Origin of the sequence: Serratia nevei (genome assembly GCF_037948395.1) — a bacterium.
GTDB classification, from domain to species: domain Bacteria; phylum Pseudomonadota; class Gammaproteobacteria; order Enterobacterales; family Enterobacteriaceae; genus Serratia; species Serratia nevei.
Genome location: NZ_CP149940.1, coordinates 5,283,564 through 5,340,908, shown reverse-complemented (window position 1 = coordinate 5,340,908; position 57,345 = coordinate 5,283,564). Strand labels below are relative to the sequence as shown.

Genomic DNA, 57,345 nt, shown 5'->3' with positions numbered 1-57,345 from the left:
CAAAGCCGACATCACCGGTGAAACGCTGGGTCTGACAGAAGTGAACAACCACTCACTTATTCGCCTGTCGGCGCGCACCGGCGAAGGCGTCGATGTGCTGCGCGATCATCTGAAACAGAGCATGGGCTTCACCAGCAACATGGAAGGCGGCTTCCTGGCGCGCCGTCGCCACCTGCAGGCGCTGGAGCTGGCGGCACAGCACCTGGTACAAGGCAAAGAACAGTTAGTGAGCGCTTACGCGGGCGAGCTGTTGGCCGAGGAGCTGCGCCAGGCGCAGCTGGCCTTGAGTGAAATCACCGGCGAATTCACCTCCGACGACCTGCTGGGCCGCATCTTCTCCAGCTTCTGTATCGGTAAATAACGCCGCCAGACGCCTTCACGGCCGGGACAAACCCTTGTTCCGGCCGTTTTTCTTTCCCGCGCTCGCTCTGCGCGCCGGCTCACAGAGCCGCTACCGCCCTCCACGCTATACTGAAAAGTCAGGAATCTCTCTCAGGAACGAGTCAACATGGCATTGACCCTCAAGGTACTGCTGGAAAACCGCCGCGCCGCCGGCGCCGACCCATTATTGCAGGCCAAGGCCGGGCTAAGCCTGCTGATTGAGGATGAGACGACGTCCATACTGTTCGATACCGGCCCCGACGACAGCTTTCTGCGCAATGCGGCGCTGATGGGCGTCGATCTCTCCCGTATTACCGCAACAGTGCTCTCCCACGGCCACTATGACCACTGCGGCGGCGTCGCCTGGCTGCCGGACAACAGCCGCATCATCTGCCACCCGCAGATCGGGGATGAACGCTATGCGGCGCTGAAGGTGCTGGGCCACACCCGCAAAATCAAAAAGCTCTCCTTGGATATCGACTACTCGCGCCACCGCATGCACTACAGCCGCGAACCGCTGGCGATCGGCGATCGCTTTATGTGGTCAGGCGAAATCGCGGTACCCGCCCCGCGCGCCTACGGGGTGATCGCCGGGGAAAACGCGGCGGTAGATTACGTGATCGACGAAGGGGTGCTGATTTACAAATCGGATCGAGGTCTGGTGATCGTGACCGGCTGCGGGCACCGCGGGATCGTCAATATCGTGCGCCATTGCCAGAAAATCACCGGGATCGATCGGATCCACGCCCTGATCGGCGGTTTTCATCTACGCTGCGCTTCCCCGCGCACGCTCTGGCGCGTCCGCCGTTTTTTACGGCAGTATCCGCCGGAAAAGATCATGGGCTGCCACTGTACCGGCGCCTGGGGCCAGCTATGGCTGCCGGCAGGGATCTCGCCAGCCACCGGCGATACGCTGATCCTGGATTAGACGTACCGCCTTACACAAATAGCGTCGCTATCACCGCGATGCCGCAGCACAGCACCGCTATTCCCACCATCTTTTGCCGGCCGTCGCCCCGCTGTAAAAAATACAGTGATGGGATGAAAAAGACGGTCATCACGATAACGGGTATCGACCAGCTCGAGATGATCTTGATAATACTCGGATTAATCGTGCCGATAAGCGTACAGACAATAATGTTCCCCGCGATAATTCCCTTTTTTCCCGCCATGCCGAAGGACGTAATACCGTCGATTACACCAGTCAACGTGCCCATATAAGCACCACCGGTGAGCAAACACAGCAATAGGGCTGCGCCTAACCATGCCATCGAGTTGCCGGTCAAGCCGGCGGTATAAAACAGCGCATCCACATTACGGCCGTTAATGATCGAGATATCATCCAACGTCAGCAAGCGGCTGATAGCGATAACGATCATGGCGATAAACGCCAAGATCAGTATCTTGCCGAACAGAATACTGCGCGCCTGCGGCCGCACTGCGCTTTTCGCAAACCGCTGGATGCACGGGGTAAAGTTAAACGTAAAAAGAAAAATCGGCAGCAGCATCAACGTCTGCAATGAAATGCTCGTCGGCGCAGGCGCCAGCTGAGCCCCAGCAGGTTGTAACAGGAAAAACACCGTCAGGATCGCCACCATCACGATAGAAACCAGTGCCATTCTGGAGATCAGGTGCTCAATTCGCTGGCTAAACGCCAACCATGCAGCCGACAGCATCGCACTCAACAACAGCGAAATACCGCCCCGAATCCAGAATCCATCGTGGAGAAAAGACACGACAACGTTAACCAGAGTAATGAAATTTATCAGCACGATAATGATCATCGACAGAATAAACAGCACACAGACAATTGCCGCCGCCCGCTCGCCGATAAACGTCGATGATGCCGCCAGGAAATCTTTCTCCGGGTGCGAAGTGATGAATTTGAAAAAAAGATAGTGCGCCATCATCGATACCGACATGGCGATAACGATAAACAGCGCGAACACTTTCATTCCCAGCACGCCCGGCCCAACAGCCTGCGGCAAAAAGAAAATCCCGGCGCCAAATGCCGTGGAGAAAAAGGTAACTGGCCAATACAGGTGTGAAATTTTCATGATGATGCTCGACCATCATGGCTATGCGGCAACGCATAGCCAACTGGCACAAAAAATGTCATTCGAAACAGGATCTGCCGAAGAAGACCAGTAAGGAAGGCAAGGAGAAGTTATCGTAAAAAGTCGCGGCTGCACGATAGCCGTTAAGCACGTTAACGCGCGAACACAGCGGAAAAACGCCAATATGCGACGTGTAATTATCGAAGACTTTATTGGAGGAAATGCGATACCGAATGGCCCTGAACGTCGCGGCATTTCCCGCCGCGCAGGTCGGTTTATTTTCCTTGATGATATCGAACCTGTGCTCTCCCACCGTCATCTTCACATTGCCGTCTTGGCGCTGAAAATACGCCTCTTTATCCATACGGTTCTTAATATGGCGTTTAAAGCGATCCGCCATGTTTTTTTCACTGACATAAAATGTATTTATATCAATACCATGTCTTTGATTCGACGCCAGAATGTAGTCATTTATTTTTTCCGGAATAATATACGGCGATGTCGCTATCTTCCTGAATTCGTTAGCGCCGTCTATCTCGCTGCCATCGCTTTTTTCCATATAGAAATCATTTATTTCCATCAAGAAGTCAGGCTGAACATTGAGTTGTCGAATGGATTCGGCTATGTAGTCAATGCAGAATTGCGCTGATTTTTCCACTTCACTGCTGACAGAAAAACGATCGTCCAAATTAACCACGGTATGCCCACCGGAAATCAGCACCTTATCCGTCAAAAAAGACGATGCCAGCGCGATGAGCTCTTCGACGTTGTTATTTGAAACCTCATTATTGACCACCTCAATGATTCCATTCTGATCGGCTTTGTAGACGATAAAACGATCTTCGCCCTTCCAACCTTTTTTGCAGTTGCATTTATATTCTTTAAAAACAACACGTTCAGCTGTCTTATAAAATTCGGCGCTTTGCAGCGGCATTAACTCGAGATCTGGCATGCCCTTCTTCCCTATTCGTAGCCAATGACGCCAATTTTGTATAACAATAGCTAATGTAAATTTAGTGATCTGACTCTGATAATTAACAATCACCCACATAAATCATGGTTTTTTTGGCCTTGATCACATTTCCAAGTTCAGGTTATTTTAACCATTTTTATTTTGTGGTTTTATGTATCCAACAAAAGAATGCGGAGAGGTGGGCGAGTGGTTTAAGCCAGATTTAAGAAACTAACCGTTTCTTAAATCCACACGAGTCATCGTGTCGTAGGTTCGAATCCTGCTCTCTCCGCCAACTTTTTCTTATCTGATAGTTATTTTTATAGATTCATTAGACGCCGTCGATTCGAACGTGGTTGGTTTCGGTACTGATTAATTTTATGCGCTTATTCAGATCCGCACGCTCTTCTCCCTCCCCCGCCTATATAGCGCAAAAGCCAACAAATCGGATAAAACGCATAGTGTTTTTTGATGATAAATCCTCAACTTAGTCTTAATCTAACACCCCTGCGTTCTTAGCGACCCTCTGTCATGGAGTGAACAATGGCGTGTCATTTTGCCCGCTGGACCCCGGCCTCCGCTGTCCTGGATACCCAAAGACTCTCCGACGAAGTGATAGCCGCCACCCGCACCTTTTCCGTTAAACGCCGCACGCGCTACCTGCAAGGGCGCATTCTGCTCGCCGAAATGATGTTCTATCTGTACGGCCTGCCGACGCTGCCCCCCATCGCCACCACGCCGACCGGCCGCCCCTGTTTCGCCGATCATCAGTTGCCCGATTTCAGCCTCGCTTACGCCAGCAACACCGTGGGCGTGCTGCTCAGCGACGAGGGCAAAGTCGGACTGGATATCGAAGTGATGCGCGCGCGCGGCACCCGGCAAAGCGCGCTGCAACACGCGCATCAGACGCCGGCAGAAAGTGCCTGGATCGGCGCGCAGGACGATCGGCTGGAGGCAGAGACTCAGCTGTGGAGCATCCGGCAAAGCGTGCTGAAAATTTCCGGCCTCGGCAACAGCGGCCAGGCTACGCTGCGTCTGCATCCCTTCTCCGGCCACCTGCGCTCCAGCGCCACGCCGGACGTTCAGGTGATGAGCGACGCCGACGAATACCTGAGCTGGGCCTGCGCCGGCAGCCCCGGCCTGGACCGCCTGCTGTGCTGGCGCTACGAAGAGCGCCGCGGCCTGCACAAAGACGGGGAAATCTCGCCGCGCAGCCCGGCGGTATCCTCGCGCTTCGTTAAACTGACGGGCCTGAAGACGCCCGGTTAACGCAGCGCAAAGCGGATAACGCTGTCTTTACCGCACAAGTTGCTGGATTAAATTGTAAAGACAGCTAAATGTTGAGCAATCGCCTATTCTCGACCCGCGCTTTAGCCTACTATTCGCCCATGTTGTACGCTGAATCTGCTCATTCGAAAGGGAGAATCACCATGTCAGACCAAGCCTTGAAAATCGTCACTCTGCTCGGCAGCCTGCGCAAAGGCTCCTACAACGCCATGGTGGCCCGTGCCCTGCCTGGGCTGGCCCCACAAGGCGTCACCATTGAAGCGCTGCCTTCCATCCGCGATATCCCGCTGTACGACGCCGACATGCAACAGGGTGAAGGCTTCCCTGCCGCTGTCGAGGCGATCGCCGAACAGATCCGCCAGGCCGACGGCGTGATCATCGTCACCCCTGAATATAACTATTCCGTGCCCGGCGGGTTGAAGAACGCCATCGACTGGCTGTCTCGCTTGCCGAATCAGCCGCTGGCCGGCAAGCCGGTCGCCATTCAAACCAGCTCGATGGGGCCGATCGGCGGCGCGCGCTGCCAATACCACCTGCGCCAGATCCTGGTGTTCCTCGATGCGATGGTAATGAACAAGCCTGAGTTCATGGGCGGCGTGATCCAGAGCAAGGTCGATGAACAGGCCGGTGAACTGAGCGATCAGGGAACGCTGGATTTCCTGACCGGCCAGCTGTCCGCGTTCAGCGATTTTATTCGCCGCGTGGAGTGACCGTCTCGCGGTGCCCGCGGGGCGCCGCAACAGGACATGAAGTCCGTCAATTCATTGAAAATTAAAGCCATAGCATCATGTATTTTTTCATTTTAGCGTTATTTTTTGTTTCCATCACCAGTCCCGCTTTCGCCGCAGACATGCGTTATCCCGCTGGTGAAGAGCCGCTGGAGCTGCCGGCACACAGCGCGCTCAACGCCCAGCTGTCGCGATCCGCGCAAAACCAGGAAGACAAAAAGCTGGGCGCCATGTCGCTGTACCTGACGCTGATGCGCGAAGACGGCCGCAACGTCTGGGCGCCCTACCAGCTGGCGGTATCGTCGGCGGAGAAAGGCCAAACCGAGCTGGCGGAGCGCTACCTGCAGCTGAGCGCCGACCGCGGCCTGTGGTACTACTACAACCTGCTGGAGGACGACGCCTTCAACAGCATCCAGCACTCCGCCACCTACCAATCGATCTTGGCCGCCACCAAAGCGCGCTATCTGCAGCACGCCCGTCACTATGAAGGCAAGGCCAGCTACGCGATGCCGGACGGCGAAGCGCCGCCCGAAGGCTGGCCAACGGTGATCTTCCTGCATACCTACGGCAAAGCCGCCGCCATCAGCCCCGAAGAACGGCTGCTGTTCGGCGAAATGGGCGTGGCGTACATCGAGATCAACGGCACGCAGATGCTGTCGGAAAACAGCTTCCGCTGGTCGAATTACAGCGACGAGAGCACCCACACCGCCATTCAGCGTACGCTGCAACAGCTGGCTCCCCAGCTAAAGCTGAATACCCAACGGATTTACCTCAGCGCCCGCGGCCAGGGCGCACTGCACGCCGCCAACCTGATCGCGAAGTACCCGCAGTTTTACGCCGGTGCACTCCTGATCGCCCCCAACGGGGAGATCAAGCCGGCCCAGCAGTCGCTGGCGGCGCAAAAGAAAATCGTGATGGCGTATTACGATCGGCAGAACTTCAGCGAGCAGGCGCTGGCATTGCACTTCGCCAATCTGTTCGGGGAGGATAATCAGGTGCAGACGCTGCACTTCGCCCAAGGAGAGGATGCCGCCGGCAGTTGGCAGGCGCGCTTCAGGCGGCCGTTGCAGTGGGTGTTGGATCGGGCGCCGGATGCGACGCCGGGCGTCTAGGGGTTCAGGGCCGGCAGGCGCCGGCCCTTTGGCGGTCAATGGCCGTCGACGAAGACGATCTTCAGCACGAACAGCAGCGCCACCACCACCACACACGGGCTGATTTCACGCCAGCGGCCGGTGCCGAGCTTCATCACGCAGTAGGAGATAAAGCCGAGCGCGATACCTTCGGTGATCGAGAAGCTGAACGGCATCATCACCGCGGTAACAAACGCCGGTACCGCTTCGGTCAGATCGTCCCACTTCACCCGCGCCAGGCTGGAGGTCATCAGCACGCCGACGTAGATCAGCGCGCCGGCGGCGGCGTAAGCCGGCACCATGCCCGCCAGCGGCGACAGGAAGATCACCAGCAGGAACAGCAGGCCGGTGACCACCGCCGTCAAACCGGTGCGGCCGCCGACGGCGACGCCGGAAGAGCTTTCGATGTAAGCGGTCACGGAAGAGGTGCCCGCCAGCGAACCGGCCACCGAGCTGATGCTGTCGACGTACAGCGCCTGCTTCATGCGCGGGAACTTGCCCTGGCTGTCGGTCAGGCCGGCTTTATCGGTAACGCCGATCAGGGTGCCCGAAGAGTCGAACAGGTTCACCAGCATAAACGAGAAAATAACCCCGGCCAGCCCGATGTTCAGCGCGCCGGCCACGTCGACCTGGCCCACCACCGAGGTGATGCTCGGCGGCAGGGAGAACAGGCCGCCGTATTTCACGTCGCCCAGCATCCAGCCGATAAGGGTGGTGACCACGATCGACACCAGCACCGCCGCGTGGAAGTTACGCGAAGAGAGCACGGCGATGATGAAGAAGCCGAGCGCGCCCAGCAGCACGTTGTGCGAGGTCAGGCTGCCGATGGTCACCAGCGTGTCCGGGTTGGCCACTACGATGCCGGCGTTTTTCAGCCCCATCATGCCGATGAACAGACCGATGCCGCTGGTGATGCCGACCCGCAGGCTGACCGGAATGTTGGCGATCATCCAGTAGCGGATGCGGAAAATGGTCAGCAGCAGCAGGCCGACCGCTCCCCAGAAGATGGCGCCCATGCCCACCTGCCAGGAGATGCCCATCGCCCCGACCACCACGAAGGCGAAGAAGGCGTTCAGGCCCATCGCCGGCGCCAGCGCCACCGGCAGGTTCGCCAGCAGGCCCATAAAGATGCTGCCGAAGGCGGCGATCAAACAGGTAGTGACAAATACCGCCTGGGTATCCATGCCCGCCGCGCCCAAAATTTGAGGGTTAACGAACACGATATACACCATGGTGAGGAAGGTGGTGATACCGGCAATCGTTTCCGTACGCGCCGTCGTGCCATGTTGCTTGAGTTTAAACACGCGCCCAAGCAAGCCTTGCTCAGCGTCAAGGCCAGATACTGGTTTGGTCATTATCAGAATTCCGAAAATGGGAATGGACAGTCGCCGGCTATCCTATAACAAAAAGTGGGGCTTTTGACGCCGGTCACAGGTTTTTTTCGCCGTCTTTACGGCTAAACGCGTCAACGGCTTGTATTTACAGGCTTTCATTCCCCGTTCCCGCCCGCTGCGTTGCCGTTTGCCGGCACGGCCGATAAAATGGCCTATCGCATCTCTTACCCTACCCGCTAAAAAAACAGGAATCCGCATGTCTTCGACCTTTATCGATAAGCTCGCGTTAATTACGCTAAAAGATGACAAAGTGGCGCTGGTGCGTTCACACAATAAGACGCTGTTTTATGTCCCGGGCGGAAAACGCGAAGCGGGTGAAACCGACGAACAGGCGCTGTGCCGCGAAATCGACGAAGAGCTGACCGTGGCGCTGCTGCCGAGCTCCATCGCGTTTTACGGCGAGTTCACCGGCCCGGCGGACGGCAAGCAGGACGGCACCCAGGTGCGCATTCGCTGCTATCAGGCCGACTTTACCGGGCAGCTGCAGCCGGCCGCCGAAATCGCCGAACTCAGGTGGTGCGACAGCCGCGATTTGCCGCACTGCTCACACGTCGCCGCGCTGATTTTGCACGATCTTAAGGCGCGTAACCTGATCAAGTGATCGCTGAGCGGCCTCAGCGGCGTTAACCCGAAGGAACCTGTCCCGCATGAATCAGATTGACTGCATTTTGTTCGACTGCGACGGCACGCTGGTGGACAGCGAAGTGCTGTGCAGCAAAGCCTATGTGCACATGTTCGCCCGATACGGCATTCACCTGTCGCTGGAAGAGGTGTTCAAGAAATACAAAGGGGTGAAGCTGTACGAGATCATCGATCGGGTCAACGCCGAGCAGGGCACTAACCTGGCAAAAAAGGCGCTGGAACCGCTGTATCGGCAGGAGGTGGCGCGGCTGTTCGACAGCGAATTACAGCAGATTGCCGGCGCCCGCGAGCTGCTGGCGCAGGTGACGGTGCCTGTCTGCACTGTCTCCAACGGGCCGGTCAGCAAGATGCAGCACTCGCTCGGCCTGACCGGCATGCTGCCTTATTTTGATGACCGGTTGTTCAGCGGCTATGACATTCAGCGCTGGAAGCCGGATCCGGCGATCGTGTTTCACGCCGCCGAACGGATGCAGGTGCCGGTGGCGCGCTGCATCCTGGTGGACGATTCGCCCGCCGGCGCCCAGGCCGGCATCAACGCCGGCATTCCGGTCTTTTACTTCTGCGCCGATCCGCATAACCCGCCGATCGACCACCCGCTGGTGACGACGTTCGACGACCTGGCCCAGCTGCCCGCGCTGTGGCGCGAACGCGGCTGGCGGCTCACGGCCGATTAACTGGCCGGCAACGGCGGCTTGTTGCGCCACCAGCGCCAGGACCGTTTCAGCGCGCGGGTTTGCGCGCCGAAGCGGCGGTTAATCGCGTTGGCCAGCAGATCGAGCGCCAGGCAGAACACGAAATAGACCAGCGCCACGAACAGGAACACTTCCATCGGGTAGACCATGCTGCGGTTGTTGACCTGGGTCGCCAGAAAGGTCAGTTCGCCAACGCCGACGATATAAGCCAGCGAGGTGTCTTTGATCAGGGAGATCCACTGGTTAATGAACGACGGCACCATCATGCGCAGCGCCTGCGGCAGCACGATCATGCGCAGCGTCTGCCAACGGGTCAGCCCCAGAGAAAGCCCGGCCTGCCACTGGCCGGGGCCGATCGCGGCGATGCCGGCCTTCACCGCATGGGCCAAATAGGCCGAAGCGATCAGCGCCAGCGCGCACACCACGGTAGTGATTTCCGGGATCTCGACGCCAAACACCATCGGCAGCAGGAAATAGGTCCAGAAGATCAGCATGATGACCGGAATGGCGCGGAAAAAGCCCAGCACCGCCGCCAGCAATCCGGCAGCGACGCCGCGCGACATCGCCAGCGCCACGCCGAGTAAGGTACCAAGCACCGCCGAAGCCACGCCGGCCATCAGGCTGATCGCCAACGTCAGCGCCGCGCCGCCCAGCGGTCCGTCCGGCCAGGTGCCCCACAGCAGGTAGCCCAGGTTATCGTGAATTACGCTGAAATCCATCTCAATGCCCTCCCAGCGGTTTACGCTGTTGGCGCCACATGCCCCAGCCTTCCAGCAGCGCGATGATGGCGATATACAGCACCGTCGCCACGCCGAACGCCTGGAAGGTGCGCAACGTTTCGGTTTCGACCTGACGCGAGGCGTAAGAGAGTTCGGCAACGCCGATAGCCATGGTCAGCGACGAGTTCTTGATCACGTTCATGTATTGCCCGAGCAGCGGCGGCAGCGCGATTTTCAGCGCCTGCGGCAGCACCACGTAGCGCATCGCCTGCCAGCCGGTCAGCCCCAGCGCCTGGGCGGCATATTTCTGCCCGCCGGCGACGCCGCGAATACCGGAACGGATCTCTTCGGCGATAAAGGCGGTAGAGTAGAGCGTCAGGCCGAAGAAACCGGCGAGAAACTCGAACGACGGCCACTCAAGCGGGCCGACCTGATGCGAGCTGTTCAGCCACTGCATGGCGGCGGACGGCAGGATCTGCCCGGCGGCGAAATACCAGAAGAACAGCTGCACCAGCAGCGGCGTATTGCGAAACAGCGAGCTGTACCCCATCGCCAGCCAGCGCAACGGCCGCAGGCTGCTGTCGCGCATCGCCGCCAGCACAAAGCCCAGCAGCGTGGCCGCCAGGCCCGCGCAGGCGGAAAGCCACAGCGTCAGCAGAAAGCCGTGCCACAGCCAGCTCAGGTATTGCGGCGCCAGCAGCCAGTCCAGGTTCATGTTCAATCCTTGTCTTGCAGAATGCATCAGGGGCGCAGCAAGCTGCGCCCCTCCGTGCCGATCTCACCGCGAGCGGTTAAATCAGGCTTTCGGTTGCTGATCCAAAGGCGCGATTTTGAAATCACCGCGCGGTTGGGCGGATTGGGTTTCCGGCCCGAACCAGCGATCGTAAATCTTAACCGCTTCGCCGTCTTTTTCCAGCTTGATCAACGTCTCGTTCACCGCGGCGGTCAGGCGATCTTCGCCCTTGGGAATGCCGACGCCCTGGTACTCTTTGGTCAGGCTGAACGGCGAAATTTCAAACTCCGCCTTCTGCGCCGCCGGCAGGTTGCCAAGCAGGCCGACCAGCTTGGCGTCGTCCTGAGTGATCGCCTGCACGTTGCCGTTACGCAGCGCCACGAACGCCAGCGGAGTGTCATCGTAAGAGATCACTTTCGCCGTCGGGAAACGCTCGCGCAGGGTGATTTCCTGCACCGTGCCCTTATCCGCGCCGATGCGCAGCTTCTTGATGTCTTCCGGGGTTTTCAGCACGCCTTTGCGGGCGATGAATTTCTGGCCGGTGGCGAAGTACGGCACGCTGAAGTTCACTTCCTTGGCGCGCTCGTCGGTAATGGTGAAGTTGGCGGCGATCAGGTCAACCTTCTTCGACACCAGCAGCGGAATGCGGTTGGCCGGGTTGGTGGCGCGCAGTTCCACTTTTACCCCCAGCGCTTTGCCGATCGCATCGGCGACGTCCACATCGTAGCCCACCAGCTTCTTGCTCTGCGGGTCGATGTAGCCGAACGGCGGGTTGCTGTCGAACACCGCGATACGCACCACGCCGGCTTGCTTGATATCGTCAAGTTTGTCCGCGTGCGCGGCGCCGGCGGCGAGGCCGGTCAGACTGGCTAACAACGTTAAGGCCAAAGCGCGATGTTTCATAGAAAGCTCCTAAGTGGTTGATGTCCTGCTGGCGGATAAGCTAGCAAGCGCCACATAGGTCAGGAAATAATATAAAAAGCTATGTTTATAACCTTTTTATCTTTACGCGCTTAAGATGGAATAAAGGCGCGGGAAACCGCGCCTTTGAAGGATATTACCCGGAAAGGGTTAGTCGGCTTTTTCGTCTTTACCGTCCGGAGAGAGCAGCTTTTCCAGGGCGTCGCCGCCCAAATGACGGAAGTCCTGCCCTTTGACGAAATAGAAGATAAATTCGCAGATGTTCTGGCAGCGGTCGCCGATGCGCTCGATAGAACGGGCGCAGAACAGCGCGGTCAGCACGCTGGGAATGGTGCGTGAGTCTTCCATCATGTAGGTCATCAGCTGACGCACGATGCCTTCATACTCCTGGTCGACCTTTTTATCTTCGCGGTAAATACGGATCGCCTCGTCCAGATCCATGCGCGCGAAGGCATCCAACACGTCGTGCAGCATCTGCACGGTGTGGCGCCCCAGCGATTCCAGGCTGACCAACAGCGGCTGGTGCTGGTGCGAGAACTTTTCCAGCGCGGTGCGGCAAATTTTGTCCGCCACGTCGCCGATGCGCTCCAGCTCGGAAATGGTTTTGATGATCGCCATCACCAGGCGCAGATCGCTGGCGGTTGGCTGGCGCTTGGCGATGATGCGCACGCAGGCTTCGTCGATCGCCACTTCCATCATGTTGACCTTGGCGTCGCCTTCGATCACGCGCTTGGCCAGCTCGCCATCCTGATTGTGCATCGCGGTGATGGCGTCGGTCAGCTGCTGCTCCACCAGCCCGCCCATGGTCAGCACCTGGGTGCGGATATGCTCAAGCTCTGCGTTGAACTGGCCGGAAATGTGTTTATTTAAATTCAGGTTATCCATGATGCTTCCTATCAACCATAACGGCCAGTGATGTAGTCTTCAGTCTGCTTTTTCTGCGGCGCAGTGAACAGGTTATCAGTATCACTGAACTCGATCAGCTCGCCCAGATACATAAATGCGGTAGAGTCGGAGCAGCGCGCCGCCTGCTGCATGTTGTGCGTCACGATCACCACGGTGTAGTCGGCCTTCAGCTCGCTGATCAGCTCTTCAATCTTGCCGGTGGAGATCGGATCCAGCGCCGAGCAAGGCTCATCCAGCAACAGCACTTCCGGACGAATGGCGATGCCGCGGGCGATGCACAGACGCTGCTGCTGGCCGCCGGAGAGGCTGTAGCCGCTCTGGTGCAGCTTGTCCTTGGTTTCGTTCCACAGCGCCGCCTTGGTCAGCGCCCACTGCACGCGCTCGTCCATATCGGCGCGCGACAGCTTTTCAAACAGGCGAACGCCGAAGGCGATGTTGTCGTAAATCGACATCGGGAACGGCGTCGGCTTCTGGAACACCATGCCGACCTTGGCGCGCAGCAGCGCGATATCCGAGTTGTCGGTCAGGATGTTCTGGCCGTCCAGCAGGATGCCGCCTTCCGCGCGCTGTTCCGGGTACAGCTGATACATCTTGTTGAAGGTGCGCAGCAGGGTGGATTTGCCGCAGCCGGATGGGCCGATAAACGCGGTGACCTTGTTCTTGGCGATATCCAGCGTGATGTTCTTCAGCGCATGGAATTTGCCGTAGTAGAAGTTCAGATCGCGTACCTGAATTTTGCTGCTGGAAGCGTCAGTAACCATACTCATCAAGACTTCTCTCTTTTCATCAGCGCCGCCAAAGCGGCGCTCAAAATTTTATGAATGCTTTTTCTTGGCGAAAATCACGCGCGCCAGGATATTCAGTAACAGTACGCACAGGGTGATCAACAGCACCCCGGCCCAGGCCAGCTGTTGCCATTCGGCGAACGGGCTCATGGCGAATTTGAAGATGGTCACCGGCAGGTTGGCGATCGGCTGCATCAGGTCAGTGCTCCAGAACTGGTTCGACAGCGAGGTGAACAGCAGCGGTGCGGTTTCCCCCGCGATGCGCGCAATCGCCAGCAGCACGCCGGTGATGATGCCGGACACCGACGCCTTCAGCGTGATGGCAGAAATCATACGCCATTTCGGCGTACCCAGGGCGTACGCGGCCTCGCGCAGCGTATCCGGTACCAGCTTCAGCATGTTTTCGGTGGTGCGAATGACGATCGGCACCTGCAGCAGCGCCAGCGCCACGATGCCGGCCCAGCCGGAGAAGTGTTCCATCTTCGCCACCACGATGGTGTAAACGAACAGGCCCACCACGATCGACGGTGCGGACAGCAGGATATCGTTGATAAAGCGGATCACTTCCGCCAGCCAGGATTTACGGCCGTATTCCGCCAGGTAGATGCCGGCCATGATGCCCAGCGGCGTACCGAAGATGGTCGCCCACAGGATCAACAGGCCGCTGCCGGCGATGGCGTTGGCCAAGCCGCCGCCCGCGGTATTCGGCGGCGGGGTCATTTCGGTGAACAGCGCCAGCGACATACCGTCGAAGCCTTTGGTGACGGTGGCGATCAGGATCCAGATCAACCAGAACAGCCCGAACGCCATGGTCGCCATCGACAGGAACAGCGCGAGGCGGTTTTTCTGCCGGCGCCAGGCCTGCATTTTGCGGCGGCTTTCCGCCAGAACGACTGCGTTTTGCATATCCATCGTCGCCATGTTAACGCCCCTCATTCTTGGCCAGACGCATGATCATCAGTTTCGACAGCGCCAGCACGATAAAGGTGATAACAAACAGAATCAGGCCCAGCTCCATCAACGCGGCGGTGTGCACGCCGGACTCGGCTTCGGCGAATTCGTTGGCCAGCGCCGAGGTGATACTGTTGCCCGGCATGTACAGCGAAGCGCTGTCGAGCTGGTAGGTGTTACCGATGATAAAGGTCACCGCCATGGTTTCCCCCAGCGCGCGGCCCAGGCCCAACATCACGCCGCCGATGACGCCGTTTTTGGTGAACGGCAGCACGATGCGCCAGATGACTTCCCAGGTGGTGCAACCGATGCCGTAGGCCGACTCTTTCATCATCACCGGCGTCTGTTCGAACACGTCGCGCATGACCGCGGCGATGTAAGGAATGATCATGATCGCCAGGATCACCCCGGCGGCCAGAATGCCGATGCCGAAGGCCGGGCCGGAGAACAGCTCGCCGACGATCGGAATGCCCGACAGCACTTCGCCCACCGGCGTCTGGAAGTATTCGGCGAACAGCGGGGCGAACACGAACAGGCCCCACATGCCGTAGACGATGCTCGGGATGGCCGCCAGCAGCTCAATGGCGATGCCCAGCGGCCGCTTCAACCAGTTCGGCGCCAGTTCGGTCAGGAACAACGCGATGCCGAAGCTCACCGGCACGGCGATGATCAGCGCGATAAGCGAGGTGACCACGGTACCGTAGATCGGCACCAGCGCGCCGAACTGCTCCGCCGGCGCGTCCCACTCTTTGGTCCACAGGAAAGCGAAGCCGAATTTCTGCATGCTTGGCCAGGAGGCGAAGATCAGCGAAACGATAATGCCGCCCAGCAACAATAGGGTAATCAGCGCAGCCAGTCTCACCAGCGCGCTGAAAATGATGTCACCGTTTTTGCCCGGTGCTTTGATGGTCGGCTTGTACTCAGCCATAGATTACTCTCTGTTTGAACCCTGGCAGCCCCAACCGGGATCGGAGCCTGAAGAACTGTGTGGGGCGCGGCGAGCCCGCGCCCCTGCGTTGTTAGTACAGCGCTTTACCTGAACTGTCTTTTACGTTGGTTTTCCAGGCCGCGCGCACCTGCTCAACCACTTCTTTCGGCAGGGTGGCGTAATCCAGCTCGTTAGCCTGTTTGCCGCCGGTTTTGTAAGCCCAGTCGAAGAACTTCAGCACTTCGGCGCCCTGAGCAGGGTTTTTCTGCTCTTTGTGCACCAGGATGAAGGTGGTGGAGGTGATTGGCCACACGTTGTCGCCTTTCTGGTCAGTCAGATCCTGAGCGAAGGTCTTGCTCCAATCCACGCCTTTGGCCGCGTTGCTGAAGCTCTCTTCAGTCGGGCTGACCGGTTTGCCGTCGGCGGAAACCAGCTTGGTGTAAGCCAGGTTGTTCTGCTTGGCGTAAGCGTATTCTACGTAGCCGATAGAGCCTGGCAGACGCTGAACGAAGGCGGCGATGCCGTCGTTGCCTTTGCCGCCCAGACCGGTCGGCCAGTTAACGGTAGAACCGGCGCCAATCTTTTCTTTCCACTGCGCGTTGGCCTTGGACAGGTAGCTGGTGAACACGAACGAGGTGCCGGAACCATCGGCGCGGCGCACCACGGCGATGTTCTGGTCAGGCAGTTTCACGCCTGGGTTCAGCTTGGTGATAGCCGGGTCGTTCCATTTTTTGACGTTGCCCAGGTAGATATCGCCCAGGGTTTTACCGTCCAGAGTCAGTTCGCCGGATTTAATGCCCGGGATATTCACGGCCAGCACCACGCCGCCAATCACGGTCGGGAACTGGAACAGGCCGTCGGCCGCCAGCTTGTCGTCAGACAGCGGGGCGTCGGAGGCGCCAAAGTCAACGGTGTTGGCCACGATTTGCTTCACGCCGCCAGAGGAGCCGATGCCCTGATAGTTAACTTTGTTGCCGGTTTCTTTCTGATAAGAATCTGCCCACTTGGCGTAAACCGGAGCGGGGAATGTCGCACCTGCACCGGTCAGGCTGGCAGCAGCGAACGCGGACACGGCGGTCAGGGAGAAGGTCGCTGCCACAATACTGGCGACGGTGGTACGCATCAGTTTCATAATCCCTCCTAATGGGATATTTAAAATCGACTTCGAGTCGTTTTAATCAGAGTAAGTATTGCTGCAGGAGGGAAAATAGGACAGTTTGGTGACAGAAAAATGTACGCAATATGACAGTTATATTACAGTGCATTTGAGGGGTGGTGATTTATATAAAAATCAACTTGTTAAATCAAAAACAGCGCAATTGCCAAGCAATAAAAAAACCGTTTGGCCACGTCCTATCCGCTTGAATATGACAACGTTTATCCCTGAATCGGCGCCGCTGTCATCTTTCGCGTTACTCATGAAAAAAGCCGGCGCTAAGGCCGGCTTTTGCAGTTTACCTGCGGCAGATTACTCTACGGTGACAGACTTCGCCAGATTGCGCGGCTGGTCAACGTCGGTGCCTTTGATCAGCGCCACGTGGTAAGACAGCAGCTGCAACGGCACGGTGTAGAAGATCGGCGCCACGATTTCCTCGACGTGCGGCAGAGGAATGATGGTCATGCCTTCGCTGCTGACGAAGCCGGCGTCCTGATCGGCGAACACGTACAGCTGGCCGCCGCGCGCGCGCACTTCTTCAATGTTGGACTTCAGCTTTTCCAGCAGTTCGTTGTTCGGCGCCACCACAATCACCGGCATATCGGCGTCGATCAGCGCCAGCGGGCCGTGTTTCAGCTCGCCCGCCGCATAAGCTTCGGCATGAATATAGGAGATCTCTTTCAGCTTCAGCGCCCCTTCCATGGCGATCGGATACTGATCGCCGCGGCCGAGGAACAACGCATGGTGCTTGTCGGAGAAGCCTTCCGCCAGCGCTTCGATCTCTTTATCCATCGACAGCATCTGCTCGATGCGCGCCGGCAGCGCCTGCAGGCCGTGCACGATCTCCTGCTCCACGCTTTCCGCCATGCCTTTCAAGCGGCCCAGGCGCGCCACCAGCATCAACAGCACGGTGAGCTGCGTGGTGAAGGCCTTGGTCGAGGCTACGCCGATTTCCGTGCCGGCCTTGGTCATCAATGCCAGATCGGATTCGCGCACCAGCGAAGAGCCCGCAACGTTACAAACGGCCAGCGAACCGAGATAACCCAGCTCTTTGGACAGGCGCAGCGCCGCCAGGGTGTCGGCGGTTTCGCCGGACTGCGACAGGGTGATGATCAGGCTGCCCGGGCGCACCGCCGATTTGCGGTAACGGAACTCGGAGGCGATCTCGACGTCGCACGGCACGCCGGCCAGCGCTTCGAACCAGTAACGCGCCACCATCCCGGAGTGGTAAGAAGTGCCACAGGCGATGATCTGCACGTGCTGCACCTTGGCCAACAGCTCATCGGCGCGCGGGCCCAGCTCGCTCAGGTTGATTTGGCCATGGCTGAAACGCCCTTCCAGGGTGTTTTTCAGCGCCAGCGGCTGTTCGTAGATCTCTTTTTGCATGTAGTGACGGTAAGCGCCCTTGTCGCCGGCGTCATACTGCACCTGGGATTCGATCTCAGGGCGCTCAATGGCGTTGCCCTGCTTGTCGAAGATGTTGACGGTGCGGCGAGTCACTTCCACCACGTCGCCTTCTTCCAGGAAGATGAAGCGGCGGGTGACCGGCAGCAGCGCCAGCTGATCGGAAGCAATGAAGTTTTCCCCGACGCCGCGGCCGATAACCAGCGGGCTGCCGGAGCGCGCCGCGACCAATACGCTCGGATCGCGGCTGTCCATCACCACGGTGCCGTAGGCGCCGCGCAGCTGTGGGATCACGCGCTGAACCACTTCCAGCAGCGTACCGCCCTGCAGTTGTTCCCAGTGCACCAGGTGCGCAATCACTTCGGTGTCGGTTTCGGAGCTGAAGCGATAACCGCGTTCGATCAGCAGTTCGCGCAGCGGTTCGTGGTTTTCGATGATGCCGTTATGCACCACGGTAATGTAGTCGGAAACATGCGGGTGCGCGTTCGCCTCGGTCGGTTCACCGTGCGTTGCCCAACGGGTGTGAGCGATGCCGGTACCGCCGTGCAGATCGGTCTGCTCCGCCGCTTCGGCCAGTTTTTGCACCTTGCCTACGCGGCGCAGGCGGCTGACGTTGCCTTTTTCGTCGACCACTGCCAGACCGGCGGAGTCATAACCGCGGTACTCAAGACGACGTAAACCTTCCAACAGGATTTCTGCGATATCACGTTGCGCTACTGCGCCTACAATTCCACACATCAGTTATATTCCTAATGAACGCCCTTCATGGGCGCTTTCGATGCCTTGACCTGATTTTTGCCGGTTTTTACCGTGCGCCCCCCGAGCCTGTAGATGGTGGGGGTTATTATGTTTTGTATTGGGCTCGTGAACGGAGCCCAACGCAAAACACACTATGACTTCTTCTTCACCGGACGTTGCCAGCCCTGAATGTGCACCTGCTTGACGCGGCTCAGCACCAGTTCGTTCTCGGCTATATCGCGCGTCACCGTGGTGCCGGCGGCGATGGTGGAGCCTTTGCCGACCGACACCGGCGCCACCAGCTGTGTATCGGAACCGACGAATACGCCGTCGCCGATCACCGTCTTGTGCTTGTTGGCGCCATCGTAGTTGCAGGTGATGGTGCCGGCGCCGATATTCACGTCATCGCCGATTTCGGCATCGCCCAGATAGCTGAGGTGGCCGGCCTTGGAGCCTTTACCCAGACGCGCCTTTTTCATTTCCACGAAGTTGCCGACGTGAGCCCCTGCCGCCAGCTCCGCGCCTGGGCGCAGGCGGGCGAACGGCCCCACGGTGCAGTCGGCTTCCAGCACGCTGTCCTCCAGCACGCTGTAAGGGCTGATCTCGCAGTCATCACCGATTACGCAGTTTTTCAGCACGCAGCCGGCGCCGATTTTCACCCGGTCGCCCAGCTTGACGTGACCTTCAATAATCACATTTGCATCAATAGTGATGTCGCGGCCGTGAACAAGTTCCCCGCGCAGATCGAAACGCGCCGGATCCAGCAACATCACGCCAGCTAACAGCAGCTTTTCAGACTGTTCCGACTGGAAGACGCGCTCCAGGGTCGCCAGCTGCAGGCGGTTGTTCACGCCTTCCACTTCACTCAGGCGCAACGGGTGCACGGTTTCGATTTTCTTGCCGTCGGCATGGGCCAACGCAATGATATCGGTGATGTAGAACTCACCCTGTGCGTTGTCGTTATTCAACATCCCCAGCCAGCGCTTCAGATCGCGCCCGTTCGCCACCAGGATGCCGGTATTGATCTCGTTAATCTGGCGCTGCGCCTCGCTGGCATCCTTGTGTTCGACGATGCCCACCACGTTGCCCTGCTCGCGCACGATGCGGCCGTAACCGCTCGGATCGTCCAGCTTGACCGTCAGCAGCCCGATACCGCCCTGCGGCTTGGCCGCCAGCAGGCGTTGCAGCGTATCTACGGAGATCAACGGCACGTCACCGTACAGCATCAGCACGTCTTCATCGTCGGCAAAGTGCGGCGCGGCCTGCTGCATCGCATGGCCGGTACCCAGTTGCTCGGCCTGCAGCACCCAGTTCAGCGCGCCGTCAGTCAACGTACTCTTCAACAGATCGCCGCCGTGGCCGTATACCAGGTGGACATGTTGCGCGCCCAGTTTCATCGCGGCATCAATGACGTGTTGCACCATCGGCTTGCCGGCCAACGGATGTAAGACCTTGGGAAGATCGGAATACATGCGTGTTCCCTTGCCCGCGGCGAGGATGACCACGCTCATTGCGCTGTTCGACATAAGCAACCTGATAACTCCATTTTGATAGACGAAAGTAAAACCGTTTAGCGACGATATTACTACATATTTCTCTGCACGAACCCGGTGCAGACCGCGTGGGCCTTGGCCTGCCGCTATCGCGGCCAATTCGGCGTCGGGACGAAAAAACTGTCGGCGATCGGCGACGTTTATTTCCCGATATCAGGGGTTATACACCACACTGTCCGCCGGGCTGCAATGCTTATTTTAAAGTAAAAAAAAAGCGACCCTATAGGCCGCTTTCTTAAAGTTGGGTGCCAGGCACCCAAACATTACATCGCTTTTCTGGTGAGCTCGATAACGCGCAGTTTTGCGATCGCTTTCGCCAGTTCAGCGGATGCCTGAGCATAGTCGACATCGCCATGAGAGCTGCGAATGTGTTCTTCAGCTTTACGCTTAGCTTCCAACGCTCTCGCTTCGTCGAGGTCAGTACCACGGATAGCAGTGTCCGCCAGCACGGTAACCACGCTCGGCTGCACCTCGAGGATGCCGCCGGACAGGTAGATGAACTCTTCTTCACCGTGCTGCTTAACAATACGCACCATGCCAGGCTTGATGGCAGTCAGCAGCGGCGCATGGCCAGGGAAGATCCCCAGTTCACCTTCGCTGCCTGTCACCTGGATCTTCTGCACCAGGCCGGAAAACATCTGTTTTTCCGCGCTGACTACATCCAGATGGTAAGTCATAGCCATATCACCCTCCTCTCAAGGCGTTACAGTTTCTTGGCTTTTTCCACTGCTTCTTCAATGGTGCCAACCATGTAGAACGCCTGCTCCGGCAGGTGGTCATAGTCGCCGTCCATAATGCCTTTGAAACCACGGATGGTGTCTTTCAGCGATACGAACTTGCCCGGAGAACCGGTGAAGACTTCTGCCACGAAGAACGGCTGAGACAGGAAGCGTTGGATCTTACGCGCACGGGATACGACCAGTTTGTCTTCTTCAGACAGCTCGTCCATACCCAGGATCGCGATGATATCTTTCAGTTCCTGGTAGCGTTGCAGAATGGACTGCACGCCACGCGCTACGTCGTAGTGCTCCTGGCCAACAACCAGCGGATCCAGCTGACGGCTGGTGGAATCCAGCGGGTCAACGGCCGGGTAGATACCCAGAGAAGCGATGTTACGGCTCAGTACCACGGTTGCGTCCAAGTGCGCAAAGGTGGTGGCTGGTGACGGGTCAGTCAAGTCATCCGCAGGAACGTAAACGGCCTGTACGGAAGTGATGGAACCGGTCTTGGTCGAGGTGATACGTTCTTGCAGAACGCCCATCTCTTCCGCCAGCGTTGGCTGATAACCTACCGCAGATGGCATACGGCCCAGAAGTGCGGACACTTCGGTACCGGCCAGGGTGTAACGGTAGATGTTGTCAACGAACAGCAGAACGTCACGGCCTTCGTCACGGAATTTCTCCGCCATGGTCAGACCGGTCAGCGCAACGCGCAGACGGTTACCTGGTGGCTCGTTCATCTGGCCGTAAACCAGGGATACTTTGTCCAGAACGTTGGAGTCGGTCATTTCGTGGTAGAAGTCGTTACCCTCACGAGTACGCTCGCCCACGCCCGCAAACACGGAATAACCGGAGTGCTCGATCGCGATGTTACGGATCAGCTCCATCATGTTTACGGTTTTACCCACGCCCGCACCGCCGAACAGACCGACTTTACCGCCCTTGGCGAATGGACAAATCAGGTCCATTACCTTGATACCGGTTTCCAGCAGTTCCTGGGAGCTGGACAGCTCTTCGTAGCTTGGCGCCGCGCGGTGAATCGCCCAACGCTCTTCTTCGCCGATGTCGCCTTTCATGTCGATCGGTTGACCCAATACGTTCATGATACGGCCCAGGGTAGCTTTACCCACCGGCACTTCAATCGGGTGGTCCAGGTTGTTCACTTTCAGACCGCGACGCAGACCGTCGGAGGTCCCCATTGCGATACAGCGAACCACACCACCGCCCAGCTGTTGCTGAACTTCCAACACCAGTTTTTCGGTGCCGTTTTCTACCTCAAGGGCATCGTACACTTTTGGTACGGCATCCTGAGGGAACTCGACGTCCACCACGGCGCCGATTACCTGGATAATCTTTCCAGTAGCCATCTTGAATCCTCTACGTAATTCGTAAACCTAGCTTAAACCGCGGAGGCTCCCGAAACGATCTCGGTGAGTTCCTGAGTGATGCTGGCCTGACGCGCCTTGTTGTATACCAACTGCAGCTCTTTGATCAGGCTACCGCCGTTATCGGTTGCGGCTTTCATCGCGACCATTCGTGCGGCCTGCTCGCTGGCCAGGTTTTCCACGACGCCCTGATAAACCTGCGACTCCACATATCGGCGCAGCAAGGTATCAAGCAGCACTTTTGGATCGGGTTCATACAGGTAATCCCAAGGCGTTTTCTTCAGCTCTTCGTCATCGGCTGGCGGTAACGGCAGCAGCTGAAGCACCTGTGGCTCTTGGGACATCGTATTAACAAATTTGTTGCTGACAATGTACAGCTTGTCCAAACGACCTTCGTCGTAGGCCTGCAGCATCACTTTCACCGGCCCGATCAGATCCGACAGGGAAGGTTTGTCCCCCATGCCGGTCACCTGGGCAACCACGTTGCCGCCCACGGAACCAAAGAAAGAGGCCGCTTTAGAGCCAATCAGCGCCAAATCGGTTTCGACGCCTTTTTCGGACCAGGCTTTCATCTCCGCCAGCAGCTTTTTGAACAGGTTGATGTTCAAGCCGCCGCAGAGACCACGGTCAGTAGACACCACCAGATACCCGACGCGCTTAACGTCACGCTCATCCAGGTACGGGTGCTTGTACTCCAGATTCCCTAACGCAAGGTGACCAATCACTTTGCGCATGGTCTCTGCATAAGGACGGCTGGCCGCCATGCGATCCTGCGATTTACGCATTTTGGAGGCGGCGACCATTTCCATCGCTTTAGTGATCTTTTGCGTGTTTTGCACGCTAGCGATCTTACTACGTATCTCTTTTGCGCCGGCCATCTCTGCTTCTCCTCAGTGCCAGACGGCCTGCTGTCTTTCAACAGCAGGACCGTTCGGCGTTACCAGGACTGGGTTTTCTTGAAGGTCTCGAGGATGTCTTTCAACTTGCCCTCGATCTCATCATTGAAGTTGCCAGTTTGGTTGATGTGGTTCAGCAGTTCGGCGTGCTCGCGGTCCGCATAGGCGACCAGCGCGGCTTCGAAGCTCACCACTTTGGCGACTTCGACGTCGTTCAGGTAACCGCGTTCTGCGGCAAACAGCACCAGAGACTGTTGTGCAACCGACATCGGCGCATACTGTTTCTGTTTCAGCAGCTCGGTCACTTTCTGACCGTGGCTCAGCTGTTTGCGGGTCGCGTCGTCCAGATCGGAGGCGAACTGGGAGAACGCAGCCAATTCACGATACTGCGCCAGCGCGGTACGGATACCACCGGACAGTTTCTTCATGATCTTGGTCTGCGCGGCGCCACCAACACGGGATACGGAGATACCCGGGTTAACTGCCGGACGAATACCGGAGTTGAACAGGTTGGATTCCAGGAAGATCTGACCATCGGTAATCGAGATTACGTTGGTCGGAACGAACGCGGAAACGTCACCCGCCTGGGTTTCAATGATCGGCAGAGCGGTCAGTGAACCGGTTTGGCCTTTAACTTCACCTTTGGTGAAGGCTTCAACGTATTCGGCGTTAACGCGCGCTGCACGCTCCAGCAAGCGGGAGTGCAGGTAGAATACGTCGCCTGGGTAAGCTTCACGACCTGGCGGACGACGAAGCAGCAGGGAAATCTGGCGGTAAGCAACGGCCTGTTTGGACAGGTCATCGTACACGATCAGCGCATCTTCACCGCGGTCACGGAAATATTCGCCCATTGCGCAACCGGCGTATGGCGCCAGGTATTGCAGTGCAGCGGATTCGGAAGCGGTCGCCACCACCACGATGGTGTTGGCCAGTGCGCCGTGTTCTTCCAGTTTGCGCACCACGTTAGCGATGGTGGACGCTTTCTGGCCGATAGCCACGTAAACGCATTTGATGCCGGAGTCGCGTTGGTTGATGATCGCATCGATCGCCAGCGCGGTTTTACCGGTCTGACGGTCACCGATCACCAGCTCACGCTGGCCACGGCCGATTGGAATCATGGCGTCAACGGATTTGTAGCCAGTCTGAACCGGCTGATCAACGGACTGACGCTCGATAACGCCTGGCGCGATAGCTTCTACCGGAGAGAAGCCGTCGTTCTCAATCGGGCCTTTGCCGTCGATTGGTGCGCCCAGGGTGTTAACTACGCGGCCCAGCAGACCACGACCGACTGGAACTTCCAGGATACGGCCGGTGCATTTAACCTTCATGCCTTCGGCCAGATCCGCGTACGGACCCATAACCACGGCACCTACGGAGTCGCGCTCCAGGTTCAATGCGATTGCGTAACGGTTGCCAGGCAGCGCGATCATTTCGCCCTGCATAACTTCGGCCAGGCCGTGTACGCGGATGATCCCGTCGCTGACGGAAACGATAGTACCTTCATTGTGAGCTTCGCTCACTACATTGAACTGAGCAATGCGCTGCTTGATCAGTTCGCTGATTTCGGTGGAATTCAGTTGCATGCTCCAGTCCCCTTAAGACTGCAAGACGTCTGTCAGGCGTTCAAGACGACCGCGAACGCTGCCATCAATCACCATATCGCCGGCGCGAACAACGATGCCGGCCAGTACAGACTTGTCAATTTTGCAATTCAGCTTAACTTTGCGTGACAGACGTTTTTCCATCGCAGCGGCGATTTTCGCCTGCTGTTCGTCGCTCAGCGCGCTCGCAGAGAGCACTTCGACTTCGACGGTGGATTCCAGCGAGGCGCGCAGTTCGATGAACTGCTGCAGCACGGCAGGAAGAACCAGTAAACGTCCATTTTCGGCCATTACACGGATAAAGTTCTGGCCATGTTCGTCGAGCCGATCGCCACAAACCGCGATGAACGTCTTGGACAGCGTTTCTGGCGCGACCGCGCCAGACAGCAGTTCAGAAATCTGTTCATTGCGAGTGACTTCAGCCGCAAACGCCAGCATTTCCTGCCAGCGCTCTACGCTTTGGTGCTCAACGGCAAAGTCAAAAGCTGCTTTGGCGTAGGGGCGAGCTACAGTTACAAATTCAGACATCAGCCCCTCCCTCCTTACAGTTCAGCGACCAGTTTATCAACGATGTCGCTGTTAGCAGCTTCATCCACGGAACGTTCGATGATCTTCTCGGCGCCGGCAATTGCCAGCATCGCGACTTGCTTACGCAACTCTTCACGAGCGCGCTTACGTTCGGCTTCGATCTCAGCCTGAGCCTGCGCCACGATTTTGTTACGTTCCTGCTCGGCTTCGGCTTTCGCTTCATCCATGATCTGAGCTTTGCGTTTGTTCGCTTGCTCGATGATCACCTGAGCTTCTGCTTTAGCAGTTTTCAGCTGGTCGGTCGCATTGGCTTGCGCTAAGTCCAGATCTTTTTTGGCACGCTCTGCAGAAGCGAGGCCGTCAGCAATTTCTTTCTGACGTTTCTCGATGGCAGCCATGATCGGCGGCCATACGTACTTCATGCAGAACCAGACAAACAGAACGAACGCGATGGCCTGGCCGAGGATTGTTGCGTTAAGATTCACAGCACAATGCCTCTTTAAAAGTTAATAGTTTGGTTACGTCGTAGAGGGTTACTCTACTTACGCGACGGCGAACATCACGTACAGACCCAGACCTACAGCGATCATCGGGATGGCGTCGACCAGACCCATAACGATAAAGAACTGTGTACGCAGCAGAGGAATCAGGTCAGGCTGACGAGCAGCGCCTTCCAAGAATTTACCACCCAGGATGCCGATACCGATCGCAGCACCGATTGCCGCTAAACCCATCATCACAGCGGCAGCCATGTACAGCAGATCCATACTCAGGTTTTCCATGACAGTCTCCAGTTTGTTTCAGTTTAAAAGTGCAAGTGTTTTAAGAAAATCAGTGCTCTTCAGACGCCATCGACAGATAGACGATCGTCAGAACCATGAAAATAAAGGCTTGAAGCGTAATGATCAGGATGTGGAAGATAGCCCAAGGCAAGCTCAGGACCCACTGTGACCACCACGGCAACAGGCCGGCAATCAGGATGAAGATCAACTCACCCGCATACATGTTGCCGAACAGTCGCAGACCCAGTGAAACAGGTTTGGACAGCAGGCTGACACCTTCAAGAATTAGGTTGATAGGAATGAATACAGGGTGGTTGAACGGCTGCATGGTCAACTCTTTAACGAACCCGCCAACGCCTTTCATTTTGATGCTATAGAACAGAATCAGGATAAACACGCCCAGCGCCATCGACAGCGTGACGTTCACGTCGGCGGTAGGCACGACGCGCAGCGCAGGCAGACCGAGAACGTGGGTGCCGAGATAAGGCAGGAAGTCAACCGGGATGAGGTCCATCAGGTTCATCAGGAACACCCAGACGAACACGGTCAGTGCCAACGGCGCAATGACCTTGCTCTTGCCGTGGTACATATCGCGCACGCTGCTGTCGACGAAACCTACCACCAGCTCCACGGCGGTTTGCAGTTTACCCGGCACGCCGCTGGTGGCGTTTTTGGCCACTTTGCGGAAGATCACCAGGAAGAGCGCCCCGAGGACGACGGAGAAAAACATCGAGTCGAGGTTAATCGACCAAAACCCAGTCCCGACCTGAAGCTGCGTCAGGTGGTGACCGATATACTCCTGTGGAGTCAAGACTTCTCCTGCAGACATGATGCCTCTTACCCTTATTTAGTTAAGTTCGGTAACTGTTAATCACGGCCGGTGCCACTATCTGCACCACTAACACCGCTAAATAGGTCAGGCCAAGCGGTATAAACTCCGCCTTGAACACCCCCAGCGCCACGATCAGCAAAACGATGGTGATCACGACCTTTAGCCCCTCGCCGATGGCGAACGACCAGGCAACCCTACCGGGCGCCGGCGTTTGCGCCTGATGGCGCAAGGCAAACAGCATAAACATTGCACTCGGCAACCAGGCGGCGAGACCGCCTGCCAGCGCCGAAGCGCTCCATTCCGGGCTTTTCAGCCAGAAAGCAACGCTGATCAGAACAAAAGTCATTAACTGCAAAAACAGCAGTTTGCGTGCGACTTTCCCGCTGTAAAGGGACACAGACATGACGTTTGTTCTCTCCGTACCCCAGAGGGGGTATGCTGAGTGACGTATACAACTGTTTTTGCTGTCCTGAGTCAAGCAGCAAAAAACGAGCAAATTATACGGGGCATACCAACGAATTCAATCGATAAGTAGCGAAAAGGTGAACAATTATTTAAATTTCCCTATTCCAGCCTATTTTCACAAGAAAACGGTCGGAATAATAGGGCGCATTTAATTGTCTGATTATTCCAGCGTTGCGTTTAGAAACGCGAAGCCGATCACAGTAATGTCCCTTCCTGATTTATAGCCGATGGTCAACCAAACCGTCTTTAGCAATTTGAGCGATCAAAAGATTATATAAATCAAAACATTATCAGTTAACTGTTCAAAAACAATCCGTATACCCGATGAAAACCTTTTATTGACAAGCAGCGGGGCAATATTCCAACAGCCAATTAACATTAGCAGCAAACGCCAATCTTTCGCACATGATTGCTAACGTGACTATTTCCAAATGCAATTACTCTATTGTCGCTAATTAGCCGCGTTTTTTGTGTTAATAGGAAGTAAATTAACTAAAAAAAGCGGCCAACTAATTAGCCTGCTTATCTTTCTGCCTGGTACTGCCTTTAATTCACGCTTGTTTGATCAAAAGCAAACTCAGTTTGCCTTAAGAATCACCAGATGGCGTTCGCCTTCCAGTTCAGGCACCTGCAGCCGCACGATAGACTCCAGGCTAACGCCTGCAGGCAGCTGCGTCAGCTCTTCATCCGGGCGCACGCCTTTCAACGCGTAAAAACGCCCCTGCCCTTTCGCCGGCAGATGATGGCACCAGGACAGCATATCCTGCAGCGAAGCGAACGCGCGGCTGATCACGCCGTCGAACGGTGGCTCGGCCGGAAACTCCTCAACGCGGCTCTGCACCGGCTCGATATTGTTCAGGCCCAGCTCATGCTGCACCTGACGCAGGAAACGCACGCGCTTGCCCAGGCTGTCGAGCAGCGTGAAATGCGCGTCCGGGCGCACGATCGCCAGCGGAATGCCCGGCAACCCGGGGCCAGTGCCGACATCGATAAAACGCGAGCCCTGCAGATGCGGGTTGACCACGATGCTGTCGAGGATGTGGCGCACCAGCATTTGCTGCGGATCGCGCACCGACGTGAGGTTATAAGCCTTGTTCCATTTATCCAGCATGCCGACATAGCCCAGCAGCTGCTGTTTCTGCTGATCGGGCAGCTCAATGCCTGCTGCCGCAAGCAGCGAGTCTAATTTTTTTTGCACAACGGATCCTCTGGCAGGCGCTGAACGACCAGCGGATGGTTAGCTGGCGCAATGAGGCGACTATGATAATTCAGGGCGCAAGTGATGTCAGCGGCCGTTTGGCTACGGGATGAACAAACGGCCGCCTGGATGCGAGATTTATGCGCTGCGGCGCAGCAGTCCCTGCTTTTTCAGCCAGATCAGCAAAATCGAGATCGCCGCCGGCGTAATGCCGGAGATACGCGAAGCCTGGCCGATGGAGTTCGGTTTGTGATCGTTCAGCTTGGCGATCACCTCGTTCGACAGCCCCGAAACCTGACGGTAATCGAGATCCAACGGCAGCACGGTATTCTCGTTGCGCTGCTGTTTTTCGATCTCTTCCTGCTGGCGAGCGATGTAGCCTTCGTATTTGACCTGGATCTCGACCTGTTCGGCAGCTTGTACGTCGTCCAGCGGCGGCGCGAAGACGTCGGTGCCGGTCAACTGCGCGTAATCCATCTCAGGGCGGCGCAGCAGCTCTTCGCCGTTCGCTTCGCGCGACAACGGCGCTTTCAGCAGCGCATTGACCTGTTCGACGTTCTCGGCGTGCGGGTGCATCCAGATGTCGCGCAGGCGCTGACGTTCGCGTTCGATTCGCTCCAGCTTCTCGCTGTAACGCGCCCAACGCACATCGTCCACCAGGCCCAGTTCACGGCCTTTTTCCGTCAGGCGGAGATCGGCGTTGTCTTCGCGCAGCATCAGACGATACTCGGCGCGTGAGGTAAACATCCGGTACGGTTCTTTGGTGCCGAGGGTGCTGAGATCGTCCACCAGCACGCCCAGATAAGCCTGATCGCGACGTGGCGCCCAGCCTTCCTGTTCGTCGGCGAAGCGCCCGGCGTTCAAACCGGCCAGCAGGCCCTGCGCAGCGGCTTCTTCATACCCGGTAGTGCCGTTGATCTGGCCGGCGAAGAACAGCCCCTGAATGAATTTGCTTTCCAGCGTCGGCTTCAAATCGCGCGGATCGAAGAAATCGTACTCGATGGCGTAACCAGGGCGAATAATACGCGCGTTCTGCATGCCTTCCATCGAACGGACGATCTGCATCTGCACGTCGAACGGCAGGCTGGTGGAGATCCCGTTAGGGTAAATCTCGTTGCTGGTCAGGCCTTCCGGTTCGAGGAAGATCTGGTGCGCGTTGCGATCGGCAAAGCGCATGACCTTGTCTTCGATCGACGGGCAGTAACGTGGGCCGATCCCTTCGATGATCCCGGCATACATCGGGCTGCGATCGAGGTTATTGCGGATCACGTCATGGGTTTTTTCATTGGTATGGGTGATGTAGCACGCCATTTGTTCCGGGTGCTGGCTAGCATCGCCCAAGAACGAGAATACCGGCACCGGCGTATCGCCGTGTTGTGGCGCCAGTACGCTGAAATCGATAGTGCGAGCGTCGATGCGCGGCGGCGTACCGGTTTTCAAGCGGTTAACGCGCAGCGGCAGTTCTCGCAGGCGCTGCGACAGCGAGATTGAAGGAGGATCCCCGGCGCGGCCGCCGCTGTAATTCTCCAGGCCAATATGGATCTTACCGTCCAGGAAAGTGCCGACGGTCAATACCACCGCCTTGGCGCGGAATTTCAGGCCCATTTGGGTGACGGCGCCCACTACGCGATCGTTTTCGACGATCAGATCCTCAACGGGTTGTTGGAAGATCATCAGGTTGGGTTGGTTCTCCAACGCGGTACGGATCGCCTGGCGATACAGTACGCGATCCGCCTGAGCGCGCGTGGCGCGAACGGCCGGGCCTTTGCTGGCGTTTAGTATCCTAAACTGGATGCCGGCATGGTCGATCGCCGTGGCCATCAGGCCGCCGAGTGCATCAATTTCCTTAACCAGATGCCCTTTACCAATACCGCCAATCGCCGGGTTGCAGGACATCTGTCCCAGCGTATCGATATTGTGTGTCAATAATAAAGTCTGACGTCCCATGCGTGCCGCGGCCATGGCGGCCTCGGTCCCTGCATGGCCACCACCGATGATGATGACGTCAAATTGATCTGGATAAAACATGGAACTGCACCTCGCCGTATTGCGAACGATCGTTATTTGCCCTGGGGTGGGGGATTCTACTCAAGTTTAGACGATCGACCAAGTGGTCAGGATCGTCGGTAATTAAAAGAAGATCTTTTTTATTTAAAGATCTCTTTATTAGATCTCTTATTAGGATCGCGATCCTCTGTGGATAAGTGACTATTCACGATGAAGATCAGCAGATTAAGGAGGATCGTTTGCTGTGAATGATCGGTGATCCCGACACAGATAAGCTGGGATCTAAAAGGCTTGTTATGCACAGGACAAAAAGCGCACTACGGTTGTTATTGGGATAACTACGGCTTTTACCCTGCTTTTAAGTATAGTTATCCACAATCGTTCGCACGATCTTTAGGCGAATTAGAGTAGATTAATCCAGTTTTTTACCCATTCCTCGGCCGGATCCTCGGGAATTTCATGTTCGGTCACGTCGATCTCGAGACGATCGCCGATCCTTTTCGCGCCTCTGGCGATCAACAGATCGTCGATCTGTTTGATCGCACCGCAGAAGGTGTCGTATTCCGAACTGCCCAAACCGACGGCGCCGAACTGCACCTCGGAAAGATCCGGCTGTTGTTCGGCGATCTGCTCCAGCAACGGCTGAAGGTTATCCGGCAGTTCGCCGGCGCCGTGCGTGGAAGAGACCACCAGCCAGCGACCGGTCAACGGCAGCTCATCCAGTTCAGGGCCGTGCAGCATCTCGGTAGAGAAACCCGCGTCTTCCAGCTTTTCAGCCAAATGTTCAGCCACGTATTCGGCGCTGCCAAGCGTACTGCCACTGATCAGAGTAATGTCTGCCATGAACCAACGATCCCAACCTTCTCACTCAAAGTGGCTGCATTGTACGCTGTGAATCGGCTGGGATCTACCTGTGGATAATGTGGGTATGCAATTTGGCGGGTTACGGCACGATGGTGCGCATAATGGGGTTCTGCAGCGAGATCAGCGTTTCGGTAGACTGGATCTCGTCGATGGTCTGGATCTTGTTGATAAGTACCTGTTGCAGCGCGTCGATCGATCGGCACATCACCTTGATAAAGACGCTGTAGTGGCCGGTGGTGTAATAGGCTTCCACCACTTCTTCCAGGCTTTCCAGCTTCTTCAGCGCCGAAGGATAGTCTTTGGCGCTCTTTAATATGATGCCGATAAAGCAGCACACGTCATAGCCCAGCTGTTTGGGGCTGACGTCGATGCGCGCGCCGGTGATGATCCCGGCCTGTTTCATCTTCTCTACCCGCACATGAATGGTGCCGGGGCTGACGGCGAAGTTTTTCGCCAGTTCGGCGTACGGTGTGCGCGCGTTGTCCATCAGTGCGTTGAGGATGCCGCGATCGAGATTATCGATCTGATAAATTTCCGCCATTTAATCCCCCATTAATTAACGATTGTTGAATTCTGTCCGGGTAAAAATGAACGATTAAAAGTGAAAAGGCAATATTGATTAGTGGATATTGAATTGGCGTATCATTTTGTTGCTTAATCGATGGCAACAGAGACAGGTTTACAAGAGATACGGCAATGAAAAAACAGTTTATCCAAAAACAACAACAAATCAGCCAGGTCAAATCCTTCTTCTCCCGCCAGCTGGAGCAACAGCTCGGTCTGATCGAAGTGCAGGCCCCGATCCTCAGCCGTTTGGGCGATGGCACGCAGGATAACCTCTCCGGCAGCGAGAAAGCGGTGCAGGTTAAGGTCAAAACCCTGCCGGACGCCACCTTCGAAGTGGTGCATTCACTGGCGAAATGGAAACGCAAAACCCTGGGTAGTTACGATTTCGGCGCTGGCGAAGGCCTGTACACCCATATGAAGGCGCTGCGCCCGGATGAAGATCGCCTGACGCCTATCCACTCGGTGTACGTCGATCAGTGGGATTGGGAGCGGGTAATGGGTGATGGTGAGCGCAGCCTGGACTACCTGAAAAGCACCGTGCGCAGCATTTACGCCGCCATCAAGGCGACGGAGGCGGAAGTCAGCCGCGAGCATGGTCTGACTCCGTTCCTGCCGGAACAGATCCACTTTGTGCACAGCGAAACCCTGCTGCAGCGCTACCCGGATCTGGACGCCAAAGGGCGCGAGCGGGCGATCGCCAAAGAGCTGGGCGCGGTATTCCTGATCGGCATCGGCGGTAAGCTGTCGCACGGCAAATCGCACGATGTGCGGGCGCCGGATTATGATGACTGGACCACGCCGGCGGCGGATGGCCTGGCGGGCCTGAACGGCGACATCGTGGTGTGGAACCCGGTGCTGCAGGACGCTTTCGAGCTGTCCTCTATGGGCATCCGCGTCGACGCCGCCGCGCTGAAACATCAGCTGGCGCTGACCGGTGACGAAGAGCGCATGAAGCTGGAGTGGCACCAGTCGTTGTTGCGCGGCGATATGCCACAGACCATCGGCGGCGGTATCGGCCAGTCGCGTTTGGTGATGCTGCTGTTGCAACTGTCGCATATCGGCCAGGTGCAGTGCGGCGTGTGGTCGCCGGAAGTGCGCGGGGCGGTCGAAGGCCTGCTCTGATCCTGCCTAGCGCCGCCAGCGGCGCATCAAACGGCTTTTCAGCCCGGTATCAAAGCGCCAGATATGATCGAAGATGCGCATGATGCCGGGTTTGCCGTAGGCGGACATCGCCACCGCATGGAAACGCTGCTGGTGGCTTTGCTGCTGCTGTTTTACCTTCTTTATTACCTCCTCCGGCAATCGCTGGGCGATAAAATCGGAAATGATCACCGCATCGGCGTCGAACCAGCCGCTTTCCGCCATTTTGGTGACGGTGGCGTTCAGGCAGGCCGCCAGATCGGTGCCGCCGCGAAACTGCTGGCCGAGAAAGCGCACCGCCTGTTCGATGCCGCTGGCGGCGGTGAGTTCGTAATGCACGATCTGGTTGGCGAACAGCATGATGTAGCAGCGGCGGTTGTCCGCCAGCGCAATGCGCAGCAGCGCCAGGCAGAACGCCTTGGCGCACTGTTCGTTGAAGCCGCCCATCGATCCTGAGGTGTCCACGCAGACGATAAACGGCCCGCGCGGCTGTTGATCCTGCTGCTGGTGGGTGACCTGGCGGATCAGGATCTGTTCCTGCCAGACGTCGCCCTGCAGGCGGTAGCTCAGCAGCCGCTTTTCCAACAGGCGGCGATAAAACTCGAACTCCAGCTCTTCAATCCCCAGCGTCGCCAGCTCCGGCGGCAGCAGGCGCAGGATGTCATCGCTTTGATGAATGCCGCTCACTTCTTCCGGCAGCGTGGCCGGCACCTGTACCATGACCCTGAACGGTTCGGGCTGCGCGTCCTGTTGCTGCACTGCCTTGGCCTGATAGCTGCGGCCCAGCTGCTGCGCCAGCTTTTTCAGCTCTGGCTGCTGCTGCAAAAAGTTGCCGTACTCCACCAGCCGTTGGTAATCACCGCGCTGCAGCTGGCCTTTGCTCATGTCCCACAGCCTGCCGGCGGCGGTGTCGTTTTCCGACAGCAGCGGCTCCAGCGCGCCGCTCAGCGCCAGGCGCTCCTGCAGTTCCGCCATCAGCTGCTCGCGCTCTTGTTCCAGCAGCTGGTGGTGCAGCATGGTGGCCTGCAGCGTCAGGCTGATGCGCCAGCGCTGCAAGAATAGGGTTTGGAAGCTGTCGTCCAGCGGATGATTGGGCAGATCGGCGGCGTCCACCAGCGCGCGCGCCTGTTCATAAAACGGCGAGACCAGCTGGCGCAGCAGCTCCATCGTGTCGTTGAGGTTGTGATAGAACTGGGTGTTATTCTCCAGCTGGCACTGTTGGTAGCGGTAAAATTCCTGCGCCAGCGCCGGCGGCACCATGGCCTCCTGCAGACGCTCCTTGAGCTGCAGTTTCCAGCGTGGCAGATCGCGATCCAGCGCCCGGCGAATGGCCGGAAACTTTTTAAAGAACACCGACAGCTGCGGCGCCGCCAGCATGCCGACGATCATCTCCTCGATCATCTCGCCTTCGGTGATCGCCAGCAGCAGATCGAGCGTCTCCAGACTGAGCATGGTTACTGGCCGCGCATTTGCTGCAGTTGCTGTTTAACCTGCTCTGCCACCTGCAGCAGACTGGCTTCGATCTTGGCCAGGCCGGCGGCGGGGGTGAACAGACAGGGCTGATGCTGGCTGAAGGCGCGGCGCTGCTCCGCCAGGCGCTGGGCCAACGCGTCCATTTCATCCAGCAGCGCCTGCGGCGTGGCGGTGGCCTGTTTGCCCGGCAGCGCCAGCAGCGAAGGCTGGCGGCTGACGTCCAGCACCGTCAGGTGCAGTTGGTCGTCGACCTCCAAATCGATCGGCTGCGCGAAGCCGATGCCGTTCAGCTTGGCGCGCACGTCGCCGCCTTTTTGCAGCCAGTTATCCAGCACGCTGCTCTCGATGCTCAGATGGTTGACCTGAATGTCATGCAGCTGCAGCGGTTTTTGCAGCAGCAGAGTGAGAGTGCCGCCGGCGAACGGCGTGGCCGGCGCGTATTGCGGTTTGCGGCTGAACATGCCGCCCTTTTTCACCAGGCTGATGGCCTGCCGGTCGCTTTGTTGTTGCTGATCCTGCAGCCAGCGGGTGTGGATTTGTTGCAGTTGGATCAACATCGACTGCTGCTGATAGGCCGATTCGGTCAGCAGCTGATCGATCTGCTGTTGCAGCAGCTTCAGCGAGGTGAGATCGTGCCACAGGCAGTCTTTCAGCAGCATCAGGTCGAGCGGGGCGATGGCGTCGCGTCCGCTGAAGAAGGCGCAGGCCTGCAGCAGGCGCAGGGCCTTTTTCCAGCGTCGGTCGGAGACGTACGGCGCCTGTTCCAGCGCGTCCAGCCGCTGGCGCAGCTGGAAAATCAGCTCAAAGCAGGCTTCCGGCAGCGCCACCTTGTCGATCTGCGGTTGCCACTGCAGAAACTCTTCATCGCTGACGCTCAGCGCCGCCGGCACCGGGTTTTGGCTCTCGTTCTGGCGGTTGACCAGCAGCGAGCGGAAATTCTGTTTATCCTGCACCTTGTCCAGCCACAGGCGGATCAGCATGCGGTCATACAGGGCTTCGAGGCTGTTGTCCGCTTCGGGCAGTTCGTTGGAGGCGGTGACCAGCAGGCGCAGCGGGATCGGTTCTTCGCTGTTGCCGTTGCGAAAGCGCCGTTCGTTGATCGCCGTCAGCAGGGTGTTGAGGATCGCCGGGCCGGCCTTCCAGATTTCGTCCAGAAACACGATCTCCGCTTCCGGCAGGTAGCCGGCGGTCAGGCGCTGATAGCGCCCTTCATCTTTCAGCGCCTGAATAGAGAGCGGGCCGAAGACCTCTTCCGGCGTGGAAAATCGCGTCATCAGGTATTCAAAGGAGCGGGCGTTGCGGAAGGCAAACTTCAGCCGGCGCGCGATCAGGCTCTTGGCGATGCCGGGCGGGCCGAGCAGGAATACGCTTTCGCCGCTCAGCGCCGCGAGCAGGCACAGGCGGATCGCTTCTTGCCGCTCATAAAGACCGCTCTCCAGCGCGCTGCTGAGGCGGGAAATTCGTTCTGCCAGAAGGGATGATGGCGTCATATAATTGTCGCATTGTCCGAGAGTTAGCCAATCTTGGTCGATAATCCGATGATAAACCACCATTATTTTTAGTGGTATAGCTTATTGATTAGTAATATTTTTCTAAGTTGTACCGGATGTCCGGTTCACATTTTGTTTATTTTTCGGCTCTGATATAAGGGTAGGCAAGCCGTATAAATGGTGCATACTGTGCGGCTTTCTGGTGGGCGTGACGGATCTTTGAGCCCGTATTTTGCCTGATGCGGATGCATCGCTAACGGATGTTCTGATAAAGAAACGAATTATGAGCGCAGAGCATAAGCAGTCCTTATCGGCGGTAACCCTGGCGGCCATCGGCGTGGTCTACGGTGATATCGGCACCAGCCCTCTCTATACGCTGAGAGAGTGTTTCTCCGGCCATTACGGCTTCGATGTTCGTCCAGACGTGGTTTTCGGCTTCCTGTCGCTGATTTTCTGGATGCTGATCGTGATCGTTTCCCTCAAATATCTCACCTACGTGATGCGCGCGGACAACGCCGGCGAGGGCGGTATCCTGACGCTGATGTCGCTGGCCGGGCGCAACACCTCGGCGCGCACCACCGCGGTGCTGGTGATACTGGGCCTGATCGGCGGCAGCTTCTTCTATGGCGAGGTGGTGATCACCCCGGCTATCTCGGTGATGTCGGCGATCGAGGGGCTGGAAATCGCCGCGCCTGCGCTTGACGCCTATATCGTGCCGCTCTCCATTCTGGTACTCACGCTGCTGTTCGCCATTCAAAAGCACGGTACCGGCAGCGTCGGCAAGCTGTTCGCTCCGGTGATGCTGCTGTGGTTCATCGTGTTGGCGGTGCTGGGCGCGCGCAGCATCATTTCGAACCCGGAAGTGCTGCAGGCGCTGAATCCCAAATGGGCGCTCAACTTCTTCATGGAATATAAGAAGGTGTCGTTCTTCGCGCTGGGGGCGGTGGTGTTGTCGATCACCGGCGTCGAGGCGCTGTATGCCGATATGGGGCACTTCGGCAAGTTCCCGATTCGCCTGGCCTGGTTCACCGTGGTGCTGCCTTCGCTGGTGCTCAACTACTTCGGCCAGGGCGCGCTGCTGCTGAAAAACCCAGAGGCGATCAAAAACCCGTTCTTCCTGTTGGCGCCCGACTGGGCGCTGATCCCGCTGCTGATTCTGGCGACCCTGGCGACGGTTATCGCCTCGCAGGCGGTAATTTCCGGCGTCTTCTCGCTGACCCGCCAGGCGGTGCGCCTGGGCTATCTGTCGCCGATGCGCATCATTCACACCTCGGAAATGGAATCCGGCCAGATCTATATTCCGGTGATCAACTGGACGCTGTACATCTCGGTGGTGCTGGTGATCATCGGGTTCGAACACTCCAGCAACCTGGCAGCGGCGTACGGCATCGCCGTCACCGGCACCATGGTGCTGACCAGCATTCTGGTCACCTCGGTGGCGATCAACAACTGGCACTGGAATCGCTTCCTGGCGATCGGCATCGTGACCATCTTGCTGATCATCGACGTGCCGATGTTCTCCGCCAACGCCCTGAAGCTGTTCTCCGGCGGCTGGTTGCCGCTGACCTTGGCGCTGGTGATGTTCCTCATTATGACCACTTGGAAGAGCGAGCGCTTCCGCCTGCTGCGCCGCCTGCATGAACACGGCAACTCGCTGGAGGCGATGATTGCCTCGCTGGAGAAATCGCCGCCGGTGCGGGTGCCGGGTACCGCGGTGTTCATGTCGCGCGCCACCAACGTCATTCCTTTTGCGCTGTTGCACAACCTGAAGCACAACAAGGTGCTGCATGAGCGCGTGGTGCTGCTGACGCTGCGCACCGAGGATGCGCCTTACGTGCATAACGTGCGTCGGGTGACCATCGAACAGCTGTCGCCGACCTTCTGGCGGGTGGTCGCCAGCTACGGCTGGCGCGAAACACCGAACGTCGAGGAGGTGTTCCACCGCTGCGGGTTGGAAGGGTTGCCGTGCCGCATGTCGGAGACCTCGTTCTTCATGTCCCATGAATCGCTGATCCTCACCAAGCGGCCGTGGTACCTCTATTTGCGCGGTAAACTGTTCGTCGCCCTGAGCCGCAACGCGCTGCGCGCGCCGGATCAGTTTGAGATCCCGCCGAACCGGGTGATCGAGCTCGGCACGCAGGTCGAGATTTAACCCGCCTGATAAGGGGCTCAGCATGGCTGAGCCCCTTTTGTTTGTGCTTTGTCCGTGCGTGAACGAAACGTTTCGATAGCGATCACACTTCTGCATTGTCCCGGTTGCCTTCCCCTGCCGTTTTTTTAAACTCCCCCAGAGAGCGAAACGTTTCGCTAGCGGAGTGAGAAGATGAAAAAAGGCGTATTACTGAATTCCGACGTGTCTGCCGTGATTGCCCGGCTGGGGCATACCGACCAGCTCACCCTGTGCGATGCGGGCCTGCCGATACCGACGGAAACGCAGCGCATCGATCTGGCGCTGACGCAGGGCGTGCCGACCTTCATGCAGGTGTTCGCGGCGGTCACGCAAGAGATGCAGGTAGAAAGCGCCATCCTGGCGGAAGAGATCGTGAAACAGAATCCGTCGCTCCACGAGGCACTGTTGGCTGAACTGACCGCATTGGGTCAACGCCAGGGCAATACCATCAGCGTGCGCTATATCAGCCATCAGGCGTTTAAAGCGCAAACCGGGCACAGCCGGGCGGTGATCCGCAGCGGGGAGTGTTCGCCTTACGCGAACGTGATCCTGTGCGCCGGCGTAACTTTCTGAGGCGCGTATGCAACCTTTACTGCAACTGAAAGGGATTGATAAAGCCTTTCCCGGCGTGAAGGCGCTTTCCGGCGCTGCCCTCAGCGTCTATCCCGGCAAGGTGATGGCGCTGGTGGGAGAAAACGGCGCCGGGAAGTCCACCATGATGAAAGTGCTGACCGGCATCTACCAGAAAGACGCCGGCAGCCAGTATTTTCTCGGTAAAGAGGTGGCGTTCAACGGGCCTAAGGATTCGCAGGAAGCGGGCATCGGCATTATCCATCAGGAGCTGAACCTGATCCCGCAGCTGACGATTGCGGAAAACATCTTCCTCGGCCGCGAGTTCGTCAACCGTTTCGGCCGCATTGACTGGAAGCGCATGTACGCCGAGGCCGATCGCTTGTTGGCGCGTCTCAATCTGCGCTACAGCAGCCACCGACTGGTGGGCGAACTGTCGATCGGCGATCAGCAGATGGTGGAGATCGCCAAGGTGCTGAGCTTCGAATCGAAAGTGATCATCATGGATGAACCGACCGATGCGCTGACCGACACCGAAACTGCCTCGCTGTTCAAGGTGATCAACGAGCTGAAGGCCGAAGGGCGCGGCATCGTGTATATCTCGCACCGCCTGAAAGAGATTTTTGAAATCTGCGACGACGTGACCGTATTCCGCGACGGGCAGTTTATCGCCGAGCGGCCGGTGAGCGAGCTGCAGGAAGATTCGCTGATAGAGATGATGGTCGGCCGCAAGCTGGAAGAGCAGTACCCGCGCCTGGATTTGCCGCGCGGGGAAAAACGGCTGGACGTCAGCCACCTTTCCGGTCCTGGCGTTGAAGACGTCAGCTTTACGCTGTACCGCGGCGAGATCCTCGGCGTGGCCGGGCTGATGGGCGCCGGGCGCACCGAATTGATGAAAATCCTGTACGGCGCCGCCCCGCGCAAGGCCGGCTCCGTCAGCCTGGACGGTCGCGACGTGGTCACCCATTCGCCGCAGGACGGGTTGGCGAACGGCATCGTCTATATCTCGGAAGACCGCAAACGCGACGGCCTGGTGCTGGGCATGTCGGTGAAGGAAAACATGTCGCTGACCGCGCTGCGCTATTTCAGCCGCGCCGACGGCAGCCTGAAACAGGCCGACGAGCGGCAGGCGGTGGGGGATTTCATCCGGCTGTTCAATATCAAAACGCCGTCGATGGAGCAGCCGATCGGTCTGCTTTCCGGCGGCAATCAGCAAAAAGTGGCGATCGCCCGCGGCCTGATGACCCGCCCGAAGGTACTGATCCTCGATGAGCCGACGCGCGGCGTCGACGTTGGCGCCAAAAAAGAGATCTATCAGTTAATCAACCAGTTCAAGCAGGAAGGGCTGAGCATCATTCTGGTGTCTTCGGAAATGCCGGAGGTGATGGGCATGAGCGATCGCATTCTGGTGATGCACGAAGGGCATCTCAGCGGCGAGTTCCCGATTGAACAGGCCACCCAGGAAGCGTTGATGGCGGCAGCCGTCGGCAAGCAATACGGCGTAAAGCAGGAGTAATCAGATATGAGTTCCCAGACTATCGCAGCTAAGCGCTGGTTCAGTAAAGAGTGGCTGTTAGAGCAGAAGTCGTTGATTGCGCTGCTGGTGCTGATCGCCGTGGTCTCTTCCATGAGCCCGAACTTCTTCACCCTGAACAACCTGTTCAATATTCTGCAGCAGACCTCGGTGAACGCCATCATGGCGGTGGGGATGACGCTGGTGATCCTCACCTCCGGCATCGATCTGTCGGTAGGATCGCTGCTGGCGCTGACCGGCGCGGTGGCGGCGTCGATCGTCGGCTTTGAGGTCAACGCGCTGGTGGCGGTGGCGGCGGCACTGGCGCTGGGCGCCGCGGTTGGCGCCTGCACCGGGGTGATCGTCGCCAAAGGCAAAGTGCAGGCCTTTATCGCCACGCTGGTGATGATGCTGCTGCTGCGCGGCGTCACCATGGTGTACACCAATGGCAGCCCGGTCAACACCGGTTTCACCGACGTGGCCGACACCTTCGGCTGGTTCGGCATCGGCCGCCCGCTGGGCGTGCCTACGCCGATCTGGATCATGGCGATCGTGTTCATCGCCGCCTGGTATATGCTGCATCATACGCGCCTGGGCCGCTATATTTATGCCCTGGGCGGCAACGAAGCGGCGACCCGCCTCTCCGGCATCAGCGTCGATAAAGTGAAGATTATCGTCTACTCGCTGTGCGGCCTGCTGGCGGCGCTGGCCGGGGTGATCGAAGTGGCGCGCCTGTCGTCGGCGCAGCCGACCGCCGGCACCGGCTATGAGCTGGACGCCATCGCCGCCGTGGTGCTGGGCGGCACCAGCCTGGCCGGCGGCAAGGGCCGCATCGTCGGCACGCTGATCGGGGCGCTGATCCTCGGCTTCCTGAACAACGGCCTGAATTTACTGGGTGTTTCTTCCTACTACCAAATGATCGTGAAGGCAGTGGTGATACTGCTGGCGGTTCTGGTAGATAACAAAAGCAACAAGTAACCTCCCCCTACAGGAATCACGATGATGAAAATGAAAAAACTGGCAACCTTAGCTTCCGCCATCGCGCTGAGCGCCACCCTGAGCGCCAATGCCATGGCCAAAGACACCATCGCGCTGGTGGTGTCCACCCTCAACAACCCGTTCTTCGTCTCGATGAAGGACGGTGCGCAGCAAGAGGCCAACAAGCTGGGCTACAACCTGGTGGTGCTGGATTCCCAGAACAACCCGGCGAAAGAGCTGGCCAACGTGCAGGATCTGATGGTGCGCGCGCCCAAGCTGCTGCTGATCAACCCGACCGACTCCGACGCGGTAGGCAACGCCATCAAGATGGCCAACCAGGCTAAGATCCCGGTCATTACGCTGGACCGCGTGGCGAGCAAGGGTGACGTGGTGAGCCACATCGCTTCGGATAACCGCGTGGGCGGCAAAATGGCCGGCGACTTCATCGCCAAGAAAGTGGGTGCCGATGCCAAGGTGATTCAGCTGGAAGGCATCGCTGGCACTTCCGCCGCGCGTGAACGCGGTGAAGGCTTCAAACAGTCGCTGGATCAGAATAAATTCAAACTGTTGGCCAGCCAGCCGGCCGATTTCGATCGCACCAAGGGCCTGAACGTGATGCAGAACCTGCTGACTGCGCACCCGGATGTGCAGGCGGTGTTCGCTCAGAACGATGAAATGGCGCTGGGTGCGCTGCGCGCGCTGCAAACCGCCGGTAAAACCGACGTGATCGTGGTAGGCTTCGACGGCACCGCTGACGGCGTGAAAGCGGTCGAAGGCGGTAAGCTGGCGGCGACCGTGGCGCAGCGTCCCGATCAGATCGGCGTGATCGGTGTGGAAACCGCCGATAAAGTGCTGAAAGGCGAAAAAGTGCCGGCGACCATCCCGGTCGATTTGAAACTGGTCACTCAGTAAGTCATACCAGCGCCATCGGAACGGGGCGTTTACGATGGCGCGCAATTCAGGAATCAATGCGATGGAAACAGGTAAGCTGGTGGTTCTTGGCAGCATCAATGCCGACCATATCCTCAATATTGAACAGTTCCCCCACCCGGGCGAAACGGTGATCGGGAAACAGTATAAGGTGGCGTTTGGCGGCAAGGGCGCGAATCAGGCGGTGGCGGCCGGGCGCAGCGGGGCGGAGATCGCCTTTATCGCCTGCGTGGGCGCTGACGACATCGGCGAACGTGTCCGCCGGCAGCTGGCGAGCGATCGCATTGATACCCAACCGATTGAAGCCATCGCCGACAGCGCCACCGGCGTGGCGCTGATCTTCGTCAACGCCGAAGGCGAGAACGTGATCGGCATCGATGCCGGCGCCAACGCCGCGGTGACGCCGGATTACCTGGCGCGCTACCAACAAAAAGTGATCGATGCCGACGCTTTGCTGATGCAGTTGGAGTCGCCGCTGGATACGGTGATCGCCGCCGCCCGCCTGGCGAAGCAGCATCACACGCAAGTGATCCTCAACCCGGCCCCGGCGCGTGAGCTGCCGGACGAGCTGCTGGGCATGATCGATATGATCACTCCGAATGAAACCGAAGCCCAGCGCCTGACCGGCATCGCCGTGGACAACGACGCCGATGCGGCGCGCGCGGCGCAGGCGCTGCACGACAAGGGCATCGCGACGGTGATCATCACCCTTGGCAGCCGCGGCGTGTGGCTGAGCGAAAACGGCAACGGCAAACTGGTGCCCGGCTTCAAGGTGCAAGCGGTGGATACCATCGCCGCCGGCGATACCTTTAATGGTGCGCTGGTCACAGCTCTGTTGGAAGGCAAGATCATGGCCGACGCGGTGCGTTTCGCCCATGCGGCGGCGGCGATCGCCGTGACCCGCCCTGGCGCGCAGCCTTCGGTGCCGTGGCGTGAAGAGATCGACGCCTTCTTGCAGCAGCAGGGGTGATCCTTTGGCCACCATGAAAGATGTCGCCCGCCTGGCGGGCGTTTCAACCTCTACCGTTTCGCATGTGGTCAACAACAATCGCTTTGTCAGCGACAGCGTGCGCGACAAGGTCATGGCGGCCGTGGAACAGCTGAACTATGCGCCTTCCGCGCTGGCGCGCAGCCTGAAGCTCAATCAGACGCGCACCATCGGCATGCTGGTGACCGCCAGTAACAACCCGTTTTATGCCGAAGTGGTGCGTGGCGTGGAGCGCAGCTGCTATGAACGCGGCTACAGCCTGATCCTGTGCAACACCGAAGAAGACGCCGCGCGCATGAACCGCAGTATGGAGACGCTGCTGCAAAAGCGCGTCGACGGTTTGCTGCTGATGTGCACCGAAAACCACCGGCCATCGCAAGATGCCCTGAGCCGCTACCCGTCACTGCCGATCGTCATGATGGACTGGGCGCCGTTCGAGGGCGCCAACGACATTATTCAGGATAACTCGCTGCTGGGCGGCGAGATGGCGACCGATCATCTGATCGCCTGCGGTTACCGCAAGATCGCCTGCATCGCCGGCCCGCAGGATAAAACCACCGCCCGTCACCGACTGGAAGGCTATCGCAACGCGATGCGGCGCGCCGGATTGCCGGTTCCGCCAGGGTATGAAGTGCATTGCGACTTTGAGTTTGAGGGCGGCGTGAACGCCATGCGCCAACTGCTGGCGCTGGACGAGCCGCCGCATGCGGTGTTCGCCGGTAACGACGCGGTGGCGGTGGGCGTTTATCAGGCGCTATATCAGGCCGGGCTTTCCGTGCCGCAGGATATGGCGGTGATGGGCTACGATGACATTGAGTTGGCGCGTTATCTGGCGCCGCCGCTGAGCACCATTCATCAGCCGAAGGATTCGCTGGGCGAACTGGCGATCGATGCGCTGATCAATCGCCTGCAAAACCCGGAGCGCGCGCCCCAGGTGCTGGTGCTGACGCCCGAGCTGGTGGAACGCGCCTCGGTGGGCCGCCGTTAACTGGCCGCCTTCGCTTCTTTCTTGCTTTCCTGGCCGCTGATCAAATTGCGGCCATCCTTCCTTCTCAGCAACATAAACACCAGCGCCGACGCCACGGTGACGATCCCCATGGTGATAAAGGTGTAATGGAAGTGGTCGATCATGGTGCCTAACGACAGGGATTCGTAAAAACGCAGCACCGCCGCGCTGATTGCCACGCCGAAGCTGATGGACAGCTGCTGGGTGACCGCCAGGACGCTGTTGCCGGCGCTGGCGTTGGCGTCGTTCAAATCCGCCAGGCTGATGGTGTTCATGGCGGTGAACTGGGTGGACATCGCCATGCCCAGCACGAACAGCGGCAGGATCATCAGCCACAGCGGCATGCCCGGGCTTTGCAGGGCGAACTGGGCGATCAGCACCCCGATGATAACGGTGATGCCGACCAGCGTTTTACGGTAGCCGAACCAGCGCAGCACCTGAGTGACGGTGGATTTCGCCATCAGCGAACCGATGGCGGTCGGCGCCATCATGCAGCCGGCGACGATCGCCGTATAGCCGAATCCCACCTGCAGCATGAGCGGCATTAAAAACGGCACGCAGCCGGTTCCCAGCCTGGAGGCGACGTTGCCGGCGATACCGACCGAGAAGGTGCGGGTTTTGAACAGGTCGAGACCGATCAGCGGCTGAGGATGGCGGCGTGCGTGCGCGATATAGCCGAACAGCATCACGAAGCCGCTGAGCAGAATGCCCAGCGAAATGTAGCTCGCCAGCACCCGCTCGCCAAACAGCTCCAGCCCGGTAGAGATCAGCACCAGGCTCAGGCCGAACAGCATGAAGCCAAGGAAATCGAAGCGGCGCTTGGGCGTGGTGAAGTCCGGCATGTACTTGCGCGCATAGACGATGCCGAGCAGGCCGATAGGGATATTGATCAGGAAAATCCAGTGCCAGGTGGCGTAGGTGACCAGCCAGCCGCCCAGCAGCGGCCCGAGAATCGGCCCGACCAGGCCGGGCATGGTGACGAAGTTCAGCACCGGCAGCAGTTCGCTGCGCGGATAGGCGCGCAGCAGCGCCAACCGCGCGACCGGCATCATCATCGCGCCGCCGATGCCTTGCAGCACGCGAGAGGCGACCAGCACGCTTAACGTAGGGGACAGGGCGCACAGCAGCGAGCCAAGGGTGAATAACGTCACGGCGAAGATGAACACGCGGCGGGTGCCGAAGCGGTCCGCCAGCCAGCCGCTGACCGGGATCAGCATCGCCACCGTCAGCGTGTAGCTGATGACGGCCGATTGCATCGCCAGCGGTGAACGCCCCAGGCTTTGGGCGATCGCCGGCAGCGCGGTGTTAAGGATGGTGGCGTCCAGCGCCTGCATAAAGAACGCCATTGCGGCGATCCACGGTAGTCCTGCCATACTGCGCGCGGATTGGGTCATGGTCGGTCCTGGTTAAATGGTCGTCTGTCCCTCGTCTCTTTCTTCTATATATAAGCGGGGAGCGTGTCTAGTCTTTCTCTTTCAGCAGCACCTGGCAGGCGACGAGCGCGCCGGCGCTGTCTCCGGCGAGTATCGCATCGACGATAGCCTGATGATGGCGCAGCTTGATCACTTCATTGCCGGTGATGGCGCGGAAGTAGCTTTGGTACACCGAACTGAACAGGTTGGCGAACGAGGTCAGGAACGGGTTGCCGCTGGCCTCGTAGATGAGCTGGTGGAATTGGGTATCGACCTGGATCCAACGCTCGCGATCAAACTGGGTATGCAGCGCGCGCATTTCCGCCATCAGCTCCGCCAGCAGCTTGGTTTGCTGCGGGCTGGCGTGGTTTGCCGCCAACGCGCAGGCCTGCGGCTCCAGCGAAGTGCGCAGGATAAGGAAGTGTTGCATCACCTGATCGAAGTTTTCCCGCGTCATCCACCAGGTCAGTAAATCCTGATCGAGAAAATTCCATTGGCTTTGCGGCATCACGCGGGTGCCGATACGTGGGCGCGGCAACAACATGCCTTTGGCGGCTAACATCTTTACTGCTTCGCGTACTGCGGTGCGGCTGACGCCGAATTGCTCGCCCAGTTCCATTTCACCGGGCAGGATGCTGCCGGCCTGATAATCGCCCGCCAGAATTTGTTGGCCGAGTTTCTCTGCAAGCAGATAAGAAAGATTGCGTTGGGCGGCCTGTTGTTGTGCATTTAGCGGCATGGCTGCGGGTCCTTACTGACATCGTTATTTCTATTTTACTCCAGTGATCGCCAGCTTTTATGGCTGTTTGCCGGAAAAAGTGACATAAATTCGTCGCTTTTTCGCCCTTTTGTTGAAAAAAAGCGCGCTTGAAAAGTTTTTTGCAATTAGGGGTTGCGGCCCGCCGAGAACTCCCTATAATGCGCCTCCACTGACCGGGAACAACGACTGACAAGCCGCCGGGTCAGCGAGAGAAAAGCGAAATAAACGCTTGACTCTCCGGGTGAAAAGCGTAATATACGCCACCTCGAGTTAGCAAGCGAAAGCGCCTAACTCACTGCTCTTTAACAATTTATCAGACAATCTGTGTGGGCACTCCACAAGACGATATCCAGCATCTTCGGATGCAAAAAAATATCAAGTCTTGAAGAGTGACTAACTGAAGTAAAATTCATGCAGTAAATCTTTGAGCATCGCTTCTCGAGTGGAAGCAAATCAAGCTTTTAATTGAAGAGTTTGATCATGGCTCAGATTGAACGCTGGCGGCAGGCTTAACACATGCAAGTCGAGCGGTAGCACAAGAGAGCTTGCTCTCTGGGTGACGAGCGGCGGACGGGTGAGTAATGTCTGGGAAACTGCCTGATGGAGGGGGATAACTACTGGAAACGGTAGCTAATACCGCATAACGTCGCAAGACCAAAGAGGGGGACCTTCGGGCCTCTTGCCATCAGATGTGCCCAGATGGGATTAGCTAGTAGGTGGGGTAATGGCTCACCTAGGCGACGATCCCTAGCTGGTCTGAGAGGATGACCAGCCACACTGGAACTGAGACACGGTCCAGACTCCTACGGGAGGCAGCAGTGGGGAATATTGCACAATGGGCGCAAGCCTGATGCAGCCATGCCGCGTGTGTGAAGAAGGCCTTCGGGTTGTAAAGCACTTTCAGCGAGGAGGAAGGTGGTGAGCTTAATACGCTCATCAATTGACGTTACTCGCAGAAGAAGCACCGGCTAACTCCGTGCCAGCAGCCGCGGTAATACGGAGGGTGCAAGCGTTAATCGGAATTACTGGGCGTAAAGCGCACGCAGGCGGTTTGTTAAGTCAGATGTGAAATCCCCGGGCTCAACCTGGGAACTGCATTTGAAACTGGCAAGCTAGAGTCTCGTAGAGGGGGGTAGAATTCCAGGTGTAGCGGTGAAATGCGTAGAGATCTGGAGGAATACCGGTGGCGAAGGCGGCCCCCTGGACGAAGACTGACGCTCAGGTGCGAAAGCGTGGGGAGCAAACAGGATTAGATACCCTGGTAGTCCACGCTGTAAACGATGTCGATTTGGAGGTTGTGCCCTTGAGGCGTGGCTTCCGGAGCTAACGCGTTAAATCGACCGCCTGGGGAGTACGGCCGCAAGGTTAAAACTCAAATGAATTGACGGGGGCCCGCACAAGCGGTGGAGCATGTGGTTTAATTCGATGCAACGCGAAGAACCTTACCTACTCTTGACATCCAGAGAACTTTCCAGAGATGGATTGGTGCCTTCGGGAACTCTGAGACAGGTGCTGCATGGCTGTCGTCAGCTCGTGTTGTGAAATGTTGGGTTAAGTCCCGCAACGAGCGCAACCCTTATCCTTTGTTGCCAGCGGTTCGGCCGGGAACTCAAAGGAGACTGCCAGTGATAAACTGGAGGAAGGTGGGGATGACGTCAAGTCATCATGGCCCTTACGAGTAGGGCTACACACGTGCTACAATGGCATATACAAAGAGAAGCGACCTCGCGAGAGCAAGCGGACCTCATAAAGTATGTCGTAGTCCGGATTGGAGTCTGCAACTCGACTCCATGAAGTCGGAATCGCTAGTAATCGTAGATCAGAATGCTACGGTGAATACGTTCCCGGGCCTTGTACACACCGCCCGTCACACCATGGGAGTGGGTTGCAAAAGAAGTAGGTAGCTTAACCTTCGGGAGGGCGCTTACCACTTTGTGATTCATGACTGGGGTGAAGTCGTAACAAGGTAACCGTAGGGGAACCTGCGGTTGGATCACCTCCTTACCTAAAGATATTGATTCGAGTGGCGTGCTCACACAGATTGTCTGATGAAAAAGTAACGAGCAAAGCGCTACCTGTTGATGCCATGAGTTATTCATGCTGATACGAACCGATTAAGTTATTCAGTTTAATCGGATTTTCGTGTCCCCATCGTCTAGAGGCCTAGGACACTGCCCTTTCACGGCTGTAACAGGGGTTCGAATCCCCTTGGGGACGCCATTCCGATAATGAGTGAAAGACATTATCACCGGTTAGCGATAACCGAAAAAATCTTAAAGATGACTTGCGAGTCATGTTTAAGATATTGCTCTTTAACAATCTGGAACAAGCTGAAAATTGAAACATGACGGCTGAAATTTATCCCTCCGTAGATGTACTGGGATAAAGAGTAACCTGTCATAGAGTCTCTCAAATGTTTGCAGCGCGAACGATGGAAACATCTTCGGGTTGTGAGGTTAAGTGACTAAGCGTACACGGTGGATGCCTAGGCAGTCAGAGGCGATGAAGGGCGTGCTAATCTGCGAAAAGCGTCGGTAAGGTGATATGAACCGTTACAACCGGCGATACCCGAATGGGGAAACCCAGTGTGTTTCGACACACTATCATGTCATGAATACATAGTGGCATGAGGCGAACCGGGGGAACTGAAACATCTAAGTACCCCGAGGAAAAGAAATCAACCGAGATTCCCCCAGTAGCGGCGAGCGAACGGGGAGGAGCCCAGAACCTGAATCGGCTTGTGTGTTAGTGGAAGCGTCTGGAAAGTCGCGCAGCAAAGGGTGATAGCCCCGTACACTAAAATGCACAGGTCGTGAGTTCGATGAGTAGGGCGGGACACGTGACATCCTGTCTGAATATGGGGGGACCATCCTCCAAGGCTAAATACTCCTGACTGACCGATAGTGAACCAGTACCGTGAGGGAAAGGCGAAAAGAACCCCGGCGAGGGGAGTGAAATAGAACCTGAAACCGTGTACGTACAAGCAGTGGGAGCACCTTCGTGGTGTGACTGCGTACCTTTTGTATAATGGGTCAGCGACTTATATTTTGTAGCAAGGTTAACCGTATAGGGGAGCCGTAGGGAAACCGAGTCTTAACTGGGCGATTAGTTGCAAGGTATAGACCCGAAACCCGGTGATCTAGCCATGGGCAGGTTGAAGGTTGGGTAACACTAACTGGAGGACCGAACCGACTAATGTTGAAAAATTAGCGGATGACTTGTGGCTGGGGGTGAAAGGCCAATCAAACCGGGAGATAGCTGGTTCTCCCCGAAAGCTATTTAGGTAGCGCCTCGTGAACTCATCTTCGGGGGTAGAGCACTGTTTCGGCTAGGGGGCCATCCCGGCTTACCAAACCGATGCAAACTCCGAATACCGAAGAATGTTATCACGGGAGACACACGGCGGGTGCTAACGTCCGTCGTGAAGAGGGAAACAACCCAGACCGCCAGCTAAGGTCCCAAAGTCATGGTTAAGTGGGAAACGATGTGGGAAGGCATAGACAGCCAGGATGTTGGCTTAGAAGCAGCCATCATTTAAAGAAAGCGTAATAGCTCACTGGTCGAGTCGGCCTGCGCGGAAGATGTAACGGGGCTAAACCATGCACCGAAGCTGCGGCAGCGACGCTTAGCGTTGTTGGGTAGGGGAGCGTTCTGTAAGCCGTTGAAGGTGGCCTGTGAGGGTTGCTGGAGGTATCAGAAGTGCGAATGCTGACATAAGTAACGATAAAGCGGGTGAAAAGCCCGCTCGCCGGAAGACCAAGGGTTCCTGTCCAACGTTAATCGGGGCAGGGTGAGTCGACCCCTAAGGCGAGGCTGAAAAGCGTAGTCGATGGGAAACAGGTTAATATTCCTGTACTTGGTGTTACTGCGAAGGGGGGACGGAGAAGGCTAGGCTAGCCGGGCGACGGTTGTCCCGGTTTAAGCGTGTAGGGGGTGTGACCTGGTAAATCCGGTTGCATACTAACCCTGAGGCGTGATGACGATGCACTACGGTGCAGAAGTAGTTGATGCCCTGCTTCCAGGAAAAGCCTCTAAGCTCTAGGTAACATTAAATCGTACCCCAAACCGACACAGGTGGTCAGGTAGAGAATACCAAGGCGCTTGAGAGAACTCGGGTGAAGGAACTAGGCAAAATGGTGCCGTAACTTCGGGAGAAGGCACGCTGGCATGTAGGTGAAGTCCTTCGCGGATGGAGCTGAAGCCAGTCGAAGATACCAGCTGGCTGCAACTGTTTAATAAAAACACAGCACTGTGCAAACACGAAAGTGGACGTATACGGTGTGACGCCTGCCCGGTGCTGGAAGGTTAATTGATGGGGTCAGCCGCAAGGCGAAGCTCTTGATCGAAGCCCCAGTAAACGGCGGCCGTAACTATAACGGTCCTAAGGTAGCGAAATTCCTTGTCGGGTAAGTTCCGACCTGCACGAATGGCGTAATGATGGCCAGGCTGTCTCCACCCGAGACTCAGTGAAATTGAACTCGCTGTGAAGATGCAGTGTACCCGCGGCAAGACGGAAAGACCCCGTGAACCTTTACTATAGCTTGACACTGAACATTGAGCCTTGATGTGTAGGATAGGTGGGAGGCTTTGAAGCGTGGACGCCAGTCTGCGTGGAGCCATCCTTGAAATACCACCCTTTAATGTTTGATGTTCTAACTCGGCCCCATAATCTGGGGTGAGGACAGTGTCTGGTGGGTAGTTTGACTGGGGCGGTCTCCTCCCAAAGAGTAACGGAGGAGCACGAAGGTTAGCTAATCACGGTCGGACATCGTGAGGTTAGTGCAAAGGCATAAGCTAGCTTGACTGCGAGAGTGACGGCTCGAGCAGGTACGAAAGTAGGTCTTAGTGATCCGGTGGTTCTGAATGGAAGGGCCATCGCTCAACGGATAAAAGGTACTCCGGGGATAACAGGCTGATACCGCCCAAGAGTTCATATCGACGGCGGTGTTTGGCACCTCGATGTCGGCTCATCACATCCTGGGGCTGAAGTAGGTCCCAAGGGTATGGCTGTTCGCCATTTAAAGTGGTACGCGAGCTGGGTTTAGAACGTCGTGAGACAGTTCGGTCCCTATCTGCCGTGGGCGTTGGAAGATTGAGAGGGGTTGCTCCTAGTACGAGAGGACCGGAGTGAACGCACCACTGGTGTTCGGGTTGTCATGCCAATGGCATTGCCCGGTAGCTAAGTGCGGAAAAGATAAGCGCTGAAAGCATCTAAGCGCGAAACTTGCCTCAAGATGAGTCTTCCCTGGGCCTTCAAGGCCCCTGAAGGAACGTTTAAGACTAAGACGTTGATAGGCTGGGTGTGTAAGTGCAGCGATGCATTGAGCTAACCAGTACTAATGATCCGTGAGGCTTAACCTTACAACACCGAAGGTGTTTTGGTGAGACCAAGACAATATTCAGCTTGTTTACAGATTGGTTCTGATGGCGACACGAGAGTGGCGCGGTTGGAATGAAACAGAATTTGCCTGGCGGCAATAGCGCGGTGGTCCCACCTGACCCCATGCCGAACTCAGAAGTGAAACGCCGTAGCGCCGATGGTAGTGTGGGGTCTCCCCATGCGAGAGTAGGACACTGCCAGGCATCAAACAAAGCCGAAAGCCCTGAACATCAGTTCAGGGCTTTTTGCTATGCGTAAAATGCAAAAAAGCGCAGCTACGCTGCGCCGTTCAACCACTCGACAATAAAATCGGCGATGCTTTCCGGTTGATTGAGATCCAATTGCTTAGCCGCGATGGATAGCGGCCGATCGCTGGCTACCGCCACGACAAACTGATCCAGCATGCCTTCCAACGGTCTGCCGATCTCGGCCCGATAAAGCAGGATCTTGCTGACCGGCTCATGTTTGAACCCTTCCACCAGAATCAAATCGACCTTATCGGCATCAAAACGTTCTGCCAGGTAGCGCAGGTCCAAAGGTTGTTGTTCCGGCGTTTCGGTCATTAATGCCCAGCGGCGATCGCTGGCGACCAGCGTTTGGTCGGCACCCGCTTTGCGCAGCTCATAGCTGTCTTTGCCCGGCGTATCCACATCCATGTCATGATGCGTATGCTTTATCAACCCAACCCTCACCTGGCGCTGTTTCAGCATCGGGATCAGCTGTTTGAGCAGGGTGGTTTTTCCCGTTCCGCTATAGGCACCGATGGCCAGCAAGGGGGGCAATGAACGATTCATTTCTTTAGCTCGCGTGCTTGCTGCCAATTCCGGCAGTCTTCCGGCGTATTCAGGTTATGAAATGCCGCTTGTTGCCCACTGAACACCACGCGTTGTGCGCCGATCTGATGCAAGAACAGCATCAGCTTACGTTCACCCTGCGCCAGATAGTCAGCCAGCTGCGGCGCTGTTTGGGTATGCAATAACGCCAGCGTAGGGTGATCTCGTTCACCATCGCTGGCAAAGGCCGCTGGCGCTGCGCCTTTTTGCTGCCATAGCTGCGCGACTAAGTCGGCGGGAAAGTCGGGGACGTCACAAGGGACGAAGGCCACCCACTCGTTGGGAGATTGCTTGAGCCCGGCGAGCATCCCGGCCAACGGCCCGGCGAAATCGGGCGTCAGATCGCCAATCACCGGCAAACCGCTCGCCTGGTAGCGTGCCTGATTGCGGTTGGCGCTGATGGCGACGGAAGCCACCTGCGGCCGTAACCGGGCCAGAACATACTGATAGAGTGCGATACCGCCAATCGACACCAGGCCTTTATCCTCACCGCCCATGCGCGTGGCTCGCCCGCCGGCCAAAATTACGCCGCTGATTTCTTTATGCATCTCGTTTATCCCGCCTTGTCGATGCGCTGATTGTAGCGCTAAAGCCGGCGTGACATCAGGATTTACCTTTATTGACAAGCCGGTTCTTTCACTGCGTGGGTAAGCCTGTTACTTTGTGAGTTTATTCATGCTATTGGACGATATTGAGATGAAAACGCATCGCGTAAACGAGTTGATCGAGCTGTTGCACCCGGCCTGGCAGGAAGATCCCGATCTCAATTTGATGCAGTTTTTGCAAAAACTGGCGAAGGAAGCGGGCTTCCAGGGCGAGTTGTCCGAGCTGAGCGATGATATTCTTATTTACCACCTGAAAATGCGCGGCAGCGCCGGCACGGATCAGATCCCGGGCCTGAAGAAAGATTACGAAGAAGATTTTAAAACGGCGCTGTTGCGCGCTCGCGGGGTTATTAAGGACTGACCTTCGTGCGGTGCGAGAAAGCATAGCTCGTGAAACGCGCCATTAATGCTACTATTTCTCATTCCCGGCACCGTGCTGTCAGCGATCAAACGAACGTTATGAATAACTCTGCTTTTAATTTCGACACTCTGTCGCCCGACTTGATTATGGACGCGCTAGAAGGGGTTGGCCTGCGCGTCGACTCCGGTCTGACGGCGCTGAACAGCTACGAGAACCGCGTCTATCAGTTTATGGACGAAGATCGCCGGCGCTACGTGGTGAAGTTTTACCGCCCGGAGCGCTGGAGCGCTGCGCAGATCGGTGAGGAGCACCAGTTCGCTCTGGATCTGGCGAAGGCGGAGATCCCGGCGGTAGCGCCGTTGGCGTTGCAAGGCGCTACGCTGCATACGCACGCTGGGTTCTTCTTTACCCTGTTCCCCAGCGTGGGCGGGCGGCAGTACGAGATAGACAACCTGGATCAGTTGGAATGGGTGGGTCGTTTCTTGGGGCGTATCCATCAGGTCGGTGGTGAGCGTTTGTTCGCCGAGCGGCCGACGATGGGGGTTGAAGAGTATCTCACCGCCCCGCGTCAGGTGTTGGCCGGTTGCGAGCTGTTGCCGGCAGCGCAGCGTGAGGGGTTCCTGCAGGCGACGGATAACCTGATCGCGGCGATTAAGCCGCACTGGCATCTGAACTGGCAGCCGCGCCGTTTGCACGGTGATTGCCATCCGGGCAATATTCTGTGGCGCGACGGCCCGCTGTTCGTCGATCTTGATGACGCACGTAATGGCCCTGCGGTGCAGGACTTGTGGATGCTGCTGCACGGCGAACGCCGCGATCAACTGATGCAGTTGGACGTCTTGCTGGAGGCGTACGGTGAATTTGCCGAGTTCGATCAGCGCGAGTTGGCGTTGATCGAGCCGCTGCGGGCGATGCGCATGGTGTATTACCTGGCCTGGGTCGCCCGCCGTTGGCAGGATCCGGCCTTTCCTAAGAGTTTTCCGTGGATGGCGGAGTCTGATTTCTGGTTGTCTCAGACTGCGGCCTTCACCGAACAGGTTAAGCTGTTGCAGGAGCCTCCTCTGCAGCTGACGCCAATGTATTGAAGCTTTAACACAATGGAGAGTTTAGTCTTATGAAAAAAATATGGTTGGCGCTCGTTGGCATGGTGATGGCATTCAGTGCCTCGGCGGCACAGTTTAGCGATGGCGCTCAGTACGTGACCCTGGACAAGCCGGTGACCGGCGAGCCGCAGGTGCTGGAGTTCTTCTCCTTCTACTGCCCGCACTGCTACCAGTTCGAGCAGGTCTATCACGTGTCTGAAAACGTGAAGAAGGCCTTGCCTGCCGGCACCAAAATGACCAAGTACCACGTGGAGTTCCTGGGGCCGTTGGGCAAACAGCTGACTCAGGCATGGGCGGTTGCGATGGCGCTGGGCGTGGAAGACAAAGTAAGCCCGCTGATGTTTGAAGCGGTACAGAAAACCCAGACCGTGCAAACGCCGGACGATATCCGTAACGTCTTCGTGAAAGCGGGCGTGACCGCCGCTGATTATGACGCGGCCTGGAACAGCTTCGTGGTGAAATCTCTGGTGGTTCAACAGGAGAAAGCCGCGGAAGATCTGCAGCTGCGCGGTGTGCCGGCGGTATTCGTGAACGGCAAATACATGGTTAAAAACGATGGCCTGGACACCAGCTCGATGGACGCGTACGTGAAGCAGTTCGCCGACGTGGTTAAATTCCTTAGCCAGCAGAAATAAGCCTGATTCAGCATGAAAAACGCCGGCATTGCCGGCGTTTTTTTTACCCGTATTGCCGCTTCAATTTATCCAGCAACCGATCTTTTTCCTGCCACAGCGTATTCAGCCACAGCTGGAAGCGCCGCTTGAACTGTTTGTCGTTGAAGTAGTCCCCGTGCAGGGTTTCATCGATCGGCAGCGTTTCTATTCTTACCACGATACGCGTCAGCCGCCCACACAGCATATCCATAAAGGGCCGTTGGTTATTTTCCGGATAGAGCAGGGTAACGTTCAACACTTTGTCGAACTGATTGCCCAGTGCGCTGAGCGTAAACGCAATGCCGGCGGCTTTGGGCGCCAGCAAATTGCGATACGGCGAATTGCTTTTAATTTTCTTGGCTTCCGTGAAGCGCGAACCCTCGACGAAATTGACGATGGTGGTTGGACGCTGACGGAATTTTTCGCAGGAACGGCGCGTCGTTTCGATATCCTTGCCGCGTTTCTCCGGATGCTTGAGTAAATAGGCGCGGGAGTAACGCTTCATGAATGGCATGTCCAGCGCCCAACAGGCCAGACCGACAAAAGGCACCCAGGCTAACTGTTGCTTGAGGAAGTACTTATTCATTGGAATATGATTTCTGAACAGCACGCACAATACGACAATGTCCGACCAACTTTCGTGGTTGCTGATCAGCAGATACCAGTTTTTTCGATCCAGCCCCTCCAGCCCTTCAATATCCCAACGTAATTGCCCGTTAATGCGCAATAACAGCGCCAGCCCCTGACACCAGCACCACATCATGAAATCGGCAAAAGCCGAGATATATCGCCAAACGGCGGGAATGGGCACCAGGAGTTTCACGATGCCGGCCAGCGTGATGGGGATGGAGCACAACACCGTCACCAGAATCGTGAGTATGACGGAAATGATAAAGATAACAGGCGTTAACAATCTTGGCATGGTTATGGGCTGACGGTTGTTGAGAACATCGTTGCATGCCGAAGCGCATGAACAAAAACATATTTTAACAGAAATCGCCGGGGTAAAGCGCCGCTAAAAATGACTGTTTTTCGTCTCATCGGATAACCATTTGCTGAGTTTTCGTGCAACTTTCCCAGCTTGTGCTAGGGTAATTGAGGCGCCGAATTTGATTAATAGTGCGATTAAAATCCGGCGAAAGTTATATCCACAAATCCAATAAAAGCCAGTAATAAAGCGTCGCCGGAATTCGTTCTTTTAACGCGGTGATTTAAATAGGAATTTTATTCGCCGTTATAACGATAATCGGAGCGTTATAATTCGGTCTCTTTTCTATGCACAAAGTTATCCACAGGTAAGATCTTGCGGATCCTCACGCACCATCACATCATTTTCGTCCGTAATGCACGCTAAGGTTCGTCTCCGGCGGCCAGCTATGGCATGCTTACCCCTATGTCCGATCACGATAAAGAAACGCTATGGCCCAGATTGCAGAAAACCCACTAATCCTGGTTGACGGTTCCTCCTACCTCTACCGCGCTTATCACGCCTTCCCGCCGCTGACTAACTCGGCGGGCGAGCCGACCGGCGCGATGTACGGCGTGCTGAATATGCTGCGCAGCCTGTTGCTGCAGTATCAACCGAGCCACGTTGCCGTGGTGTTTGATGCCAAAGGGAAGACTTTCCGCGATGAGCTGTTCGCCGAATACAAGTCGCACCGGCCGCCGATGCCGGACGATCTGCGAGCGCAGATCGAGCCGTTGCACAGCATGGTCAAGGCGATGGGCCTGCCGCTGCTGGTGACGCCCGGCGTTGAGGCGGACGACGTTATCGGTACGCTGGCGCTGGAGGCCGAAAAGGCCGGCCACGCGGTGCTGATCAGCACCGGCGACAAAGACATGGCGCAGCTGGTGACACCGAACGTCACCCTGATCAACACCATGAACAACACGATCCTCGGCCCGCAGGAAGTGTGCGACAAGTACGGTATTCCGCCGGAGCTGATCATCGACTTCCTGGCGTTGATGGGCGATTCATCGGACAACATTCCCGGCGTGCCGGGCGTGGGCGAGAAAACCGCCCAGGCGTTGCTGCAGGGCATCGGTGGGCTGGATGCTTTGTACGGCAATCTGGAGAGC

52 protein-coding genes, 1 tRNA gene, 3 rRNA genes and 1 pseudogene (2 of these 57 running past the window's edge) are annotated in these 57,345 nt (G+C 57.3%); 24 read left to right on the top strand and 33 right to left on the bottom strand.

Annotated elements, in window-relative coordinates:
- Both mnmE and V8N38_RS25460 read left to right on the top strand, forming a co-directional pair.
- On the top strand, positions 1–361 hold the end of the coding sequence (gene mnmE, locus V8N38_RS25465; protein WP_038876016.1) for a tRNA uridine-5-carboxymethylaminomethyl(34) synthesis GTPase MnmE. It extends 1,004 nt beyond the left edge of the window; only the last 361 of its 1,365 coding nucleotides appear in the window; its start codon lies beyond the left edge, outside the window; the stop codon is at positions 359–361.
- A 147-nt stretch (positions 362–508) separates the two neighbouring features.
- Positions 509–1,309, top strand: coding sequence for an MBL fold metallo-hydrolase (locus V8N38_RS25460; protein ID WP_147840598.1), 801 nt, complete (start codon positions 509–511; stop codon positions 1,307–1,309).
- Between the two features lie 10 nt (positions 1,310–1,319).
- Here V8N38_RS25460 and V8N38_RS25455 read toward each other — a convergent pair whose 3' ends face one another.
- Together V8N38_RS25455 and V8N38_RS25450 are read right to left on the bottom strand one after the other, a co-directional pair.
- Positions 1,320–2,438 (bottom strand): threonine/serine transporter, encoded by a 1,119-nt coding sequence (locus V8N38_RS25455; RefSeq protein WP_070913627.1) that lies wholly within the window; start codon positions 2,436–2,438, stop codon positions 1,320–1,322.
- Between the two features lie 58 nt (positions 2,439–2,496).
- On the bottom strand, positions 2,497–3,390 hold the full coding sequence (locus tag V8N38_RS25450; RefSeq protein WP_102985063.1) for a hypothetical protein: 894 nt from the start codon (positions 3,388–3,390) through the stop codon (positions 2,497–2,499).
- A gap of 193 nt (positions 3,391–3,583) precedes the next feature.
- On the opposite strand from V8N38_RS25450, the pseudogene V8N38_RS25445 reads away from it, so the two are divergent.
- The 4 genes and pseudogenes from V8N38_RS25445 (at position 3,584) to V8N38_RS25430 (ending at position 6,517) form a co-directional block, all read left to right on the top strand.
- A pseudogene (locus tag V8N38_RS25445) lies at positions 3,584–3,685 on the top strand.
- Between the two features lie 248 nt (positions 3,686–3,933).
- A complete protein-coding gene (locus tag V8N38_RS25440; RefSeq protein WP_060441266.1) occupies positions 3,934–4,659 on the top strand; it encodes a 4'-phosphopantetheinyl transferase family protein in 726 nt (241 codons plus the stop codon).
- Positions 4,660–4,820: 161 nt separating this feature from the next.
- Entirely contained in the window at positions 4,821–5,387 is a 567-nt protein-coding gene (locus tag V8N38_RS25435; protein ID WP_025304752.1) for an NADPH-dependent FMN reductase, read from the top strand.
- Positions 5,388–5,464: 77 nt separating this feature from the next.
- Positions 5,465–6,517: a hypothetical protein gene (locus V8N38_RS25430; RefSeq protein ID WP_038876022.1), complete on the top strand. Its 1,053-nt coding sequence runs from the start codon at positions 5,465–5,467 to the stop codon at positions 6,515–6,517.
- A gap of 35 nt (positions 6,518–6,552) precedes the next feature.
- On the opposite strand, the gene V8N38_RS25425 is transcribed toward V8N38_RS25430, so the two are convergent.
- Entirely contained in the window at positions 6,553–7,890 is a 1,338-nt protein-coding gene (locus V8N38_RS25425) for an NCS2 family permease (protein ID WP_028128066.1), read from the bottom strand.
- A 235-nt stretch (positions 7,891–8,125) separates the two neighbouring features.
- Between V8N38_RS25425 and V8N38_RS25420 the strand changes: the two genes are divergently transcribed.
- Positions 8,126–8,530 (top strand): NUDIX hydrolase, encoded by a 405-nt coding sequence (locus V8N38_RS25420; protein WP_060424368.1) that lies wholly within the window; start codon positions 8,126–8,128, stop codon positions 8,528–8,530.
- A 46-nt stretch (positions 8,531–8,576) separates the two neighbouring features.
- Complete coding sequence (gene yieH / locus V8N38_RS25415; RefSeq protein WP_147840599.1) at positions 8,577–9,245, top strand: 6-phosphogluconate phosphatase; 669 nt, start codon at positions 8,577–8,579, stop codon at positions 9,243–9,245.
- On the opposite strand, the gene V8N38_RS25410 is transcribed toward yieH, so the two are convergent.
- From V8N38_RS25410 to asnC, 23 genes are all read right to left on the bottom strand, one after another.
- The gene (locus tag V8N38_RS25410; protein WP_100396620.1) at positions 9,242–9,982 is read right to left on the bottom strand and encodes an amino acid ABC transporter permease; all 741 of its coding nucleotides are present in this window, start codon (positions 9,980–9,982) and stop codon (positions 9,242–9,244) included. The genes yieH and V8N38_RS25410 overlap by 4 nt on opposite strands.
- A gap of 1 nt (position 9,983) precedes the next feature.
- A complete protein-coding gene (locus V8N38_RS25405; RefSeq protein WP_025304748.1) occupies positions 9,984–10,697 on the bottom strand; it encodes an amino acid ABC transporter permease in 714 nt (237 codons plus the stop codon).
- An 81-nt stretch (positions 10,698–10,778) separates the two neighbouring features.
- Positions 10,779–11,618 carry an ABC transporter substrate-binding protein gene (locus V8N38_RS25400; protein WP_019455482.1) on the bottom strand — a complete coding sequence of 280 codons (840 nt, stop codon included), beginning with the start codon at positions 11,616–11,618 and terminating at the stop codon, positions 10,779–10,781.
- Between the two features lie 168 nt (positions 11,619–11,786).
- Positions 11,787–12,521, bottom strand: a complete 735-nt coding sequence (phoU, locus tag V8N38_RS25395; protein WP_060441267.1) for a phosphate signaling complex protein PhoU — start codon at positions 12,519–12,521, stop codon at positions 11,787–11,789.
- 11 nt (positions 12,522–12,532) lie between these two features.
- On the bottom strand, positions 12,533–13,303 hold the full coding sequence (pstB, locus tag V8N38_RS25390; protein ID WP_016929614.1) for a phosphate ABC transporter ATP-binding protein PstB: 771 nt from the start codon (positions 13,301–13,303) through the stop codon (positions 12,533–12,535).
- Positions 13,304–13,357: 54 nt separating this feature from the next.
- A complete protein-coding gene (gene pstA, locus V8N38_RS25385; protein WP_019455481.1) occupies positions 13,358–14,248 on the bottom strand; it encodes a phosphate ABC transporter permease PstA in 891 nt (296 codons plus the stop codon).
- A gap of 1 nt (position 14,249) precedes the next feature.
- Positions 14,250–15,206: a phosphate ABC transporter permease PstC gene (pstC, locus tag V8N38_RS25380; RefSeq protein ID WP_004933822.1), complete on the bottom strand. Its 957-nt coding sequence runs from the start codon at positions 15,204–15,206 to the stop codon at positions 14,250–14,252.
- Between the two features lie 91 nt (positions 15,207–15,297).
- Complete coding sequence (gene pstS / locus V8N38_RS25375) at positions 15,298–16,338, bottom strand: phosphate ABC transporter substrate-binding protein PstS (RefSeq protein ID WP_038876034.1); 1,041 nt, start codon at positions 16,336–16,338, stop codon at positions 15,298–15,300.
- A 336-nt stretch (positions 16,339–16,674) separates the two neighbouring features.
- A complete protein-coding gene (glmS, locus tag V8N38_RS25370) occupies positions 16,675–18,504 on the bottom strand; it encodes a glutamine--fructose-6-phosphate transaminase (isomerizing) (RefSeq protein ID WP_049200563.1) in 1,830 nt (609 codons plus the stop codon).
- A gap of 152 nt (positions 18,505–18,656) precedes the next feature.
- Entirely contained in the window at positions 18,657–20,030 is a 1,374-nt protein-coding gene (gene glmU / locus V8N38_RS25365) for a bifunctional UDP-N-acetylglucosamine diphosphorylase/glucosamine-1-phosphate N-acetyltransferase GlmU (protein WP_060441268.1), read from the bottom strand.
- A 290-nt stretch (positions 20,031–20,320) separates the two neighbouring features.
- On the bottom strand, positions 20,321–20,740 hold the full coding sequence (locus V8N38_RS25360) for a F0F1 ATP synthase subunit epsilon (RefSeq protein ID WP_004933814.1): 420 nt from the start codon (positions 20,738–20,740) through the stop codon (positions 20,321–20,323).
- Positions 20,741–20,760: 20 nt separating this feature from the next.
- The gene (gene atpD, locus V8N38_RS25355; protein ID WP_004933813.1) at positions 20,761–22,143 is read right to left on the bottom strand and encodes a F0F1 ATP synthase subunit beta; all 1,383 of its coding nucleotides are present in this window, start codon (positions 22,141–22,143) and stop codon (positions 20,761–20,763) included.
- Positions 22,144–22,175: 32 nt separating this feature from the next.
- Complete coding sequence (gene atpG / locus V8N38_RS25350) at positions 22,176–23,039, bottom strand: F0F1 ATP synthase subunit gamma (protein WP_004933811.1); 864 nt, start codon at positions 23,037–23,039, stop codon at positions 22,176–22,178.
- A 59-nt stretch (positions 23,040–23,098) separates the two neighbouring features.
- On the bottom strand, positions 23,099–24,640 hold the full coding sequence (gene atpA / locus V8N38_RS25345) for a F0F1 ATP synthase subunit alpha (protein WP_004933808.1): 1,542 nt from the start codon (positions 24,638–24,640) through the stop codon (positions 23,099–23,101).
- 12 nt (positions 24,641–24,652) lie between these two features.
- The gene (gene atpH / locus V8N38_RS25340) at positions 24,653–25,186 is read right to left on the bottom strand and encodes a F0F1 ATP synthase subunit delta (protein WP_033649565.1); all 534 of its coding nucleotides are present in this window, start codon (positions 25,184–25,186) and stop codon (positions 24,653–24,655) included.
- A 14-nt stretch (positions 25,187–25,200) separates the two neighbouring features.
- Positions 25,201–25,671: a F0F1 ATP synthase subunit B gene (gene atpF / locus V8N38_RS25335; RefSeq protein WP_004933804.1), complete on the bottom strand. Its 471-nt coding sequence runs from the start codon at positions 25,669–25,671 to the stop codon at positions 25,201–25,203.
- 57 nt (positions 25,672–25,728) lie between these two features.
- Complete coding sequence (gene atpE / locus V8N38_RS25330; RefSeq protein WP_004093904.1) at positions 25,729–25,968, bottom strand: F0F1 ATP synthase subunit C; 240 nt, start codon at positions 25,966–25,968, stop codon at positions 25,729–25,731.
- 49 nt (positions 25,969–26,017) lie between these two features.
- Positions 26,018–26,797: a F0F1 ATP synthase subunit A gene (gene atpB / locus V8N38_RS25325; protein ID WP_025160299.1), complete on the bottom strand. Its 780-nt coding sequence runs from the start codon at positions 26,795–26,797 to the stop codon at positions 26,018–26,020.
- Between the two features lie 22 nt (positions 26,798–26,819).
- The gene (atpI, locus tag V8N38_RS25320; protein ID WP_004933796.1) at positions 26,820–27,203 is read right to left on the bottom strand and encodes a F0F1 ATP synthase subunit I; all 384 of its coding nucleotides are present in this window, start codon (positions 27,201–27,203) and stop codon (positions 26,820–26,822) included.
- A 639-nt stretch (positions 27,204–27,842) separates the two neighbouring features.
- Entirely contained in the window at positions 27,843–28,463 is a 621-nt protein-coding gene (gene rsmG / locus V8N38_RS25315) for a 16S rRNA (guanine(527)-N(7))-methyltransferase RsmG (RefSeq protein ID WP_047729585.1), read from the bottom strand.
- A gap of 138 nt (positions 28,464–28,601) precedes the next feature.
- The gene (gene mnmG / locus V8N38_RS25310) at positions 28,602–30,491 is read right to left on the bottom strand and encodes a tRNA uridine-5-carboxymethylaminomethyl(34) synthesis enzyme MnmG (protein WP_060424381.1); all 1,890 of its coding nucleotides are present in this window, start codon (positions 30,489–30,491) and stop codon (positions 28,602–28,604) included.
- A 381-nt stretch (positions 30,492–30,872) separates the two neighbouring features.
- A complete protein-coding gene (gene mioC, locus V8N38_RS25305) occupies positions 30,873–31,313 on the bottom strand; it encodes an FMN-binding protein MioC (protein ID WP_016929621.1) in 441 nt (146 codons plus the stop codon).
- A 100-nt stretch (positions 31,314–31,413) separates the two neighbouring features.
- Positions 31,414–31,875 (bottom strand): transcriptional regulator AsnC, encoded by a 462-nt coding sequence (asnC, locus tag V8N38_RS25300; protein WP_004933786.1) that lies wholly within the window; start codon positions 31,873–31,875, stop codon positions 31,414–31,416.
- 155 nt (positions 31,876–32,030) lie between these two features.
- Here asnC and asnA point away from each other — a divergent pair, with 155 nt between their 5' ends.
- Entirely contained in the window at positions 32,031–33,023 is a 993-nt protein-coding gene (gene asnA, locus V8N38_RS25295; protein ID WP_041037361.1) for an aspartate--ammonia ligase, read from the top strand.
- A 6-nt stretch (positions 33,024–33,029) separates the two neighbouring features.
- Here asnA and viaA read toward each other — a convergent pair whose 3' ends face one another.
- The gene (viaA, locus tag V8N38_RS25290; RefSeq protein ID WP_049200559.1) at positions 33,030–34,493 is read right to left on the bottom strand and encodes an ATPase RavA stimulator ViaA; all 1,464 of its coding nucleotides are present in this window, start codon (positions 34,491–34,493) and stop codon (positions 33,030–33,032) included.
- Positions 34,494–34,495: 2 nt separating this feature from the next.
- Complete coding sequence (gene ravA, locus V8N38_RS25285; protein ID WP_048232264.1) at positions 34,496–36,004, bottom strand: ATPase RavA; 1,509 nt, start codon at positions 36,002–36,004, stop codon at positions 34,496–34,498.
- A 283-nt stretch (positions 36,005–36,287) separates the two neighbouring features.
- On the opposite strand from ravA, the gene kup reads away from it, so the two are divergent.
- From kup to rbsR, 7 genes are all read left to right on the top strand, one after another.
- Entirely contained in the window at positions 36,288–38,156 is a 1,869-nt protein-coding gene (gene kup, locus V8N38_RS25280) for a low affinity potassium transporter Kup (RefSeq protein ID WP_049200553.1), read from the top strand.
- Between the two features lie 171 nt (positions 38,157–38,327).
- Complete coding sequence (gene rbsD / locus V8N38_RS25275; protein WP_060441271.1) at positions 38,328–38,747, top strand: D-ribose pyranase; 420 nt, start codon at positions 38,328–38,330, stop codon at positions 38,745–38,747.
- A gap of 7 nt (positions 38,748–38,754) precedes the next feature.
- Positions 38,755–40,260: a ribose ABC transporter ATP-binding protein RbsA gene (rbsA, locus tag V8N38_RS25270; RefSeq protein WP_060441272.1), complete on the top strand. Its 1,506-nt coding sequence runs from the start codon at positions 38,755–38,757 to the stop codon at positions 40,258–40,260.
- A gap of 6 nt (positions 40,261–40,266) precedes the next feature.
- Entirely contained in the window at positions 40,267–41,235 is a 969-nt protein-coding gene (gene rbsC / locus V8N38_RS25265; protein WP_019455467.1) for a ribose ABC transporter permease, read from the top strand.
- Positions 41,236–41,259: 24 nt separating this feature from the next.
- Positions 41,260–42,147 (top strand): ribose ABC transporter substrate-binding protein RbsB, encoded by an 888-nt coding sequence (gene rbsB, locus V8N38_RS25260; RefSeq protein ID WP_025160300.1) that lies wholly within the window; start codon positions 41,260–41,262, stop codon positions 42,145–42,147.
- A gap of 61 nt (positions 42,148–42,208) precedes the next feature.
- Entirely contained in the window at positions 42,209–43,135 is a 927-nt protein-coding gene (gene rbsK, locus V8N38_RS25255; protein ID WP_147840600.1) for a ribokinase, read from the top strand.
- Positions 43,136–43,139: 4 nt separating this feature from the next.
- A complete protein-coding gene (rbsR, locus tag V8N38_RS25250; protein ID WP_016929629.1) occupies positions 43,140–44,141 on the top strand; it encodes a ribose operon transcriptional repressor RbsR in 1,002 nt (333 codons plus the stop codon).
- On the opposite strand, the gene mdtD is transcribed toward rbsR, so the two are convergent.
- Positions 44,138–45,553 (bottom strand): multidrug transporter subunit MdtD, encoded by a 1,416-nt coding sequence (gene mdtD, locus V8N38_RS25245; RefSeq protein WP_147840601.1) that lies wholly within the window; start codon positions 45,551–45,553, stop codon positions 44,138–44,140. The genes rbsR and mdtD overlap by 4 nt on opposite strands.
- Positions 45,554–45,620: 67 nt before the next feature.
- Positions 45,621–46,310, bottom strand: coding sequence for a FadR/GntR family transcriptional regulator (locus tag V8N38_RS25240; protein ID WP_033636503.1), 690 nt, complete (start codon positions 46,308–46,310; stop codon positions 45,621–45,623).
- A gap of 483 nt (positions 46,311–46,793) precedes the next feature.
- Here V8N38_RS25240 and V8N38_RS25235 point away from each other — a divergent pair.
- The 4 genes from V8N38_RS25235 to rrf all read left to right on the top strand — a co-directional run bounded on the left by V8N38_RS25235 (position 46,794) and on the right by rrf (position 51,914).
- Positions 46,794–48,335, top strand: a 16S ribosomal RNA gene (locus tag V8N38_RS25235).
- Positions 48,336–48,475: 140 nt separating this feature from the next.
- Positions 48,476–48,551, top strand: a tRNA-Glu gene (locus V8N38_RS25230).
- Between the two features lie 234 nt (positions 48,552–48,785).
- Positions 48,786–51,692: ribosomal RNA gene (locus V8N38_RS25225) — 23S ribosomal RNA — on the top strand.
- A gap of 106 nt (positions 51,693–51,798) precedes the next feature.
- Positions 51,799–51,914, top strand: a 5S ribosomal RNA gene (gene rrf / locus V8N38_RS25220).
- Together the 16S, 23S and 5S rRNA genes with 1 tRNA gene alongside form the textbook arrangement of a ribosomal RNA operon.
- A 72-nt stretch (positions 51,915–51,986) precedes the next feature.
- Here the strand turns inward: rrf and mobB are convergent.
- Both mobB and mobA read right to left on the bottom strand, forming a co-directional pair.
- On the bottom strand, positions 51,987–52,505 hold the full coding sequence (gene mobB, locus V8N38_RS25215) for a molybdopterin-guanine dinucleotide biosynthesis protein MobB (RefSeq protein WP_060425412.1): 519 nt from the start codon (positions 52,503–52,505) through the stop codon (positions 51,987–51,989).
- Entirely contained in the window at positions 52,502–53,092 is a 591-nt protein-coding gene (gene mobA / locus V8N38_RS25210) for a molybdenum cofactor guanylyltransferase MobA (protein ID WP_147840647.1), read from the bottom strand. The genes mobB and mobA overlap by 4 nt, the downstream gene beginning before the upstream one ends.
- A gap of 148 nt (positions 53,093–53,240) precedes the next feature.
- On the opposite strand from mobA, the gene V8N38_RS25205 reads away from it, so the two are divergent.
- The 3 genes from V8N38_RS25205 (at position 53,241) to dsbA (ending at position 55,248) form a co-directional block, all read left to right on the top strand.
- On the top strand, positions 53,241–53,510 hold the full coding sequence (locus V8N38_RS25205; protein WP_004931268.1) for a YihD family protein: 270 nt from the start codon (positions 53,241–53,243) through the stop codon (positions 53,508–53,510).
- A 98-nt stretch (positions 53,511–53,608) separates the two neighbouring features.
- Entirely contained in the window at positions 53,609–54,595 is a 987-nt protein-coding gene (locus tag V8N38_RS25200) for a serine/threonine protein kinase (protein WP_084827033.1), read from the top strand.
- Positions 54,596–54,624: 29 nt separating this feature from the next.
- Positions 54,625–55,248: a thiol:disulfide interchange protein DsbA gene (gene dsbA / locus V8N38_RS25195; RefSeq protein WP_004931264.1), complete on the top strand. Its 624-nt coding sequence runs from the start codon at positions 54,625–54,627 to the stop codon at positions 55,246–55,248.
- A 43-nt stretch (positions 55,249–55,291) separates the two neighbouring features.
- Here dsbA and V8N38_RS25190 read toward each other — a convergent pair whose 3' ends face one another.
- A complete protein-coding gene (locus tag V8N38_RS25190) occupies positions 55,292–56,188 on the bottom strand; it encodes an acyltransferase (RefSeq protein WP_015379457.1) in 897 nt (298 codons plus the stop codon).
- A gap of 497 nt (positions 56,189–56,685) precedes the next feature.
- On the opposite strand from V8N38_RS25190, the gene polA reads away from it, so the two are divergent.
- Positions 56,686–57,345: the beginning of a DNA polymerase I gene (gene polA, locus V8N38_RS25185; RefSeq protein ID WP_049270887.1), read on the top strand. 2,139 nt of this gene lie beyond the right edge of the window; 660 of the gene's 2,799 nt are visible here — the first part of the coding sequence; the start codon lies at positions 56,686–56,688; the stop codon falls past the right edge of the window.

Excerpts from the sequence above, each read along its gene's own strand:
- V8N38_RS25200 (WP_084827033.1), top strand. The coding sequence starts at position 53,609 with ATGAATAACTCTGCTTTTAATTTCGACACTCTGTCGCCCGACTTGATT.
- pstS (WP_038876034.1), bottom strand. The coding sequence starts at position 16,338 with ATGAAACTGATGCGTACCACCGTCGCCAGTATTGTGGCAGCGACCTTC.
- V8N38_RS25190 (WP_015379457.1), bottom strand. The coding sequence starts at position 56,188 with ATGCCAAGATTGTTAACGCCTGTTATCTTTATCATTTCCGTCATACTC.
- V8N38_RS25425 (WP_028128066.1), bottom strand. The coding sequence starts at position 7,890 with ATGACCAAACCAGTATCTGGCCTTGACGCTGAGCAAGGCTTGCTTGGG.
- pstB (WP_016929614.1), bottom strand. The coding sequence starts at position 13,303 with ATGGTTACTGACGCTTCCAGCAGCAAAATTCAGGTACGCGATCTGAAC.
- rbsA (WP_060441272.1), top strand. The coding sequence starts at position 38,755 with ATGCAACCTTTACTGCAACTGAAAGGGATTGATAAAGCCTTTCCCGGC.
- kup (WP_049200553.1), top strand. The coding sequence starts at position 36,288 with ATGAGCGCAGAGCATAAGCAGTCCTTATCGGCGGTAACCCTGGCGGCC.
- V8N38_RS25400 (WP_019455482.1), bottom strand. The coding sequence starts at position 11,618 with ATGAAACATCGCGCTTTGGCCTTAACGTTGTTAGCCAGTCTGACCGGC.
- V8N38_RS25455 (WP_070913627.1), bottom strand. The coding sequence starts at position 2,438 with ATGAAAATTTCACACCTGTATTGGCCAGTTACCTTTTTCTCCACGGCA.
- V8N38_RS25440 (WP_060441266.1), top strand. The coding sequence starts at position 3,934 with ATGGCGTGTCATTTTGCCCGCTGGACCCCGGCCTCCGCTGTCCTGGAT.
- rbsD (WP_060441271.1), top strand. The coding sequence starts at position 38,328 with ATGAAAAAAGGCGTATTACTGAATTCCGACGTGTCTGCCGTGATTGCC.
- mioC (WP_016929621.1), bottom strand. The coding sequence starts at position 31,313 with ATGGCAGACATTACTCTGATCAGTGGCAGTACGCTTGGCAGCGCCGAA.
- V8N38_RS25410 (WP_100396620.1), bottom strand. The coding sequence starts at position 9,982 with ATGGATTTCAGCGTAATTCACGATAACCTGGGCTACCTGCTGTGGGGC.
- rbsC (WP_019455467.1), top strand. The coding sequence starts at position 40,267 with ATGAGTTCCCAGACTATCGCAGCTAAGCGCTGGTTCAGTAAAGAGTGG.
- atpH (WP_033649565.1), bottom strand. The coding sequence starts at position 25,186 with ATGTCTGAATTTGTAACTGTAGCTCGCCCCTACGCCAAAGCAGCTTTT.
- rbsB (WP_025160300.1), top strand. The coding sequence starts at position 41,260 with ATGAAAATGAAAAAACTGGCAACCTTAGCTTCCGCCATCGCGCTGAGC.
- V8N38_RS25430 (WP_038876022.1), top strand. The coding sequence starts at position 5,465 with ATGTATTTTTTCATTTTAGCGTTATTTTTTGTTTCCATCACCAGTCCC.
- ravA (WP_048232264.1), bottom strand. The coding sequence starts at position 36,004 with ATGACGCCATCATCCCTTCTGGCAGAACGAATTTCCCGCCTCAGCAGC.
- V8N38_RS25360 (WP_004933814.1), bottom strand. The coding sequence starts at position 20,740 with ATGGCTATGACTTACCATCTGGATGTAGTCAGCGCGGAAAAACAGATG.
- V8N38_RS25420 (WP_060424368.1), top strand. The coding sequence starts at position 8,126 with ATGTCTTCGACCTTTATCGATAAGCTCGCGTTAATTACGCTAAAAGAT.
- mdtD (WP_147840601.1), bottom strand. The coding sequence starts at position 45,553 with ATGACCCAATCCGCGCGCAGTATGGCAGGACTACCGTGGATCGCCGCA.
- V8N38_RS25450 (WP_102985063.1), bottom strand. The coding sequence starts at position 3,390 with ATGCCAGATCTCGAGTTAATGCCGCTGCAAAGCGCCGAATTTTATAAG.
- viaA (WP_049200559.1), bottom strand. The coding sequence starts at position 34,493 with ATGCTCAGTCTGGAGACGCTCGATCTGCTGCTGGCGATCACCGAAGGC.
- atpG (WP_004933811.1), bottom strand. The coding sequence starts at position 23,039 with ATGGCCGGCGCAAAAGAGATACGTAGTAAGATCGCTAGCGTGCAAAAC.
- mnmG (WP_060424381.1), bottom strand. The coding sequence starts at position 30,491 with ATGTTTTATCCAGATCAATTTGACGTCATCATCATCGGTGGTGGCCAT.
- atpD (WP_004933813.1), bottom strand. The coding sequence starts at position 22,143 with ATGGCTACTGGAAAGATTATCCAGGTAATCGGCGCCGTGGTGGACGTC.
- atpA (WP_004933808.1), bottom strand. The coding sequence starts at position 24,640 with ATGCAACTGAATTCCACCGAAATCAGCGAACTGATCAAGCAGCGCATT.
- mobB (WP_060425412.1), bottom strand. The coding sequence starts at position 52,505 with ATGAATCGTTCATTGCCCCCCTTGCTGGCCATCGGTGCCTATAGCGGA.
- pstA (WP_019455481.1), bottom strand. The coding sequence starts at position 14,248 with ATGGCGACGATGGATATGCAAAACGCAGTCGTTCTGGCGGAAAGCCGC.
- dsbA (WP_004931264.1), top strand. The coding sequence starts at position 54,625 with ATGAAAAAAATATGGTTGGCGCTCGTTGGCATGGTGATGGCATTCAGT.
- yieH (WP_147840599.1), top strand. The coding sequence starts at position 8,577 with ATGAATCAGATTGACTGCATTTTGTTCGACTGCGACGGCACGCTGGTG.
- glmU (WP_060441268.1), bottom strand. The coding sequence starts at position 20,030 with ATGTCGAACAGCGCAATGAGCGTGGTCATCCTCGCCGCGGGCAAGGGA.
- asnC (WP_004933786.1), bottom strand. The coding sequence starts at position 31,875 with ATGGCGGAAATTTATCAGATCGATAATCTCGATCGCGGCATCCTCAAC.
- mobA (WP_147840647.1), bottom strand. The coding sequence starts at position 53,092 with ATGCATAAAGAAATCAGCGGCGTAATTTTGGCCGGCGGGCGAGCCACG.
- V8N38_RS25205 (WP_004931268.1), top strand. The coding sequence starts at position 53,241 with ATGAAAACGCATCGCGTAAACGAGTTGATCGAGCTGTTGCACCCGGCC.
- rbsK (WP_147840600.1), top strand. The coding sequence starts at position 42,209 with ATGGAAACAGGTAAGCTGGTGGTTCTTGGCAGCATCAATGCCGACCAT.
- pstC (WP_004933822.1), bottom strand. The coding sequence starts at position 15,206 with ATGGCTGAGTACAAGCCGACCATCAAAGCACCGGGCAAAAACGGTGAC.
- V8N38_RS25460 (WP_147840598.1), top strand. The coding sequence starts at position 509 with ATGGCATTGACCCTCAAGGTACTGCTGGAAAACCGCCGCGCCGCCGGC.
- atpE (WP_004093904.1), bottom strand. The coding sequence starts at position 25,968 with ATGGAAAACCTGAGTATGGATCTGCTGTACATGGCTGCCGCTGTGATG.
- atpB (WP_025160299.1), bottom strand. The coding sequence starts at position 26,797 with ATGTCTGCAGGAGAAGTCTTGACTCCACAGGAGTATATCGGTCACCAC.
- V8N38_RS25435 (WP_025304752.1), top strand. The coding sequence starts at position 4,821 with ATGTCAGACCAAGCCTTGAAAATCGTCACTCTGCTCGGCAGCCTGCGC.
- phoU (WP_060441267.1), bottom strand. The coding sequence starts at position 12,521 with ATGGATAACCTGAATTTAAATAAACACATTTCCGGCCAGTTCAACGCA.
- atpI (WP_004933796.1), bottom strand. The coding sequence starts at position 27,203 with ATGTCTGTGTCCCTTTACAGCGGGAAAGTCGCACGCAAACTGCTGTTT.
- asnA (WP_041037361.1), top strand. The coding sequence starts at position 32,031 with ATGAAAAAACAGTTTATCCAAAAACAACAACAAATCAGCCAGGTCAAA.
- V8N38_RS25405 (WP_025304748.1), bottom strand. The coding sequence starts at position 10,697 with ATGAACCTGGACTGGCTGCTGGCGCCGCAATACCTGAGCTGGCTGTGG.
- glmS (WP_049200563.1), bottom strand. The coding sequence starts at position 18,504 with ATGTGTGGAATTGTAGGCGCAGTAGCGCAACGTGATATCGCAGAAATC.
- V8N38_RS25240 (WP_033636503.1), bottom strand. The coding sequence starts at position 46,310 with ATGCCGCTAAATGCACAACAACAGGCCGCCCAACGCAATCTTTCTTAT.